This window comes from Chryseobacterium oleae (genome assembly GCF_900115055.1).
In the GTDB taxonomy this organism is placed as follows: domain Bacteria; phylum Bacteroidota; class Bacteroidia; order Flavobacteriales; family Weeksellaceae; genus Chryseobacterium; species Chryseobacterium oleae.
The window spans coordinates 1-57,671 of the sequence record NZ_FOVD01000004.1 but is presented as its reverse complement, the minus strand read 5'-3'; the positions used below and the strand labels follow the sequence as shown (position 1 = coordinate 57,671).

49 protein-coding genes and 1 pseudogene (1 of these 50 running past the window's edge) are annotated in these 57,671 nt (G+C 38.9%); 34 read left to right on the top strand and 16 right to left on the bottom strand.

Features of this window, described 5'->3' with window-relative positions:
- Both BM143_RS13935 and BM143_RS13930 read right to left on the bottom strand, forming a co-directional pair.
- Positions 1-79, bottom strand: partial view of an acyltransferase family protein gene (locus BM143_RS13935; RefSeq protein ID WP_090025064.1) — the start only. 950 nt of this gene lie to the left of the window's left edge; 79 of the gene's 1,029 nt are visible here — the first part of the coding sequence; the start codon lies at positions 77-79; its stop codon lies beyond the left edge, outside the window.
- 74 nt (positions 80-153) lie between these two features.
- Positions 154-924, bottom strand: coding sequence for a class I SAM-dependent methyltransferase (locus tag BM143_RS13930; protein ID WP_090025063.1), 771 nt, complete (start codon positions 922-924; stop codon positions 154-156).
- 105 nt (positions 925-1,029) lie between these two features.
- Here BM143_RS13930 and BM143_RS13925 point away from each other — a divergent pair, with 105 nt between their 5' ends.
- From BM143_RS13925 to BM143_RS13915, 3 genes are read left to right on the top strand one after another with little or no spacing between them, the layout of a single operon-like run.
- Positions 1,030-1,572, top strand: a complete 543-nt coding sequence (locus tag BM143_RS13925; RefSeq protein WP_090025062.1) for an acyltransferase — start codon at positions 1,030-1,032, stop codon at positions 1,570-1,572.
- 6 nt (positions 1,573-1,578) lie between these two features.
- Positions 1,579-2,418, top strand: coding sequence for a glycosyltransferase family 2 protein (locus BM143_RS13920; protein ID WP_090025061.1), 840 nt, complete (start codon positions 1,579-1,581; stop codon positions 2,416-2,418).
- Entirely contained in the window at positions 2,418-3,584 is a 1,167-nt protein-coding gene (locus BM143_RS13915) for a glycosyltransferase (protein WP_090025060.1), read from the top strand. Before BM143_RS13920 ends, BM143_RS13915 begins: the two co-directional genes overlap by 1 nt.
- On the opposite strand, the gene BM143_RS13910 is transcribed toward BM143_RS13915, so the two are convergent.
- From BM143_RS13910 to BM143_RS13900, 3 genes are read right to left on the bottom strand one after another with little or no spacing between them, the layout of a single operon-like run.
- Complete coding sequence (locus BM143_RS13910; protein ID WP_090025059.1) at positions 3,581-4,339, bottom strand: SDR family NAD(P)-dependent oxidoreductase; 759 nt, start codon at positions 4,337-4,339, stop codon at positions 3,581-3,583. The genes BM143_RS13915 and BM143_RS13910 overlap by 4 nt on opposite strands.
- Positions 4,339-4,572, bottom strand: coding sequence for a phosphopantetheine-binding protein (locus BM143_RS13905; protein WP_090025058.1), 234 nt, complete (start codon positions 4,570-4,572; stop codon positions 4,339-4,341). The genes BM143_RS13910 and BM143_RS13905 overlap by 1 nt, the downstream gene beginning before the upstream one ends.
- A 30-nt stretch (positions 4,573-4,602) precedes the next feature.
- Positions 4,603-5,577 (bottom strand): 3-oxoacyl-ACP synthase III family protein, encoded by a 975-nt coding sequence (locus BM143_RS13900; protein ID WP_090025057.1) that lies wholly within the window; start codon positions 5,575-5,577, stop codon positions 4,603-4,605.
- Between the two features lie 49 nt (positions 5,578-5,626).
- On the opposite strand from BM143_RS13900, the gene BM143_RS13895 reads away from it, so the two are divergent.
- From BM143_RS13895 to BM143_RS13860, 8 genes are all read left to right on the top strand, one after another.
- The gene (locus BM143_RS13895; RefSeq protein ID WP_228430830.1) at positions 5,627-6,190 is read left to right on the top strand and encodes an acyltransferase; all 564 of its coding nucleotides are present in this window, start codon (positions 5,627-5,629) and stop codon (positions 6,188-6,190) included.
- Complete coding sequence (locus tag BM143_RS13890) at positions 6,190-7,341, top strand: glycosyltransferase (RefSeq protein WP_090025056.1); 1,152 nt, start codon at positions 6,190-6,192, stop codon at positions 7,339-7,341. The genes BM143_RS13895 and BM143_RS13890 overlap by 1 nt, the downstream gene beginning before the upstream one ends.
- An 11-nt stretch (positions 7,342-7,352) precedes the next feature.
- Positions 7,353-7,904 carry a serine acetyltransferase gene (locus BM143_RS13885; protein WP_090025055.1) on the top strand — a complete coding sequence of 184 codons (552 nt, stop codon included), beginning with the start codon at positions 7,353-7,355 and terminating at the stop codon, positions 7,902-7,904.
- Positions 7,905-8,368: 464 nt separating this feature from the next.
- Positions 8,369-13,333: a T9SS type A sorting domain-containing protein gene (locus tag BM143_RS13880; protein WP_090025054.1), complete on the top strand. Its 4,965-nt coding sequence runs from the start codon at positions 8,369-8,371 to the stop codon at positions 13,331-13,333.
- Positions 13,334-13,675: 342 nt separating this feature from the next.
- Positions 13,676-14,344 carry a carbonic anhydrase gene (locus tag BM143_RS13875; RefSeq protein ID WP_090025053.1) on the top strand — a complete coding sequence of 223 codons (669 nt, stop codon included), beginning with the start codon at positions 13,676-13,678 and terminating at the stop codon, positions 14,342-14,344.
- Between the two features lie 22 nt (positions 14,345-14,366).
- The gene (locus BM143_RS13870) at positions 14,367-14,666 is read left to right on the top strand and encodes a hypothetical protein (RefSeq protein ID WP_090025052.1); all 300 of its coding nucleotides are present in this window, start codon (positions 14,367-14,369) and stop codon (positions 14,664-14,666) included.
- 147 nt (positions 14,667-14,813) lie between these two features.
- Positions 14,814-16,406 carry a SulP family inorganic anion transporter gene (locus tag BM143_RS13865; protein ID WP_090025051.1) on the top strand — a complete coding sequence of 531 codons (1,593 nt, stop codon included), beginning with the start codon at positions 14,814-14,816 and terminating at the stop codon, positions 16,404-16,406.
- A gap of 49 nt (positions 16,407-16,455) precedes the next feature.
- Positions 16,456-17,091: a carbonic anhydrase gene (locus tag BM143_RS13860; RefSeq protein WP_047450716.1), complete on the top strand. Its 636-nt coding sequence runs from the start codon at positions 16,456-16,458 to the stop codon at positions 17,089-17,091.
- 129 nt (positions 17,092-17,220) lie between these two features.
- Here the strand turns inward: BM143_RS13860 and pth are convergent, their stop codons facing one another.
- The 7 genes from pth to mfd form a co-directional block, all read right to left on the bottom strand.
- Positions 17,221-17,784, bottom strand: coding sequence for an aminoacyl-tRNA hydrolase (pth, locus tag BM143_RS13855; RefSeq protein WP_090025050.1), 564 nt, complete (start codon positions 17,782-17,784; stop codon positions 17,221-17,223).
- A gap of 86 nt (positions 17,785-17,870) precedes the next feature.
- Entirely contained in the window at positions 17,871-18,749 is an 879-nt protein-coding gene (locus BM143_RS13850) for a hypothetical protein (RefSeq protein WP_228430828.1), read from the bottom strand.
- A gap of 164 nt (positions 18,750-18,913) precedes the next feature.
- Positions 18,914-19,789, bottom strand: a complete 876-nt coding sequence (locus BM143_RS13845; RefSeq protein ID WP_090025048.1) for a hypothetical protein — start codon at positions 19,787-19,789, stop codon at positions 18,914-18,916.
- A gap of 151 nt (positions 19,790-19,940) precedes the next feature.
- A complete protein-coding gene (locus BM143_RS13840; RefSeq protein ID WP_090025047.1) occupies positions 19,941-20,684 on the bottom strand; it encodes a hypothetical protein in 744 nt (247 codons plus the stop codon).
- 7 nt (positions 20,685-20,691) lie between these two features.
- A complete protein-coding gene (locus BM143_RS13835; protein ID WP_090025046.1) occupies positions 20,692-21,507 on the bottom strand; it encodes a hypothetical protein in 816 nt (271 codons plus the stop codon).
- 3 nt (positions 21,508-21,510) lie between these two features.
- A complete protein-coding gene (locus tag BM143_RS13830) occupies positions 21,511-22,332 on the bottom strand; it encodes a hypothetical protein (RefSeq protein WP_090025045.1) in 822 nt (273 codons plus the stop codon).
- Positions 22,333-22,687: 355 nt separating this feature from the next.
- Positions 22,688-26,056 (bottom strand): transcription-repair coupling factor, encoded by a 3,369-nt coding sequence (mfd, locus tag BM143_RS13825; protein ID WP_090025044.1) that lies wholly within the window; start codon positions 26,054-26,056, stop codon positions 22,688-22,690.
- A gap of 256 nt (positions 26,057-26,312) precedes the next feature.
- Between mfd and BM143_RS13820 the strand changes: the two genes are divergently transcribed.
- From BM143_RS13820 to BM143_RS13735, 18 genes are all read left to right on the top strand, one after another.
- Positions 26,313-26,705: a hypothetical protein gene (locus tag BM143_RS13820; protein WP_090025043.1), complete on the top strand. Its 393-nt coding sequence runs from the start codon at positions 26,313-26,315 to the stop codon at positions 26,703-26,705.
- Positions 26,706-26,887: 182 nt separating this feature from the next.
- Positions 26,888-27,160: a hypothetical protein gene (locus tag BM143_RS13815; protein WP_090025042.1), complete on the top strand. Its 273-nt coding sequence runs from the start codon at positions 26,888-26,890 to the stop codon at positions 27,158-27,160.
- Between the two features lie 670 nt (positions 27,161-27,830).
- Positions 27,831-29,330: a GH3 auxin-responsive promoter family protein gene (locus BM143_RS13810; protein ID WP_090025041.1), complete on the top strand. Its 1,500-nt coding sequence runs from the start codon at positions 27,831-27,833 to the stop codon at positions 29,328-29,330.
- Positions 29,331-29,399: 69 nt separating this feature from the next.
- A complete protein-coding gene (locus tag BM143_RS13805; RefSeq protein ID WP_034723995.1) occupies positions 29,400-29,762 on the top strand; it encodes a hypothetical protein in 363 nt (120 codons plus the stop codon).
- A gap of 93 nt (positions 29,763-29,855) precedes the next feature.
- Positions 29,856-31,091 carry an MFS transporter gene (locus tag BM143_RS13800; RefSeq protein WP_034723996.1) on the top strand — a complete coding sequence of 412 codons (1,236 nt, stop codon included), beginning with the start codon at positions 29,856-29,858 and terminating at the stop codon, positions 31,089-31,091.
- Between the two features lie 91 nt (positions 31,092-31,182).
- Positions 31,183-33,318, top strand: a complete 2,136-nt coding sequence (locus BM143_RS13795) for a T9SS type B sorting domain-containing protein (protein WP_090025040.1) — start codon at positions 31,183-31,185, stop codon at positions 33,316-33,318.
- 103 nt (positions 33,319-33,421) lie between these two features.
- Positions 33,422-35,539 carry a T9SS type B sorting domain-containing protein gene (locus tag BM143_RS13790; RefSeq protein ID WP_090025039.1) on the top strand — a complete coding sequence of 706 codons (2,118 nt, stop codon included), beginning with the start codon at positions 33,422-33,424 and terminating at the stop codon, positions 35,537-35,539.
- 389 nt (positions 35,540-35,928) lie between these two features.
- A complete protein-coding gene (gene dnaB / locus BM143_RS13785; RefSeq protein ID WP_034723999.1) occupies positions 35,929-37,518 on the top strand; it encodes a replicative DNA helicase in 1,590 nt (529 codons plus the stop codon).
- 85 nt (positions 37,519-37,603) lie between these two features.
- The gene (gene rnhA, locus BM143_RS13780; RefSeq protein WP_090025038.1) at positions 37,604-38,080 is read left to right on the top strand and encodes a ribonuclease HI; all 477 of its coding nucleotides are present in this window, start codon (positions 37,604-37,606) and stop codon (positions 38,078-38,080) included.
- A gap of 158 nt (positions 38,081-38,238) precedes the next feature.
- A complete protein-coding gene (locus BM143_RS13775) occupies positions 38,239-40,491 on the top strand; it encodes a T9SS type B sorting domain-containing protein (RefSeq protein WP_090025037.1) in 2,253 nt (750 codons plus the stop codon).
- Positions 40,492-40,734: 243 nt separating this feature from the next.
- Entirely contained in the window at positions 40,735-42,993 is a 2,259-nt protein-coding gene (locus BM143_RS13770) for a T9SS type B sorting domain-containing protein (protein WP_090025036.1), read from the top strand.
- A gap of 130 nt (positions 42,994-43,123) precedes the next feature.
- Positions 43,124-43,750, top strand: a complete 627-nt coding sequence (locus tag BM143_RS13765) for an NAD(P)H-dependent oxidoreductase (RefSeq protein ID WP_072924685.1) — start codon at positions 43,124-43,126, stop codon at positions 43,748-43,750.
- 29 nt (positions 43,751-43,779) lie between these two features.
- Positions 43,780-45,351, top strand: coding sequence for an L-aspartate oxidase (nadB, locus tag BM143_RS13760; RefSeq protein WP_090025035.1), 1,572 nt, complete (start codon positions 43,780-43,782; stop codon positions 45,349-45,351).
- Between the two features lie 12 nt (positions 45,352-45,363).
- Positions 45,364-46,224 carry a carboxylating nicotinate-nucleotide diphosphorylase gene (nadC, locus tag BM143_RS13755; RefSeq protein WP_090025034.1) on the top strand — a complete coding sequence of 287 codons (861 nt, stop codon included), beginning with the start codon at positions 45,364-45,366 and terminating at the stop codon, positions 46,222-46,224.
- Between the two features lie 209 nt (positions 46,225-46,433).
- On the top strand, positions 46,434-49,025 hold the full coding sequence (locus tag BM143_RS13750) for a TonB-dependent receptor (protein ID WP_090025033.1): 2,592 nt from the start codon (positions 46,434-46,436) through the stop codon (positions 49,023-49,025).
- Between the two features lie 94 nt (positions 49,026-49,119).
- On the top strand, positions 49,120-49,557 hold the full coding sequence (locus BM143_RS13745; RefSeq protein ID WP_034724008.1) for a hypothetical protein: 438 nt from the start codon (positions 49,120-49,122) through the stop codon (positions 49,555-49,557).
- A 75-nt stretch (positions 49,558-49,632) separates the two neighbouring features.
- Positions 49,633-50,625, top strand: coding sequence for an aspartate-semialdehyde dehydrogenase (locus tag BM143_RS13740; RefSeq protein WP_072924679.1), 993 nt, complete (start codon positions 49,633-49,635; stop codon positions 50,623-50,625).
- 53 nt (positions 50,626-50,678) lie between these two features.
- The gene (locus BM143_RS13735) at positions 50,679-51,680 is read left to right on the top strand and encodes a cation diffusion facilitator family transporter (RefSeq protein ID WP_090025032.1); all 1,002 of its coding nucleotides are present in this window, start codon (positions 50,679-50,681) and stop codon (positions 51,678-51,680) included.
- A gap of 188 nt (positions 51,681-51,868) precedes the next feature.
- Here BM143_RS13735 and BM143_RS13730 read toward each other — a convergent pair whose 3' ends face one another.
- Together BM143_RS13730 and xrtF are read right to left on the bottom strand one after the other, a co-directional pair.
- Complete coding sequence (locus BM143_RS13730) at positions 51,869-52,315, bottom strand: exosortase F system-associated membrane protein (protein ID WP_090025031.1); 447 nt, start codon at positions 52,313-52,315, stop codon at positions 51,869-51,871.
- Positions 52,302-52,832, bottom strand: coding sequence for an exosortase family protein XrtF (xrtF, locus tag BM143_RS13725; protein WP_090025030.1), 531 nt, complete (start codon positions 52,830-52,832; stop codon positions 52,302-52,304). The genes BM143_RS13730 and xrtF overlap by 14 nt, the downstream gene beginning before the upstream one ends.
- A 218-nt stretch (positions 52,833-53,050) precedes the next feature.
- Here xrtF and BM143_RS13720 point away from each other — a divergent pair, with 218 nt between their 5' ends.
- From BM143_RS13720 to BM143_RS13700, 5 genes are all read left to right on the top strand, one after another.
- Positions 53,051-54,070: an aminoglycoside phosphotransferase family protein gene (locus BM143_RS13720; protein WP_090025029.1), complete on the top strand. Its 1,020-nt coding sequence runs from the start codon at positions 53,051-53,053 to the stop codon at positions 54,068-54,070.
- A 137-nt stretch (positions 54,071-54,207) separates the two neighbouring features.
- On the top strand, positions 54,208-54,624 hold the full coding sequence (locus BM143_RS13715; RefSeq protein WP_090025028.1) for a RapZ C-terminal domain-containing protein: 417 nt from the start codon (positions 54,208-54,210) through the stop codon (positions 54,622-54,624).
- Positions 54,625-54,699: 75 nt separating this feature from the next.
- On the top strand, positions 54,700-55,413 hold the full coding sequence (locus BM143_RS13710) for a nucleotidyltransferase family protein (RefSeq protein ID WP_090025027.1): 714 nt from the start codon (positions 54,700-54,702) through the stop codon (positions 55,411-55,413).
- A gap of 8 nt (positions 55,414-55,421) precedes the next feature.
- Positions 55,422-56,174 (top strand): LOG family protein, encoded by a 753-nt coding sequence (locus tag BM143_RS13705; protein WP_090025026.1) that lies wholly within the window; start codon positions 55,422-55,424, stop codon positions 56,172-56,174.
- Between the two features lie 58 nt (positions 56,175-56,232).
- Positions 56,233-56,703 (top strand): DUF6702 family protein, encoded by a 471-nt coding sequence (locus BM143_RS13700; protein WP_228430826.1) that lies wholly within the window; start codon positions 56,233-56,235, stop codon positions 56,701-56,703.
- Between the two features lie 344 nt (positions 56,704-57,047).
- On the opposite strand, the gene BM143_RS13695 is transcribed toward BM143_RS13700, so the two are convergent.
- Both BM143_RS13695 and BM143_RS24335 read right to left on the bottom strand, forming a co-directional pair.
- Positions 57,048-57,416, bottom strand: a complete 369-nt coding sequence (locus BM143_RS13695) for a hypothetical protein (RefSeq protein ID WP_228430824.1) — start codon at positions 57,414-57,416, stop codon at positions 57,048-57,050.
- 134 nt (positions 57,417-57,550) lie between these two features.
- Positions 57,551-57,671, bottom strand: a pseudogene (locus BM143_RS24335) (IS110 family transposase); the annotation flags it as partial.

Below are 57,671 nucleotides of genomic sequence, written 5' to 3'. Positions count from 1 at the left end.
ACATATCCTTGTTAAAATGAGATATAACAATGGCTATAGCAGCAAGAAATCGGGTAAAGGTAATCTGACTTATCTTCATTCATGAAAGCTGTTCAACAGCCTTATATGGTTTCATTTAAGTATAAAAAACTGCAGTACGGCTTTATGTGAAAGTTACTTGACAAAAACGCCGATATACTTTCCTTCATACTCCACTACCGTAGTTTCTATGCTGTATTTTTCACAGAAATCCTGGTAAGCAGAATTGTCACCAATATCGTCACTGATAAAAACACCGCCTTTCTTCAAATGTTTGTAAAGCTCATCATAGGCCCATATTCTTCCATTGTAACTCTTATCCGAATCATAGTGAAGAACATCAAAAACTGCATTGTCAGCAAAAATTTTAGGCAACGATTCTTTATCTGCAAAGCGGAATAGTTTCCAGCTTTTTTTAAGATTTTCAGGAACTACATATCCTACATACTGATCGCCATCCTGCGCCAGATAAGGCATGTCTGAACTGTACAGTGTTCCATCTCTTTTTGCCAGCGACAGAAGAGAAGCCAGCGAAGACCATCCGTAAGCTACACCTGTTTCTACTACATTTTTAGCGTCAGCAAATTCACATGCATAATACAGCAGTTCCAAAGCTCCGGGACCTCCCATTTTTACGGGACAGTCTTTTTCCTTTTGTGCTGCAGTTTGCAATACCTCTGCATAATCTGTACGGAAAGCATCTATCTCACGGCCAAACAGCTTTGAAACAGCTTCTTTCTGGGAAACAGCTTTTCCGGCAGCCCAGGAATGGGTCTTTTCCTTTCCTTTAAAAGCATTGCCTCTGTTAACTGTATTTTTAATGATTTTCCGGCCCAGTTCCGGATAAAGATCGGGTCTTTTCAAATACCCTATAAATGTCTTGAGAACCCTTGTTATTTCACTCACTGTGTTGTATTTAATACCGCAAAAATAAATATTTTTTTTTCATTTATGTAAAAACAGATTATATTTGTGAGGCCCAAGTGAAATGAAAAAAATAAAAGTCCCAATATGTTTTACAATTTTTTCGAAAAAATATACAGAAGACAGCAGCTTTCTATCCTGAGAAAAAACCCTAACGTATTTTTTGACAATATCAGATTGGGTGTGGGTGGACGCTTTGTCCTGGATGACCATATAAAAAAGGTAAGCATCGGAAAGTCTGTAGAATTCAGAAATTACACCTGCATTCTGGTGATGAAAGACGCCAACCTGGAAATAGGTGATCATTTTTTCATGAATAACTTCTGCTCTATTAATTGTCTCGAACATATCTCAATTGGTGAAAATACATTGTTTGGTGAAAATGTCAAGCTTTATGACCATAACCACACGTATGAAACATCTCCCACATTCAAACTCCATCCGTCTAAATTTACAAAAGCACCTATAAAAATAGGCAATAACTGCTGGCTTGGAAGCAATGTCACAGTATTGAAAGGCGTTACGATAGGCGACAACTGTATCATAGGAGCAGGATGTACCATATTCAAAGATGTTCCTGCCAATACGCAGGTTGTTAATAAACAGGATTTAGTATTCAATTCCCTTTAAATTCAAATGAAATTCTCAGTACTTATCGCTCATTACAATAATGCCTTGCTTTTCAAAGACTGCTATGGCTCATTGCTTACACAGACCTACAAAAATTGGGAAGCCATTATTTTAGATGACGCCTCGTCTGCAGAAGAAAAGGCACAGATAAAAGCCATCATTGCCGGTGATGAAAGGTTTAAATTTTTCGAAAACGAACAAAATTCCGGCGTGGGAGTTACCAAAAGTAAACTCATTGAGCTTGCTTCGGGTGACATCTGTGGTTTTGTAGACCCTGATGATGCTATTCTTCCCGATGCTATTGAAAAGGCTGTCAGTGTATTTGTACAGAAAAAGAATGTTGTCCTGGCTTATTCGCGGTTTATGAGCTGTGATAAGGACCTGAAGCCCATTGCTCCGTTCAAATCAGCCATGCAGGTTCAGAATAAAGATCCGTATTTCTTTAATTATCCAATTCAGATTGCCCATTTTGTCACATTCAGAAAGGATATTTACGAACAGACTGAAAAAATGAATGCTGCGCTGAAGATCTCAGAAGATCAGGATCTGTATTTAAAGATGTACGAAAAAGGAGATGTCTATTTTATCGATGAGACGAATTATCTTTACAGAACCCACACAGGCGGAATTTCACAAAACGAGAACAAAACAAAATCTTACGAATATTTTGCCCAGGTCGTTTTCAATGCGATGAAGCGAAGAAATATAAAAACCATCAACAGAATGAAAGTTCCGGAAACGTATACCGGTCAGCAGGAAATTTTCAGGCTTTTGGAATACCAGAATTCAATTCCATATAGGATAAAAAGAAAAATCTCCATTACTTTACAAAAACTTTTCAGGTGATGTCAGCAGAAAATCAGAAAATAAAAGTCCTTTTCAGACACCGTTCCATGGAGATGGGCGGCGTAGAAAAAGTGATTCTCAGTATCCTTAATAATCTCAATCCTGAAAAATTTGATATCACAGTCTGCCTGAATCTTAATCAGGGTGAGCTGAGAGATGAATTTCCCAAGCACGTTAAAAAAGTCTACATTACAGATGGTAAAGAAGATTTCTCTCAAAACCCGCTGATCCATAAACTGCAGATGATCCGCAGAAGACTGAAGCTTTCCCGTGCGCAGAAAGACCATAAGATTTCTGACCGTCTTTTAGGAAATAAAAAATTTGATATTGAGATTGCTCCTACCTACGCTGCATTCTCATCTGTCATCAACTCAAGCAACACAGCTTCTAAAAAATTGGGTTGGTTTCATTCTGAAATCAATCTGCCTAAACTACAACCCCTGGTTCCTGATATCCTTAAAAACTTCCCGCAATTCGATCATATGATTTACTGTTCTCAAAAGATCAAGGATATGATGCATCTGTATTACCCGGATTTGAAATATCCTCAGGAAAGTGTAGTAATCAACGCTATTCCTATTGACGAAATCAAAAGAAAAGCGGAAGAAAAAATAGAAACTCTTCCCGAAGGACCTCTTTTTGTTTCTGTGGGACGTCTTCACGATAGAAAAGGCTATCATAAACTGATTGATGCCCACAAAAAACTGATCGATGAAGGTTTCCATCATACCATTATGATTTTAGGAAGCGGCGAAGAACAGAAAAACCTTACCGAACAGATTCGTCAGAACAATGTTCAGGAGACTTTTATTCTGGCAGGTAACAAAATGAATCCCTATCCGTATGTTAAAAATGCAGATTATTTCATTCTCCCTTCTGAATCTGAGGCCTGGCCGCTGGTTATTGCTGAAGCATTAATCCTTCAGAAACCTATTATTGCTACCGATACGGGAGATGTCGCCATGATGATCAAAGACCGTGAAACCGGCTACCTCATCAATTATGAAACGGAAGAAATGTATTCTGCTATGAAGACTTTTCTAACGGATCCTGAGCTGACTGCCAGAATCAGAAAAAACCTGGAAACCATAGAGGACCAGTTTGACAATCAGAAAATTTTTGATGCAGTGGAAAGAATTCTTGAAGACCTTTACCAAAAGAATTAATGCGCGGAATATCCTCCGTCTACCACAAGATTAGATCCTGTAATCCACTTAGCTCCATTTGAAAGCAGGAAAATACAGGCATTGGCCACATCTTCAGGCTGCCCGATTCCGAGCGGATGTTTTTTAAGGATTTCTTCGGCAGCTTCCTCACCAATATTTTCGAACATTTTTTCCAGTATGGGCGTATTCACCATAGCCGGGCTCACACTGTTGACCCTCACTCCACTTCTTGAAAGTTCCATAGCCAGAGAACGGGCTCCTGAAACTACGGCTCCTTTACTCGCTGAATAAGCCGCTTTTCCTATTTCGCCCACCATTCCTGCTACTGAGGAAATGAAGACAAAACTAGAGTTTTCGGTTTTATATTTTTTAAGGGATAAAATCTTAGCAATTTCAAAACCAGAAATTACATTGACTGCAAAAATATCGTTATACAGCTGAGGAGTATGCTTTTTCAGCGGCAGCGTCTTTTCAATGCCTGCACAGTGGATAAACCCTGAGATTTTCCCTAAAACAGCTACTTTTTCAGCAATCAGCGCTTCAAGGTTTTCTGCCGTGGTGATATCTGCAATAATGGTTTCCGCCTTGGTATCAGGATTCAGCATAGATACTGTTTTCTGAAGCTCCTCTTCATTTCTTGCGATAAGAATAAGACTGGCTCCACTCCTGCTGCATTCTACAGAACAGCTTCTTCCGATGCCGGAAGAAGCCCCTGTAATAAGAATTGTTTTATCTTTTAAAGAAAACTGATTCATTAATCTTCGAAGTTTTCTTTACCAATTACATTCATAAGATCAGAAACGGTTTCTACATCTTTAAAGTGCCTTGTATCAATTTTCTTATCAAAATTTTCATCAACAAATGCAATCACTGAAAGCAGACTGATGGAGTCATAGCTTTCCAGACTCTTTAAATTGGTGTCCACTGTAAGCGTTTCTTCTTCTTCTAATTCTTCCTGTAATTTCTCTAAAAAAACGGATGTCTTCATATATCTTTTATTTTATGGCTTTTATACTTTTTAAATGTCCAGCACGGTTGCTCCCCATGAATACCCTACTCCAAAACCGGCTATTAACACGCGGTCTCCTTTTTTCAGCATTCCTTCGTCCAGCATATTCTTCAACGCAATTGGAATGGTTGCAGATACCGTATTTCCTGTGTTTTCCATATCAATGTAAAACTTTTCTGCCGGAATTTTAATCTTTTTCCTTAAGTAATTCAGCATAAAAGAATTAGCCTGATGAAACACAAAATGATCAATATCTTCCATAGTCAACCCATTCTTTTCCAGCGTTTCTTTTACCAGTCCCGGAATATTTTCAATGGTGAAATTAAAAATTTCAGGTCCGTTCATGTACAGATTTTCGGGTTCAAACTCATTTTCAGGATTCAGTTCAAAATCTGTTTTGAAAGCTCCTTTCTTTACAATAAGATTCTCAGCACCGCTACCGTCTGTTCCCAGACAGAACTGATAGTCCTTTGCATTGTCATCTTTCTCTACAATCACAGAGGCTGATGCATCCCCAAATATACTTCGGTTGGCTTTATCTTTCGGGTTGATATGCTTGGAATACGTTTCTGAGGTGATCAGTAAAATACTCTTTGCAATCCCGGACATGATTAATCCTTTAGCAAAAGCCAGTCCATAAATAAATCCGGAACATCCCAAATTAAAATCTGTAGCTCCGATATTTCTTCTGAGCCCCAACCGGTCCTGAAGAATACAGGCCGTCGTGGGAAGGAAATAATCCGGACTTTGGGTACAGAACAGAATAAAATCTACTTTGCTTCTGTCGTAATTTTCGAAAAGCTTTTCGGAAGACTTTACGGCAAGCTCCAGTACGGTCTCGCTGTCTGATGAAATATGGCGCTGTTTAATCCCTATTTTCTCTTGAATTCTATCGGAGCTCCATTCCGGAAATTCTTTTTCAAGATCCTCATTGGTGAGAACATGGCCCGGCAAATAATATTCTATTTTGGAAACTTTTATCATAGAAATTCTTTTTCTTTGTAAAAGTAAAACAAAAAAGCAGATTACTCAAATGATGATTTTCCTATTCCGGATTATATTAAAAATCCACACTACTTATCAGCTGATGATACAAAAAATCTACCTTAAAGTCAATATTGCAAAAGGATTGAAAGTAGGAAAAAATGTACGTTTCGTAGATGTTCCTGAATTCGGAACCGAACCTTTTTTAATTGAAATAGGTGATGAAACTACATTTTCAAATAATGTGAGATTTATTAATCATGACGGAGGCTACAACGCGCTTCATTTTTTTGAAAAATATAAAGATGTAAGAGCATTTGGGAGAATAAAAATTGGTAAACAATGCTTAATCGGGGCAGATACAACGATTATGCTGGGCGTGGAAATGGGTAATAACTGTGTTTTAGGAGCAGGATCTATCCTGACGACTTCTATGCCTGCGGGCACTGTTTTCGCGGGTGTTCCTGCCAAATTCATCTGTACCATTGAGGAATATGGAGACAAAGCCCTTAAAAATAATGTCATGTATCCACGGGAACTTGAATTAGACCGCCCAAAATTGGAGGCCTATATCAAGGAACATCTTCCACACAGTTATAAACCTGTAAGATAATGGCTGCAAAAAAGAAAATTCTAATACGCATCGGTTCACTCCGACATGGTGGTGCAGAAAAAGTTTTGATCAATTTTCTCAAAAACCTTCCGGAAGACAAATACGAAGTTGATTTACTCATCAACCTTTATACAGGTATGTACATCAAAGAAGTTCCGTCATGGGTGAAACTTCATTATCTTTTGAAGGGAGAGATGATCACCACGAACAAGCCTCACGAAATTCCGGTGAAAGCATTCAGGGTACTGTATCAGAAAATGTTTCTCTGGTTCCCTTCCCTGCTTTATAAATTTGTTTTAAAAGATAAAAAATACGACGTAGAAATAGGTGCCATCCACGGGATGTACAGAGAACTCTTATCCAGCCCGCAGAAGGATTCGAAGAAAATCATCTGGATTCAGAATGATATTTTCAACCTTAAAGAATATACACCGGATGTCATCCGACAGTTTTTCCAATTCGACAGAATACTGGTTATTTCCAATAAGTTGAAAGAAGAAATGCAGAAGGTCGCACAAAACGACAGGGAGAAACAAGCAGTGGTGAAAATTTTCAATCCTATTGATAAACAGGATACGTTAAAAAAGGCGAACACAGCCATTGATGATTATCCTTTTTCGAATGACATTCCCACGTTTATTACCATCGGAACGGTTTATCCACAGAAAGGCTACGACAGGCTTCTGGATGTTCATAAAAAACTGATTGATGAGGGATTAAAACATCAGATTATCATCATTGGCGACGGTTTTGAATTTGAGAAAACCCAAACCCAGCTCAACGAGCTCGGACTTCAGGAAACTGTAAAAATGCTGGGCTTCAGAAGCAATCCTTATCCGTATTTAAAAAAGGCTGATTTTTATGTGATGTCCTCCAGACATGAAGGTTTCCCTACCATTATCGCCGAAGCACTGATCCTGAATAAACCGGTGGTATCTACCGACGTATCGGGAATTAAAGATCTTCTGCAGGATGGAAAATTAGGACTGATTATGCCCAATTCTGAAGACGGAATCTACGAAGGAATGAAAAAATTCCTTACCGACAGGGAACTTGTCAGCCGTTACGAAAACGAAATAAAAGCAGCAGATCTTCCTTTTGTACTGGAAAAGTCTGTGGCACAGCTTCAGGAAATCATTGATGAATTATAAATAGTTTAAGAATGGGTTATACACTTATACAAAAAGATTTTTACCGGGAAAGCGGACAATGGCTCTCTTCATTTGAGATCTGGAAAAAATGTATCAATCCGAATCTGCATTTTATTTATGTTTTAAGAAAAGCCCAAAAGTATTACAACAAGCCTGTTCTGGGAGAATTCTGGAAATTCGTTCTCAGACATTATCAGATCAAATATGGGTATCAGATCTATCCTGAAACTGAAATCGGGGAAGGTTTTTATCTGGGCCACTGGGGAAGTTTGGTCATCAATCCTAAGGTTAAAATTGGTAAAAACTGCAATATTGCGCAAGGGGTGACTATCGGGCAACAGAACCGTGGTAAACTTCAGGGGTTTCCTACCATCAGTGATGAAGTCTGGATCGGAGCCAATGCCGTTATAGTAGGCGGAATTACAGTGGGAAGCAATGTGTTGATTGCTCCCAATTCATATATTAATTTTGATGTTCCTGCCAATTCTGTGGTCATGGGAAATCCGGGAACCATTTACCCAAACGAAAGAGCTACAGAAGCTTACATCAACCATAAGGTGTAAGAAATCTATCCATAGATTTATATCGATATTGGAAATTTTTCCTTGAAAAAATCCATGTCCCTATTGTGGGAAAAAGTTTTTTTGTCGATTTTTGTTAGAGAATTTTTGAAAACTAAACGTTCTGGTTAAAATTTTTAATCATTCAAAAAAAACAAAACACAATAACTTAGAAACACACCCATGAAAAAAAGATTACTTCCTAAGGATCATGCATTCTTCTATGATGCCTCCTTTTCCCTCAATACCGGAAACATCACTGTTTCAGAAATCCCATCAAGTCACTGATCAATTTTAAATTAAGAAACAGCAAATAGCTTTTTAGTTGTAAAATTTCCATCTTCTATTACTCAGGTTGGGATTAAAACCAGCTTTGATTATAGAAATTTTCACTGCTTTTTATCTACTGATTGTTAACTATTTACAGTGCCTTACTTTCCGTAAAAACACTTTTAATTTTAATACGTATGAAAAAAAAATCAACATTAAAGATTTTTGCTGCAGTCTTTTGTATTGCATCGTCTCATGCATTTTCGGGGACCATCCCAATCCCGAAACCAGATGAGAAACCCAGTGGGTCCAGACTTAAAACGCCAACACCACCCGGCGTTTATGATCTGGATCCTCTTCTAATCATTTCACAAAATGTGAATGAAAAAGGACTGGTCGTCATGAACGGCCAACTCTCCAAACCCTTTACCGACAGCAACATTCTGCTTTCCATCAAGTATCAGAATGCTCAGGGAGAATGGGTAACCGGCTGGTGTAAAACCTTATATTCGTACAACCAGTATAACGAAAATTTAAAAGCAACTTTTGAATTGCCCGCTTCCGTAAACCCCAATCACAATGTAAAAGTTGAACTAAGCTCCGATTCAGGTACCGCCAATTTCAGCAGTGTAGTCTGGGGAAAAACGGTAAACCATTACAAACAGGGAGATTATGCTATCGGCAACTGTGAACTGGATGAAAATGAATACACCATGCTTTTAACCCCTAAAAAAGCAGGTACACTAATCACAGACGCCAATGGAAAAGCTACAGGAATCAAAGACAGGGTAACTTCAGCCTATTCCTGGAACAAACTGAGTAATGTTTTAATGGATAATAAGAAAAACGATGTCGTTTTTTCTCCAACCAATCCCTCAGATATTATAACAGAACCGAATGATACCAAATCTGTAAAACTGCTCAATACGGGAGCCATTACCAACGCACTTGGATCTACCTCTGAATTTATATACACTGAAACAGCGGGTCATCCAATTCCATATCTGTACAGCTATGATGATCCGGTGTATATTTTTGCCGGTAAATTTTCAGCCAATGGATTTTTCATGAAATTCAGTCAATGGCCGGGAGATGCTGACGGTCCGGGATATTTCAACTTCAAAGATCCGACCCGTTTGGAAAGCAGATATTTCAATCTCTATAACAGAACATGGAAAAATTTATCTGAAATCATTCCTGATCAGCAGCCTGTAGTGATTGTATCCAGTCTTGCAACAGGTTTAAGAGTTTATAAAAATGATGGAACTTATATCGACTTAAATCCGAACACAACCAGTAATTACGGCGGTCCTTATTTTGGGTATACCAACGGACTGGGAATTCGAAGAGGACCCGGATCTGAAAATTTATTGATTTCTGACACCTCTGAAATGACTCTTTATGGTGTAGGGGCACTGAGAAATGATGTAAATACATCCTATCAGACCAAAAGATCACTACAGGATATAGAAAGGGAGATTTCCAAGTTCATTAAGTATACCGGCATTTTTGGAAATACTGCTGCCTATAAAAATGAAGCATCGGAATGTTCTGTTAACTGTTACACCATTAATCCCGGAGCACAGCCAACGCTTGTCACAGACTGGACCAAAGCTCCCAACAGTTATGTCTTCACAGGAAAGGATAAAAACGGAAGCCAGGTAGACGGTTTGTATATCCCCGTTAAAAAAGCATACGAAATGTGGGCTAAAGGTGGCGATTTCATGAAGAACGACAACGGAGTCTACACCAAAATTCCTGATGGCATCGCTAAAGCAGGATTATACTGGGAAGATGAACCGGGGCTTATCAAATCTGTCACCCTGGAAGGAACAGGAGAAAATGCTAAGATCAAAGTTCTGATCAATAAAATAAAAGAAGGTAACGCTGTCGTATCTTACAAAGTGAATGACCAGATCTACTGGACATGGCACGTATGGGCAACGGACGATCCTTCTGCAAACGGAAGCACTTACCATCACGGGTTCGAAAAAGATAAAGATGGTAATCCCGTTACCAACTGGAAATGGATGGACAGAAACCTGGGTGCCACCAGCGCGAATTTTGTAGGCAACGACTGGCATAAATCTGCCGGGCTGCAATACCAGTGGGGAAGAAAAGACCCGTTCCCTTCATTTGGTCTTAAGGATTTAAGCCTCTACCCAATCAACGGGGAGATCAATTTATCTTATACAGATCCTGCTTTTCAGTCTAAATTCATAAAAGTAAGGGGAAATAAATATACTTCCCAGGTCAATACGGGAACAGATACGCCTAACGGAAATATCAGATTTTCTATACAAAACCCGATCAGCTTTATCGCAACACCGGTGTTTGTCGCTAAAAAAGGGGAAGCTCTATTAAACGACGGTGAAGATTTCCTAAAACAGAATGACAATAACAGCTGGACACAGGTCGGCATCACCACATGGTTTTCAAAGGAGAAATACAAAAAATACCTTCCTCCTTACCGCGAAAATATAGCTGCATGGGATCTTTGGGGAGATACACGTCAGGGTAATTATTCAGATATTGATGATGCCGTGGTGGGAGAAGCCAGTTCAAGATACGCTCTGAAATCTCCTTATGACCCTTGTCCTTGTAACTGGAGAGTTCCTTCAAGTTATTTTTCAGGAGGAAGAAATTCAGGTACTCCGATGCCTAATGAAAACAGATACAGCCCTTGGGGGAAACATACCGGAAATACGGTTGATCCTGAATTCAATGCTACGGCTTTAAATGCGGATTATCCGGGTATAAAAGTTTATCCTCAGTTCGGATTTGATTTTTCAGGTGTTTCCGGAATGAATCTGGGCAAATTCCCTATCAACGGAAATTATGAAAACTATCCAAACGGTACCAGTCCTTTAAAATACGGAACAGGATGGATCACTCCTGTGGTTAATTTCCAGGATCAGAGTGCAGACGGAGGTTTATTAACGGCAACATTTATGACGGCAACTGAAGTGATCAATCAGGTAAGATATCCTTCATTTGGTGCTGCAGGTTTAACTTTAATTTCAGATCCGTTAAGCGGTTCCAAACCTAGACCGGGATGGCACAGATTCTCAACAAGTGCTTACACCAGCAGCGGTGGTGTTCGTTGTATATACGATCCTAACAGTGCCTTTATGCCGGCAGCTTTTGAAACGGAATTCGTAGCTTCAACTACGGAAACCTATTCTACGGAAACTGTAAAATCATGGACTAAACTGCCCAACAGTTATGTAGAATACACCAATCCTGCTTTGGTAACTCCTAATCCGAATGGAAACAAAGTAGATCCCAATAAGGATAATGACAGGATCATTGAAATTCCAATAAGAAAAGCCTACGCGATGCACAAGCTGCATTTAAGCACAGATTTTTCTTTCCCGGCAGAAAGCACAAAGTCTTCTTCCGTAGTATGGACCAACAATACAAACCTGATCCAAAAGATGGAAATTGTAGATGGCCCGATAGATACTGCTATTTTAAAGGTTACTTTAAATCCTAATGCTACAGGGAATGCCGTGGTTGCCCTTCATGTAGGAAGCGGTACATGGACAGCCAACAAGCACAATGATCCGGTATTATGGAGCTGGCATATCTGGGCGCCAAGATCTGTTATTGAAACCTACACATTTGATCCGGAAAATGCGACCAACGGTGGAGTTATTCCTGCTAACGATCAGTTTGTAGATCCAATGACCAGTGCGGGTGTTCCTATGAAAACTACCTTTATGGACAGGGATTTAGGAGCAAAACTTCCTTTTATCAGCGAACATATTTACGCATATAACACCGCTGCTTATACAGGTCCGCTAGGTTCTTATAACAACAATAATCCTGCTGCAGTGGCCAGATTGGACCAAATGCATGACAGCGGCGGTCTTCATTTCCAGTGGGGAAGAAAAGATCCGTTGCCTGTATTTTACAATCCGGGAATGTTTTATAATCATTTTGTGAGCGGTAAAAGACCATTCAATGACTATTTTGTGTACAGACAGAATAACCCTGCCAATACCACTACAGGAGCTATTCCGTATGCGAACAATATGCTGGAGCCTGAATATTTAACGAGCTACACCCAGCCTTATACCACTTATTCTGCAACAGCGAATGTTTCACCATCTGATTCTAAAGCTGATAAACTGAAGAAAGTAGTGAAGTATTCCGTTACCAATCCTTTAAGTTATCTGTATCAGTCTGATGCTACAAAACTGGACTGGGTTTCGGACGAAAACGGCAATATGCCTGAAAGATGGGGACATGCTACTGAAAAATCGGCTTACGACCCTTGCCCGGCAGGCTGGAGAATTGTGGATATGGAAAGTGTATCTACCGGTGTCATCCTTGGAAACCTTATTTCAAAAGGAAATACGCCATGGTTCTACAATGCAAAATTCACAAATTCTTACGGAATTGATCCAGGTAAGGATAATACCTATGTAAGCAATGAGGCATATGATATCAACAAAATGAACTATCTGGGTGGCTTTGTGTATGGAAATGCCGCAGGGACAGGTTCATTCAGATATGGATTTATTTTAAACAGACCTGAATACAATATCGGAACATTCCCGAACAACGGAATAAGAGGATTCAATGGAGGAAATGCATTAGATGCTTCTAAACTGGGAGGAAATCCTGATACCTTTATGAAGTCAGGAATCTGGACTGCTGCCAATCAGGGTGGTGCCGGTTCTTCTCTGGGAATGTTGTTTAATGCGGTCATCACTCAAACGGTTGGGGCTACGGATAAACTGTATTATTTAACACCAACATTTGGTTTCCGTCCGCAGGCCGCGATGTCATGCCGTTGTGCAGAAATCAAGTATGACGCCAATGGAAACGAGATCGGAAGATATGAACCTTTCGCGATTCCGGTTCCTAAAAAAGCTTTGGCTAAAGCAAAAGATGTCATTGCAAAATCAGTGATTGAGGAAAAAGTAGCTCAGAACAAGCTTCAGTTCTTCCCTAATCCTGTGAAAAGCATATTGTACATCAAAGGAAATGACAGAACGAAAGATTATTACTATCAGATTTATAACCTTTCCGGCCAGCTTGTGAAATCCGGAAAGTTTGAAAATGACCGTACGGATCTCTCTTCGTTGATCTCCGGCGCTTATCTAGTAAGAATCAACAATTCTGAAACGATAGTGAAAATTATTAAGGAATAATATTAAAACAAAGTAAAATTTGAACCGTCTCAATTTTTGAGGCGGTTTTTTTGTAGAATTAATAATATTTTAATCTCTATTTTTAATTTTATCGTTTATAGTTTGTAAATTTAGATAGCTTTTTTGAGTTTGGATTATTAATTTTTCAGATCAATTCGTCCGGAAACTGTATCTATCATTGATTTTAAACATGATTTTAAGCATATTTTAATATTAAATATTGTTAAAAGTGATTGCATTTTCCGCAAAAATTATATTTTTGCATAATTATTGATTTGATCTATTGAATTTGAAAATAATTTAAACGAAATAAATAATTATACACCTTTAGTATTTAAAATTATGTCACAATCGTATAAAGATATTTTCGAAAACAACAGACAATGGGTAGAATCTAAAATTTCAGAAGATCCTGAATTTTTCCATGAGCTGGCCAAAACCCAAAACCCCGATTATCTGTACATCGGATGCTCGGACAGCAGGGTGACAGCGGAAGAGATCATGGGAGCAAAACCGGGAGATGTTTTTGTTCACAGAAATATTGCTAATGTAGTCAACACTTTAGACATGAGTTCCACAGCGGTTATTCAATATGCCGTAGAACATCTTAAAGTAAAACACATTATCGTATGCGGACATTACAACTGCGGTGGCGTAAAAGCAGCGATGACTCCTCAGGATTTAGGGTTACTGAATCCATGGTTGAGAAACATTCGTGATGTTTACAGAATTCACCAGACTGAATTAGATTCTATTGAAGATCAGGGAAAACGTTATGACCGGCTTGTTGAGCTTAATGTTCAGGAGCAGTGCATCAACGTGATCAAAATGGCCTGCGTACAGGAAAGATATATTTTAGAAGAATATCCTACTGTTCACGGCTGGGTTTTTGACCTTAGAACGGGTAAAATCATAGATTTGGATATCGATTTCGAGAAAATCCTGAAAGACATCCAAAAAATATATAACCTTACAAGTTCTGATTGGGTAATGAGCAGAAAAACGACATAGTTTTTCTAAAAATGAATGTAAGATGAAATTCTGGAGTATTATTGTATTGACCTTCTTTCTCAACTTCACAGCACTGCCTGGCATTGCTGCGATAGCTGGCTGGGATATCGCAAGGACCAATGTGATCATCAATGAAGAAGAACCGCATTCTCACCCATCCTCTTTTATTGTTTATGAAAAAACGCTTCCGAAAACTCTGGACGTATTCGATTACGTGAAGTTTTCCGAACCTGACCTTCAGGGCGTTTCCTTTGAGCTGATAGATGATTCCTTTCATCTGTCACCTTTACTTACCATATTTTCTCCGCCTCCGGAAGCTTAAATTTAAAGTATAGTTAGATTTTTTTAATAGTATTCATATCAGAAACTGGTATAGGATACGTGTGCTTTTTAAATTTAAATTTCCAATCTTTTATAACTGACTATCTGTGTATAGATCAGACGGTTATAGTATTTTTCAAGAAACATTATGAAAAAAACATCATTCATAGGAGGAATCAAGGAGAATTTCCCTTCCGGACTCGTTGTATTCTTAGTAGCGCTTCCATTATGTCTCGGAATCGCTTTAGCATCAGGAGCACCACCCTTGTCCGGAGTCATCTCCGGTATTGTAGGAGGATTAGTCGTAGGATTTCTAAGTAATTCCAATATATCGGTATCAGGTCCGGCAGCCGGTCTTACCGCGATTGTTTTAACAGCGATCACAGATCTTGGCGCTTTCGAACTTTTTCTTTGCGCAGGAATCATTGCGGGACTTCTCCAATTAATTTTAGGATTTATCAGAGCCGGAAGTATATCCAATTATTTCCCGAACAATGTTATCGAGGGAATGCTTGCCGCCATCGGGATCATCATTATTTTAAAACAAATTCCTCATGCCATGGGATTCGACAAGGATTACGAAGGGCATGAATCTATATTTGACAACGGTCTGAATTTCGGATATTTCACGGAATTATTCGGAGCCATACACATGGGCGCTATTGTGGTAACCCTGTTTTCGGTAGGTATTCTTATTGCCTGGGATAAAATTCCGGCTTTAAAAAGAATGAAAATGCTTCCGGGAGCACTGGTAGCCGTAGTGGCAGGAATACTTCTTAATGAACTGTTCAAACTGTCCGGAAGTTCATTAGCCATCGGTACACAGCATCTGGTTTCATTACCCGTTCCCAAGTCATTGGATGATTTCAAAAATCTTGTTACGATGCCTGATTTTGGAGGATTCACCAATCCTAAGGTATGGATCGTAGGAGCAACGATTGCCATTGTAGCTTCCATTGAAACCCTGCTTTGTATCGAAGCTTCTGACAGACTGGATAAGCAGAGAAGAATTACGGATACCAACCTTGAGCTTAAGGCACAGGGAATAGGTAACCTGATCAGCTCATTCATAGGAGGACTGCCTATGACTTCTGTAGTAGTAAGAAGTTCTGCCAATGCCAATGCGGGAGCTACTTCAAAGCTTTCTGCAATGATCCATGGTGTCCTTCTACTGGTATGTGTATTGACCATTCCGTTTATCCTTAACCTTATACCGCTGGCTACCCTTGCCGCAGTACTGATTCTTGTAGGATATAAACTGGCAAAACCAGCGACCTTCAAACATTTCTGGCATTTGGGTAAATTCCAGTTCATTCCGTTCGTAGCGACCGTAGCAGCTGTAGTGGCCACTGACCTTCTGAAAGGAGTAGGTATTGGTCTGGCGATCTCTGTATTCTATATCCTTCAGGGAAATATGAAGCGTGCTTATTATCTGAGCAGAGAAAAACTGGATAATGCAGACGGAATTAATATCAAGCTTGCCGAAGAAGTTTCTTTCTTAAACAAGGCAGCTATTAAAAAGACTTTAAAAAACATTAAATCTAATTCTACTGTAACCATTGACGCAAGAGGAACCTCATATATTGCCACCGACGTACTGGAAATGATCCAGGATTTCGCCAATATCAGGGCAAAAGAAGAAGACATTAATGTGGAACTATTAGGTTTCAAAACGTCATACAAAGACTATGAAACCGATGAAGATTCTCACATCTTAATCACACACAAAAGAGCAATGTAAGCTCACATTCCAATAATTTTATTAATTTTAACAAGAACAAACCAATCATATGAAAGCACATACATCCGAAACTCAATCTACAATTACTCCTGAAAAAGCACTGAATTTCTTAAAAGACGGGAACCAGAGATTCGTTAATAATCTAAAGGCAAACAGAGATCTTTTAGAGCAGGTGAATGCAACACGTGAAGGACAATGGCCTTTTGCAGTTGTTTTAAGCTGTATAGACAGCCGTACTTCTGCAGAATTGATCTTTGATCAGGGATTAGGCGATGTTTTCAGTATCAGAATTGCAGGTAATTTCATCAATCAGGATATTTTAGGCTCCATGGAATTTGGCTGTAACGTTGCCGGTTCCAAGCTTGTTGTCGTTTTAGGACATACTAAATGCGGTGCCTTAAAAGGAGGTCTGGATGCAGCACAAATCCAGGGAATGGGAATGGATAACCTTAACCACCTGATCAATCATTTCGACCCGATCATCAACGAAATCATCGAAGAAGGCGAAGAGCGTTCATCAAAAAACGGTGCGCTTCTGGAAAGACTGAATCAACAAAATGTAAAAAGTGCAATCGAAGATATCCGTACCCAAAGTTCAACTCTTAAAAACCTTGAAGATGAAGGTAAGATCAAAATAGTTGGAGCCAACTATGATGTTGAAACCGGAGTTGTAACCTGGTTGTAAGGCATAAAAATTTGCACATTTTTATTACAAATACCTAAAAAATCATGTTATAGTTAGATTGGAAATTGATTTTTTAAGCACAAAAAGACCACCGGAATTTCGGTGGTCTTTGTTTTATATTAAAGTGTATTACTTCCCGTTAAATGCAGACATGGTATTCCCGATTCCTGCAAAAACAAAGGACAGACTGGCTTTAGAGAATTTTTCAATTCTTTCACCAAGCTTTTCATTTTCTTCCTCTGTCCATGTTCCCAGGACATAATCTACCTGACGACCTTCTGAAAAATCCGCAGAAATCCCGAAACGAAGTCTTGCATAATTCTGGGTCTGCAACATTTCATTGATGCTTTTCAGTCCGTTGTGACCGGCATCGGAACCTTTCATTTTCATTCTCAGGGTACCAAACGGAAGGGCAAGATCATCGGTAATGATCAGCACATTTTCCAAAGGAATATTCTCTTTCTGCATCCAGAATCTCACTGCATTTCCGGAAAGATTCATGTAGGTGTCTGGCTTCAGAACGAATACTTTTCTTCCTTTATGCTTCCCTTCTGCCATCCATCCGAAATTAGTGGTATTAAATGAAGCATCAAGCGTTTCCGCTATTTTCTCTGCTACTTTGAATCCTATATTGTGGCGTGTATTTTCATATTCCGGGCCTTTGTTTCCAAGACCGACTATTAAATATTTCATTGAGAAATTTTTTGCAAAATTAAGGGATAAAAAATAAAAAAGCCCAATCTTGTGAAGATTGGGCCTGTATATTATAAAGATTCTTTTTAGAAAGGCTTATAAATGTAGTTTACACCAAACCCTCTTGTCATATACGTCTGAGGATCGTAGTTGTAGTTGGTTGTTCTGATCACCGGTGAAGGTATCGGAGGTAAAAGATCTGTTACAGATGCTTTCTTAGGGTTGTTCGGAGAAAGGATGTGACTTTCCCTGTCGTTGATTTCTGTAGATAAAAGTCTTGAAATTTTATATACTGAAGGAAGCAGTGTAAATGGACTGATCTCCGTATCATAATCAAAGAACTCGTAAGCAAATTTAGTGGTAGGTCTTCCGAATACCGGTGCTGTCACAGGTCCTGTAGCAGGTCCGTAATGTCTTACCACTTTAGAAACGTTATCTCCTAAATACGTATATCCTGTTCTGGAATAATTTGTAAAGGCAAAAGTAGTTCCTGAAACATCCGGGCCGGTTTTCATGATGATAGAATCCATCTTGGCCGTAGAAGCGTTATACTTTACATCATAAAGCGTCTTTGCCTTTCTTAAAAGGGTCTGAGGCCCCGGGTTGGTTGCCGGTGGTACAGGCGGAGGTCTTCTGAAAACAGAACGGTTCTCAGAAACGGTTACCAGTCTGTCGTTAGGCCCATAAGTAAATAACTGACTGTAAGAAACACTGTCTTTATCCAGTTTTCCATTACCGTCAAGATCTAAAAACCCGTTGAAAGTGATCTGGCTTACTTTGTTTCCGCTGTATGCAATATCTGTAATAGAAGCACTATCAGTGATCACTCTCGTTACCAAAAGCCCACTGTAGTGATATTCTGCTAATGTATCTTTATTTGTAATTTCTCTGTACAATCCTCTTGGACCATTCAATCCTCCGGTATCATTCAGATCCAATAATAGATCTCCGTCTTCGTCTAACATGTCTTTACAGGAATGTATTGAAGAAAACCCTGCTATTAATAAAATAAAGTAGAAAAGTCGTTTCATTTCCAGGTAATTGTTTATTTTTTGACAAATATAACTTTTTTCTGAATAAAAGTTATGTTTTTATTTATATTCCGATAAAACCGATAATCAAATCCGGTTTATAAAGTTCTGTAGACATATTTAAGTGCCTGGTTCTTATCAGAGACAGGATAATTATAAGCATCATACAGATACGTCATAGGAGTATCCACACCCGGTGCCGGAGATGGAGGCATTACAAAGACCGATGTAGGATTGTTCGGAGAGATTCTGTAGAAATTCTCAGGACGCAGAAGGCTCCACGCTGTGAAGAATGACTTTGGAAGTGTAGAGAACGGACTTATTTTTGAATCATAGTTCTGATAGCTATAAACCGTTTTCTTAGCGGTTGCCATATTAGGATCTCCAGTTCCTGTAAGGGTTCCTTTAAGACATTCTGCCTTGAAAATATTATCTCCCATATACGTAAAGGTAATTTCTGTAAACAGGCTGTATGCCGTATTTCCAGCTACCTTTCTTTTCTCCATGATTTTTACAAGCTTTTTGCCTGCCGTATCATAGGTAAAAACATAGTCACTTACAAAAGAATCCAGTGCTACTGCAGATGTGGCAGTACATGTTGCACTGTATACATAGCCGTTGCTGTTTTCACTTACACTGAAATCATAAACCATACTTCCGGTAAGGCTTCCGACAAATTTTATTTTCCCGATCTTATTATTGATGTACGTAGCAGTACCTGTATAATAGTTATTGGTCGTGCCATCTTTTAACATTCCCTTCTGAAAAACGGATCCGCTAACGGTATATTCCTCCTGAATGTTGGAGTTAAAAGTGATCTTTTCCAGAACTCTTGCAGGGGGAGGTGTTGTGTTCCCATTGTTTCCACCATCATTGGCACTAGGCTCGAATTGGTCTGAAGAAGAATTGTCACAAGAAACCAGAAGTCCGAAAAACACTCCGGTAATGACTTTAAAAAGATAGTTTTTTCCCATGAAAAAATATTTTAGTGAGTTTACAAATATAATTCATTTTTTCGATGAAAACATTTACTTATTCAACAAATTCGTAATAATCTATATCTTTTTTCAAAAAAAACCTAAAAACATGATGCTTTTAGGTTTTTATTTATGTTGTCTGATGAAATTAATACGGTTGCAGTACGGATGTCGTTAAAACAGACTGAGACATTTCATTATTCAGAAATTCACCATTGACGGCTGTCCCTATTCCCAATGTTCCTGAGTTCAGGTTTCTCTTGGTACAAGCCACTTTTACAGCGTAATTATTCTTTGGGGTAAGATTAGTCAGTGTAGCATTCAGATTAAAAATCTTGTAGCTTCCCTCGGAACCGATTAATACATCTGTTCTAACCGCCCTTAGAGTATTATCCACAAAGACACCACAGGCAAAACCTGAGGATGAATTATTGTTTCCCGTCTTCTGAGCCGTAGTCTGGAAAGTAAAAACCACTTTATTTACACCATTCGTGATGGAAAAAGTGTCATTAGTTCCAGGCAGAACGGTCCACGCATTACTAATAGCGGTCCCTTCCTGATAAGGAGTGGTAACCCCGTTTGGAGAAGAAAACACCGCTCCAGTCTGATCCGCCACTGTATTCAGTGAAAATACAGACATACTCCCTTGTCCGTCTGCAATTTTAATGCTTTTCCAGTCATTGGTATTCATTTCAGAATTATTGTGAAGAATAGTTCCGGCAGCTCCGGCTGATCCTTTCAACAGGTTCGTTCCTCCTGTTCTGACCTCTTTTCTTACATTAATATCCCCGTTTACATCCAGCATATTAACAGGATTGAGCGTATTGACTCCCACCTGTGCAGTGGCCACTACAGCCCATAACAAAGATTGTATGATAATAATTTTTTTCATGCCTGGATTAATTTATAATTGGGTTAAATACCTGAGGAATCTCGTATACATCCACTTTTAGGGAAGACTGCGCGATAAAGTTGTTAATATTCGTATCCGCATTGATTCCCACAGCCAGTACCACATCATTGCCTGTTCTGTAAGATGCCAGTCTTGAGCAGGCAACACTTACCGTATGCTGTCCTTTGGAAAGATTAGCTACAACACCGATTTGATTGTGAGTAATGAAAGTACTGGTTGCGCTACTGGCTTTTAAGTTTCTCTGTCTAAGATTGACCAGTTTGTCATCCACAAAAATACCACATGCATAATCTATAGAAATATCTGTCGTTCCATTGGCAGGAAGATCGGCCTGCACCACAGTTTCAAACTGAAAATACGTCTTACTGTCTGTACTGAATACACTGATCGGCTGAGAAAGACCTGCTATTTTTTTAAAACCCGGAAGGTTGGAAATATCAGCTCCTTTAGTAAAAGCAGTATTTTTTGAAGTGATCGTAGATTGTTCTCCGCTGGTAAATTTCACTCCGGTTCTGTCTGAAAAGGAGTTGTTGAATATTAAATAGAATTTGTTCGGCTCATATTCCGGAATACGAAGACTTTTCCAGATGGGTGCATAACCTACCCCCTGAGAAACAAGGATCTGATCATTATTCCCTTGAGAAAGGGTATTGTCCTGAGCATTCTGAACAACGATTTTATTTCTTAAATTGACATCACCATTGACATCCAGTTTTGCTTTCGGTGAAGCTGTATTAATTCCCACCTGAGCAGAAAGAGACAGTCCTGCCATTACCAACAGGATTGATATACTATTTTTCATCAATTAATTGCTTTTATAAGTTACGTACTCAATAACATCTATTTTCATGATAGACTCAAGGGTAAATGCATTGGAGACCGTATTGGTATCGGAAACATTACGTCCGACCGTAAACTGTGAATTAAGATTGGAAGTATTGATTTTTCTACACGCCACTTCAAGCTTCTGCGTCCCTACAGGAACATTCTGCTCCGTATAGTTCAGCGTGAAAATATAATCCTGAATACCGGATTTTTCTGTATTGTTATTAGAAACCACCTTATCAGGACGTACCGCTACCAGTTTTCCGTTTCTGAAAACACCACAGGTAAAGGTTACAGACTGAGATGTTCCTGAATTCGGAGCTTTCATTTCTACACCTGTCTGAAACTGATACGTCAGTCTGTTTTTACCATTCTTGATAACAAAATTGTTTGCAAGTCCGGCTATTTTAGACCACTTCCCTTTTGTAGCATCCGTAATATCATCACCTACATTATTTTTATAGATATTGTCTGCCTGTATACCGTTTGAAAGATCTGTAATACCTGCCTGATCTGATGACAGGTACGAATTGATCAATTTGTACTGTCCCTCTTCCATAAAGGAAACATTCAATGATTTCCAGACAGGAGGCAAACCTTCTCCCTGTGAAACCAAAACCTGGCCGTTCAATCCTGCATTTCCCGCCTGATCTGAAGTACCGCCTACTCTAAGTTCTTTTCTTAAGGTGATTTTCCCGTTGACATCGAGAGTAGATTTAGGAGAAGCAGTCCCAAGTCCCACCTGCGCGTTGGCACAAAGCGATAAAAAACCGGCTGCGCAACAATAGATAATTTTTTTCATAATAAGGGCTGCAAAGGTATGAATTTAAATCATAAAAAACCATTTATAAGCTCTTAATCCTGTAGAAATAAAGTGATTACGCTGTAGAATTAATTGTACAAAAAAGTAGAATTATTACTACAAACCTCCACTTTTTTTCATGTTCCAAAAGACCAGTAGTCTCCAAACTCCTTAATAATGGTAGATACAGCATTATTTTTTATCATTATACTGTGATTTTAAAACACGTTAAAACCTGCGTGGTACCACATTTTTTTGGTTTTTAAGTCGAACTTTTTTAACGAAAAAAGAGACCTGAAAATTCAAATTCAGATCTCTTTTTAATTTATGAGCACAAAAGTGTGGTACGTTTGTTCTAATTATGTCCGATAATAGTCTTCAGAAGTACATTCACCTCATCTACATTTTTCACTTTCTCTTTTCTCATCATCAACAGGTTTCCTTCCTTCCCGATCTTTTCTTTCAGCTGGGCTTCAGCAGGATTTTGCGTTAAATAACTGATGATATGTCTGAACCTGTCTGTCTGATAAAATTTATCCTGAGGATTAGCCGGGAAATATCCTAAAAATACGCCATTCTTCATGACAATCTTCTCAAATCCTATATCGGCGGCCAACCATTTCAGCGCAACACTTTTCAATAAATTGACAACTTCCTTCGGCAGTGCTCCAAAGCGGTCGATCAGTTCAAGTTCAAACTGATAAAGATCCTTTTCATTATCAATTTCAGCGATTTTCTGGTAGAGTAAAAGTCGTTCTTCCGTATTCGAGATATAGAAATCGGGAAGCATCAGTTCCAGATCAGTATCAATATTGACGTCTTTTACAGATTTAAAAAGCTTTTGTCTGTCCTCTTCATTGTCGAACAGGTTTTCAAAGTCTGCGTCATCTTTTAATTCCTCCAGAGCCTCCTGCATCAGTTTCTGATACGTTTCAAAGCCCATTTCATTGATAAAACCACTCTGTTCCGCACCCAGAAGATCTCCTGCTCCACGGATTTCAAGATCCTTCATTGCAATCTGGAAACCGCTTCCCAAATCAGAGAACTGCTCGATGGCTTCAAGACGTTTTCTGGCATCAGAAGTAATCATATCGTATGGAGGCGTGATCAGGTAGCAAAATGCTTTTCTGTTGCTTCGTCCTACCCTTCCTCTCATCTGGTGAAGATCTGCCATCCCGAATCTTTGGGCATCATTGATGAAGATGGTATTGGCATTGGGAACATCTACTCCACTTTCAACAATGGTGGTAGCGACCAGAACATCATATTTCCCTTCCATGAAATCAAGGACATTCTTTTCCAATTGTTTACCTTCCATTTGTCCGTGTCCCGTAATGACTCTGGCATCAGGAACCAGTCTCTGGATCAATCCGGCAATATCTTTAAGGTTCTCCACCCTGTTATTGATAAAATAAACCTGCCCGTCTCTCTGAAGTTCATAAGAAACAGCATCTCTCAAAATTTCTTCGCTAAAGCCAATCAACTGAGTATCCACGGGCTGTCTGTTCGGCGGTGGCGTTTTAATCACCGAAAGGTCTCTTGCCGCCATTAATGAAAACTGAAGCGTCCTAGGAATCGGAGTCGCGGTTAAGGTAAGTGTGTCTACATTATTTTTCAGGGTTTTCAGCTTATCTTTCACGGATACACCGAATTTATGCTCTTCATCAATGATCAGCAAACCAAGATCTTTAAACTTAACCGAACTGCTGACCAACTGATGGGTTCCTATAATAATATCTACTTTTCCGTTTTTAAGGCCGTCTAAAGCTTCTGCTTTCTGTTTGGCTGTCCTGAATCTGTTGACATAAGAAACATTCACCGGAAAATCTTTCAGTCTTTCTTTAAAACTTCTGAAATGCTGGAATGCCAAAATCGTTGTTGGAACGAGTACAGCAACCTGTTTTCCGTCTGTTGCCGCTTTAAATGCTGCACGAATGGCCACCTCCGTTTTACCGAAACCAACGTCTCCGCAAACAAGCCTGTCCATCACAGTATCTGCTTCCATATCTCTTTTTACATCAATGGTCGCTTTTTCCTGATCCGGAGTATCTTCATAAATAAAGCTTGCTTCCAGTTCGTTCTGCAGATAAGAATCAGGCGTATATGAAAAACCTTTTGCCGTTTTTCTTTCGGCGTATAGTTTTATAAGATCAAAAGCAATCTGTTTTACTTTGGCTTTTGTTTTCTGTTTTAATGATTTCCAGGCCGGGGAACCGAGTTTACTCAGTACAATTTCTTTTCCGTCCGGACCGTTGTATTTCGAAATCTTATGAAGTGAGTGGATACTTACATATAATAAGTCTCCATTTTTATAGGTCAGCTTAAAACATTCCTGAATTTTACCGTCATTATTCACCTTAACCAGCCCCATGAATTTCCCTATTCCATGGTCGATGTGAGCTATATAATCGCCAATTTTCAGAGACATTAGGTCTTTCAGGGTAAGCTGTTCAGATTTTGCAAAGGTATTCTTGGCTTTATATCTCTGGTAACGGTCAAAAATCTGGTGATCGGTATACACCAAAATTTTATGTACATGATCTACAAAACCTTCATGAAGCTCAGATCTGAAACTTTTAAAAGGAAGTTCATTTTCAAGCTCTTCGAATATAGATTCCAGTCTTTCTTTTTGTTTTTCTGTGGAAAAAGAGATCCAGGTATCAAAACCTTCGTTCTGTTTTTCTTCCAGATCTTCAATCAGGAGCTCAAAATTTTTGTGGAAAGAAGGCTGTGGAAGCTGTTCCACTTTGATCTCAGTGAGTTCTTTAAGCCCTTCCATAGAAGTGCCCGCGAAATCAACGGTTTTAAACTTTTTAAAATCAAACAGAAATTCCTGATCTGAAATAAAAAGCTCCTGGGGCCTTCTGTGGGCAATATCTTTATTTAATGTTTCGTATTTCTCCAGTGATCGCTCATAAAATGATCTGATCTTCTGCATCCCGACAGCCCCATTTCTGGACACTACAAAACTTTCTTTAGGCAGAAGCTGAAGCAGAGAAACTCTGGTTCCGGTTACCGAAAAATTCATATTGGAAACCAATTGAAAATCTTTTACTTTATCTATGGACAGCTGGGTTTCAATATCAAAAGTCTTGATGTTTTCCACTTCATTCCCAAAGAACGTAAGACGGTACGGCTTTTCATAAGAGTAAGAGAAGACATCAACGATTCCTCCTCTCACGGAAAATTCTCCCGGTTCTGAAACGAAATCTGCCTGCTGGAAGTTATAATGATTCAGCAGTTCATCTACAAAATCAAAATCCAGCTGGTCGCCTACTTTTATATGATGCGAAATTGCTTTAAAGTCTTCTTTCTTTAATACTTTTTCAGATAATGCCCCTGCGTACGCCACAATCACTTTGGGTGACTTCCCGGAATTGATTTTATTTAAAACCTCCGTCCTCAGTACGAGATTGGCATTCTGCGTTTTCTCTACCTGATAAGGCTCAAGATGCGTAGCCGGGAAATACAAAACCTTTTCCTTTCCAAGCAAATCTTCCATTTCTGTATTGGCGTACAGGGCGTCTTCCTTGTCATCTACCAGATAAAGAACAGTTTTTTTCTGCGTTAAAAAAAGTTCGGCAACAAAGATGGAAACCGATGAGCCTGCACTTCCCTTCACGGAAATATGCTGGCTGCTTTCTAACTGAGTAAAGATTTCCTTTCCAAATTCTTTCTGAAGAAGATCGGGAAGAAACTTTTCGTGAATAGGTTTTAGCTGCATAAATAGTAATGGTATAAAACGACAAAAGCGATTTCGGGAGTGTTCCGAAACCGTTGATGCTCAACAAAGGTAAGGATAATTTTTTCTTCACAGGATAAGTCTTATTTTACCAAAACTCATACAAAACAACTAAATACATACCCAAATCTTAATTTTTTACAAACTTATCTAATAAAAAGTTAAAAAAACTCTCATTTTATTGCATGGCATAATGTTTGGCCTTTTACCCTCATCAAACTTTTAAAGAAATAATATTATGAAAAAAGCAATCAGAATCTTAGGCGTACTTATGCTGGTATTTGTGGCCACATTATCTTTCGCTTCATGCAGTAATGACGATGATCCTGTAAACAATGATTTCTTCGCAGGAACCTACAAAGGTAGTATCTCTTACAATGATGGCTCTACCAACAACAGTACAGATAACGGAAGTGTTTTTGTAACAAAAATTGCCAGTGGAACGAAATATAATTTCGCATTCTCGAACGGCATTCCGGATCTTAACGGGGTGGAATTTCAGCAACAGGGTGACCATACTTTGGTCATGGTAGGATCCAATGCTACCTCTTACATCAGAATAGATAATAACGAACTTAAAATTTTCTATGCGAAAGATGGTAAAACATGGACTGCCAACTGTACACGATAAATCAACATTCATATTTACAATTGAGCCTGTTTTCATTATGAAAGCAGGCTTATTTTATTTCCGAGAGAGTTGCTTTAAGTTTTTTTTAAGCAGTAATAAACTTTAGTTAAGGTTATAAATCTCAGTTTTCCAGCCCGTTTTTTGTATATCTTTACTCAAGAAAAAATAAACAATACACCCTCATGAAAAAATTATTAACAGCAATGTCACTAGCATTAGGACTAGGATTTGCAACTGCACAGCAAACTGCTCCGGCAACTACCGCAGCTCCTCATCACACGGCAAAAACAGTAAAAGCTCCGGCTGCTAAAACAGCTCAGCCAGCAGCAACGGCTAAACCTGCTCAACCGGCAGTTAAAATGAAAAAAGACGGAACACCGGACAAAAGGTATAAAGAAAATAAAAACCTTAAGAAAGACGGTACTCCAGACAAGAGGTACAAAGCCAACAAGTAAACTTTAACATATAGTTGTTATTTTCATAATCAAATTTCGAAGAACCGGTGAAACTCATTCGCCGGTTTTTTTTATGGTTTATCCGGATCAAAATGATTCCATATTCTACAAAGGAAAGCACAGGTGGAATCAATTTCATTCATTCCGATGAAGGGAATGGATACAGATCACGGATTAATTTGAAAACTTGGGAAGCAATTTTTTTAAAACATTAAGACATTAAGGCCTTAAAAGATGGGATGCTTAAAGAACTTTAAAAAATCAATTTATTGATTTCTTCATTCATAACAATAAATATACTGCTTAAATCCTTAATGTTTAAATTAAGAAATAAACTAAAGTTTATTGAGGTTAAGAAAAATAAGGTTAATTTTAAACAGACTATTAGGTTTGATTGTATTTGTTTTACTCCCAAAGTTTTAAGATTAATCCCAGATCACATGATTTTAAAATTTCACGCAGATTAACCAGATGATGCAGATTTTTACTTTTACTCATCTGCTTTATACGTATCATCTGCGAGAGCTCATCATTATAAACATTCTTTTGTTGCTTAAAAAAATCTAAAGACATATTTAAGATGGCGACACCTTATAGATTCGCTTGTATTTATTTTTTATTTTATTCCCAAAGTTTTGAGACTGAACTTACTTATTTATAAATTTGAGGCATGTTAAATTTCTTCAAGAAAAACGCGGCATTGGTCTGGGCAAAAAAACATGTTCAGAAAACCGGGGAATTCAAAAAAAACTCAGAGAAAAATCAGGAAGCTCTTTTGCTGTCTCTTGTAAAGACGGCTCAGAAAACTCTTTTCGGAAGGGAGCATGATTTTGAGAACATCCATTCCATCCGGGAATTTCAGGAAAAAGTTCCTGTTGCCGACTATGAAGATCTGAAACCTTACATCGAAAGGGTAAAAAAAGGACAGGCTAATATTCTCTGGACAGATACTCCGGAATATTTTGCTAAAACTTCGGGAACCACATCAGGATCCAAATACATTCCCATTTCAAAAGAAGGAATGCCGTTTCAGATTGCGGGTGCTCAAAGTGCACTTTTCCATTATATCGCGCAAAAAGACAATGCCGATTTTGTGAATGGAAAGATGATCTTTCTTCAGGGCAGCCCGGAAATGGAAGAAGTTTTCGGGATAAAAACCGGAAGACTTTCAGGAATCGTTGCCCATCATATTCCGACTTATCTTCAGAAAAACCGACTTCCGAGCTGGAAAACGAATGTAATGGAAGACTGGGAGGCCAAAGTGGATAAAATCATTGAAGAAACGGAACATGAAAACATGACACTGATCTCGGGAATTCCGCCATGGCTGATCATGTATTTTGAAAAACTTTCAGAAAAACATGGTAAAAAGATCAAACAGCTTTTCCCGAATCTCCAGCTTTTGGTAACCGGAGGTGTTAACTACGAACCTTATCGCGATAAAATGGAGGATCTTTTGGGTGGAAAAGTTGATATTATTCAGACATTTCCTGCATCTGAGGGTTTTTTCGCCTTTCAGGATGACTATACCAAAGAAGGACTGCTTCTTTTAACCAATCATGGGATTTTCTATGAATTTATTCCCCTGGAAGAATACGGTAAACCGAACGCCAGAAGATTAACGATTAAAGAGGTTGAACTTCATAAAGATTATGCCTTGATTCTTACGACCAATTCAGGTTTATGGGCCTATTCAATAGGTGATGTGGTGAGGTTTATCGATAAGGATCCGTACAGAATTCTGGTAAGTGGAAGAACCAAGCATTTTACTTCTGCTTTTGGAGAACACGTGATCGCTTTTGAAGTGGAAGAGGCGATGAAAGCCGCTTTAGAAAAGCATCCAGCCCAAATCACAGAGTTTCATCTTGCCCCGCAGGTGAACCCGGCTGAGGGACTTCCATATCATGAATGGCTGATTGAATTTGAAAAGGAACCTGAACATTTAGAATCCTTCAGAAACGAGCTGGATACTGAACTTCGTAAGAGAAATACCTACTACGATGATCTTATTACGGGAAATATTCTTCAGCCGCTCCATATCAGTCTGCTAAAAAAGAATGCCTTTCATGAGTACGCAAAATCTCAGGGTAAACTAGGTGGGCAGAACAAAACACCAAGACTTGCCAATGACAGAAAAATTGCAGATCTATTAGAAATTTACAAACTTTAAAGATATTTTTTCAATTCAAAAAACATATATTCGAAAAAAATTATAAATTTGGAAAAATAAAAAATAATAATGAGAGCATCTGTACTTTTAAAATCATCTTTACTAACATCTTTATTTGTGATTTCATCCTGCGCGACAACAAAGTACAGCGATGACATTTCAAAAAACAATTATTCTAATCTTCAAGCCGGAAAGGTTTACGTAGTTACCATGAAAGATGGTTCCAAAAAACAGAAGATGCTTTTCCGAAATACGGATGCTGAAAACCTTATTGGAACTGCCGGTAAAAAAGACAGTACAGAGGTGATCATTCCAAAATCTAATGTTGCTGCTGTAAAAGACAGAAGCAAGGCAAGAGTTACAGCGGGTGCTACCGTCATCGGAGCAGCGGGTGTTGCAGCAATTGTGATCAGTTCACTGAGAGCGGACTAAAATAGATTTTATCTTTCGGGACCTATTTGATTTATCATTTAAAAAAACAGCATATAAACAGCCTTAAATAAATATTTAGGGCTATTTTTGTGCATGATTTCCTTTACGCCGTTAAAAACATTGCAAAATGTTGAATTCAGGAATCTTCTTACCGGAAGATTTTTTATTGTTTTAGCCTTCAGAATGCTTGCTACTTTACTAGGATGGTGGGTGTATCAATTAACAAAAGATCCGTTTTCAATAGGCCTTATTGGTCTCTCGGAAGTCATTCCGGCGGTAAGCTGTGCCCTGTATGCGGGCCACGTGATTGATATGAACGAAAAAAAGAGGCTGCTGCTGATTTGTAATTATGCTTATATTTTCTTGATCGGCCTGCTGCTAATTCCTGCATTTTTCAATGTAGAAATGCACTTCAATGGGCACGAGATCACCTATTTTATATATGGTGTCATCTTTTTCACAGGGATTGCCCGCGCATTTATCGGACCTATCGTACCTTCAATGATTCCAAAAATCGTAAAGAAAGAAAACCTTCCCAATGCTGTTACGCTGAACCAGGCTACCTTTCTTATTTCTTCGGTATGCGGACATGCTGCGGGCGGACTTCTTATCGGGTTCTTCGGAGTAAAATGGACGCTGATCGTTATTATTTCGTTAATATTTGTGGCTTCATTATTTTTCTGGCAACTGAAACAGCAACATTCGGAGTATAAAAAAGAGGAAGTGAATGTGGTTGAAAGTATGCGTGAAGGAATTTCCTATATTTTTAAGACGAAAGAAATTCTGGGTGCTTTGTGTCTGGATATGTTCGCGGTTCTTTTCGGAGGAGCTGTTGCCATGATTCCGGTATTTGCCACCGATATTCTGGATGCCGGAGCGGAAGGTTTCGGGCTTCTGAATGCCGCTTCCGATATTGGTTCTATGTGCATTATCACGCTTCTGGCCGTGGTTCCTTTAAGAAAGAATCAAGGAAAAATTCTTCTGGTGGTTGTGGCCGGATTCGGGCTCTGCATCATTGGTTTCGGATTATCCAAGCTTTACTGGCTTTCATTTATATTCCTTGTCATGAGCGGAATGCTGGACGGAATTTCGGTGGTCATCAGAGGAACTATTGTCCAGCTGAAAACTCCGGATCACATCAGAGGGCGTGTACTGAGTGTAAATTCTATATTCATCATGTCCAGTAATGAAATGGGGCAATTCGAAAGCGGGCTGATGGCAAAGTTACTCGGCGTAGTGCGTTCTGTAGTCTTTGGGGGAAGCATGACCGTACTCGTAGCACTCTTAGTCGCAAGCACCAATCCCAAGCTGAGGAAAATGAATTATTAGACAATAATATGCTCATTCTATTAAATATATCACAAAATCTTTAAATTAACTTTAATAATTTTTTATATTTGTCTTTTTTAAATCCCCCTTTATGAAAAAAGCATTACTCGTTTTTCTAATCATCTGCTCGCGCATCTTATATGCTCAGTCAGATTGTATTAGTGCAATATCTGTCTGTGGAAACTCAGATATCTCATATACCCCTTCCGGACCTGGACTGATCCTCGAAGGTATTGGTGCTAACTCATGTTTGAGTGACACTGAAAATGAACACTTTTCGGTGTGGTATTCTTTTACGGCAGCCACTTCAGGAACATTGGCATTTGTTATTAATCCGGTGATTGACACCGATGATTATGACTTTGCCGTATATGGCCCTACTACAAACGGTTGTACATCTTTGAACAACGCTAACGTTTTCGTAACGCCTGTAAGATGTAATTTCAACGGTACAGGAGCATCTCAGGGAAATACAGGTTTACTGCTTACAATACCTCCTCCTCCACCGCCAAATACAAACGGAAGTGCAGGAAACCTTGCAGAATGGAGCCCTCATATGGTGGTACAGGCTGGCGAGACCTATTATCTGGTTGTGGATAACTACAGAAGTTCACCGGATGGATTCTCACTGACATGGACAGGTACTGCAAGCTTAAGCTCTGCATTCAACGATCCTGCATTAGCTCCGTTCCCGTTTGTAACACCAGGACAGCCTGCAGCAAACCCTGCAAACCCGAATGAAATTGCTGTATGTTCACTGGCTACTCCTTTCAACTTTACTGCCCTTAGCGCAGGAATTATCAACGGTAACAGTGCCAACTTCAAAGTAAGCTACCATAAAAACACCAATGATGTTATTACAGGAGGAAACCCTGTGACTTCAGAGGTCGTAAACTTTACAACAACTTACCTTTACAGGATTGCATATCAGGATCCGACGAATCCGACAAATCCTATGAATGGCTGTTTTATTACTGGTAAATTTAAATTCAAGGACGGTAGTTTTGCTTTAAACAACGCCACGCTTACAAGTTGCAGTAATAATAACTCCGGAACAGCAATGTATGATCTTACGACTGCTACGATTGGAGCTTTACCTGGCCATACGTTAAAGTATTATCCTACGATGTTCGACCTGAATGCAGGAACGAATGAGATCACGAGTCCATCCATATATCAGTTTGTATCGGCTGAAGGAAAAATATTTGTAAAAGCAACCAATGAATTCGGATGTACAGCAACTGCTGAAATCACTCTGAAATTCCATCCACTGGTAGCGGTTATGGATGCTTCTTTGAGAGAGTGTTTCATTGAAACCAATCATTCACTTGGAGTATTCAATCTTAACAATGCGCCTGTAACTGCAGGAACAGCAACGAAAAAATATTATCCGTCTGTAGCAGATGCCATAAGCGGAACGAACGAAATTCTAAACTTCCTTACTTACACAGCGCCTACAGGAGTAGTGTATGCAAAAGTATTCAATGCACAGGGATGTTATAATATTGCAAAAATAACGCTGACTGTAGTGGGACCCGTTTATTCAAGCGTTTTAAAAGATAAAATCATATGTATCGAGGATAAAACGACACTGGATGCAGGTCCTGGATTCAGTGGTTACGAATGGAGCACGGGAGCAACTACACAGGCGATTAACAATGCAGCTGTAGGAACTTACTGGGTTAAATTAAAAACCGGAAACTGTATCACACTACAGAAAGTAAAAGTATATGCTTCTGAGCAACCTGTGGTATCAAGCATTGATATTTCAAACACTTCGATCACAGTGAATGTTATCGGAGGAACTCCAGATTATAAATATTCTATGGATAATATCAACTGGCAGGACTCTAATGTATTCACCAATATTTCAAGAGGTGACCACAAAGTATATGTAAAAGATGCTTATGACTGTGAGCCGATTGATATTACAGTTCTGGTTCCGAACCTGATCAACGTGATTACACCAAACGGAGATGGCGTAAATGATGTGATAGATTATTCAGCATTATCAGGAAAACAAAGTCTTGTGTTGAGTATCTTTGACAGATATGGTACGAAAATCCATCAGGCGGATAAGTCTAACGGATATAAGTGGGACGGAACAGTAGCCGGGAAAAAGATCCCTACAGGAACCTACTGGTACTCTGTAACATGGAATGAAAATGACAAAAAGAATACACCATTCAAGTTTTCAGGATGGGTAATGGTAAAAAACAGAGAATAATCATTATAAAAACAGAAAACCGCTCTACGGGGCGGTTTTTTTTAACATAAATGCTGATAACTTTATTTTTCTCAAATCTTGTTTCACAAAAATCATTTTAAACATGAAAAAAACATTACTTCTTTTAATTCTATTTGTAGCGCAGGTGTTTTATGCACAGTCCGACTGCGTTACAGCTATTCCACTCTGTGGAAATTCGGATATCTCCTACACACCATCAGACCATGGAACTATTGCTGAGAATCTTTCAGCAAACGGATGTCTGGCCATCAATGAAAATCGCTCAGTATGGTATACTTTTACGATAGCAACACCTGGAACATTAACCTTTGTGATCGATGCCAACGTTAATACAGATGACTACGATTTTGCTGTATATGGCCCAACCACTAATGGATGCACCTCGCTACAATCCGGCAACGCTTTTGTAACACCCCTTAGATGTAACTATGTGGGTACTGTTGCCAGTGGAAATACCGGACTCAGCCTGACCGTGCCGCCGCCTGCAACTCCCAATGCAAACGGAACCGGAGGTAACCAGGCAGAATGGAGCCCGTACATGGACGTACTGGCAGGACAAACGTATTATCTTATTATAGACAATCATAGAAATTCTGATGATGGGTTTAAGCTGATCTGGGGCGGTACTGCTACCTTAAGCTCAGCATTTAACAATCCAACTCTTGCTCCTAACCCTTTTATTCCACCAGGAATTCCAGGAGCTGCTCCAACCGATCCTACAACGGTGATGGTATGCGGACTTCCTTCACAGTTTAATTTTAATACCCTTACTGCAGGTATCATCAATGGAAATAGCCCTAACTTTAAAGTTACTTACCATAATGACACCAATGATTTAGTTACCGGAGATAATCCTCTAACGATTGCAACGGTAAATGCGACAACCGATTATTACTACAGAATCCGATATCTGGATCCCGACGACCCTAACAATGTGGTCAATAAATGCTTCATCAGTGGGAAGTTTAAATTTGTAAATGCCAGCATCACAGCTAAGAATGCTACCATTTTTGCATGTAATAATGACGGTGAGGGAACCGGAAAGTTTGATCTTACCACTGCAGATGTATTCACCGGCGGTACAAAAAAATACTACCCGACCATGGCCGATCTGAATGCTGACACCAACGAGATCACCAGTCCTACCGATTATATTTCTGCTCAGAAGACGGTTTATGCAAAAGTAATTTCCGCATTTGGATGTACTGCTATAGGAAATATTACATTATCATTCCATCCGGTAGTCACACTTAGAGATGCACTTGTTGAAGAATGTTATATAGAAAACGACATCCTGCAGGCTAAGTTTGACCTTACAAAAGTTAACGTAGGTTCAATAGCAGGACAAACAAGTAAATTCTATAAAACACTCAACGATGCGAAAGCGGAAACAAATCCTATTGCGAATCCGGATGCTTACATTACAACAAGTACTGAAGTATATGTAAGAGTGACCAACGCTAATCAGTGTTATGATATTGCCAAAATCACATTAAAAGTTCTTCCTCCTGTAAAATCTGCAGTACTGAAAGACAAAACGATCTGTGCTGAAGCTAAAACAACATTAGATGCAGGACCTGGATTTGACGGATACGAATGGAGCACCGGTGCTACTACGCAAACCATCAGCAATGTAGGAATCGGGGTATACTGGGTGAAACTGAAAACAGGAAAATGTTTTACACTTCAAACGGTAACCGTTTTTGCTTCTTCGCAACCTGTGATCTCTTCTGTAGACATCAGCAACAACACGATTACGGTGAATGCTTCAGGCGGAACTCCTCCTTATATGTATTCACTAGATGGTATTACGTGGCAGGCAGCAAACACATTCAGTGGACTACCTAGGGGGGACAACAAGATCTTTTTAAAGGATTCTTTCAACTGTAACCCTATCCAGATTACAGTGACTGTACCGAATCTGATCAATGCCATTACTCCAAACGGAGATAAGATCAATGATGAGATTGATTATTCTGCTCTGTCTTATAAGAAAAACCTTGTTTTCATTGTGTATGACAGATATGGAAACAAACTTTATGAGGCTAACAAAATGAGAGATTACAAATGGGACGGAACGGCTTCAGGTAAGAAAATCCCTACAGGAACTTACTGGTATACGATCTCATGGAACGAAAACGATAAGAACAGTACCGAAACGAAATATTCAGGATGGATACTGCTAAAAAATAAAGAATAAATCTATTCTTACATCACAAAAAAAAGACTGTCATACATGGCAGTCTTTTTTTATTTGGAAGTTTCCGGGATGCAAGAGTTCCGGTTTGAGAGTCTAAGGATCGGAGAGCTTCGGGGTACAGGAGATGCTCTTATGCGTTCTATTGTCTGAAATCTGATGTCTCACGTCTGACATCTGACATCTGACATCTGACATCTGACATCTGACATCTAAAAAAAATCATCATTTTCATCTGATTGAGTATTACTTATTGAAATTTTTCTATTTTTGATCCCCCTTTTTTACTAACATTCTCATACTTTCTGTCCATTGCATCTTACGCAGGAATGCTGATAACTTGTTAGTTACTATTTTTTAATTATTTTTTTTAAATAAACTATCTTTGCATCATGGCTCAGAAAGAAACATTATCATCCCTTACACACGGAAACTTTGCAAGAGAACTGTCTATTGCGGATGGAAAAATGCCACCCAATGCTGTAGATTTTGAAAGACTGGTGATAGGAACTTTTCTTATTGACAAGAAAGGTCTTGACCACTCTATCGACCTTCTTACTCCGGAAGTATTTTACGATCCCAGACATCAGGTCATTTTTGCTACGATCTTAAAACTTTATGAAGGTAACCATCCTGTCGATCTTATGACGATCATTCAGGAGCTAAAGAAAGAAGATAAATTAAGCCAGGCCGGCGGAGATCATTACATCATTGATCTTACCATGGGCGTAAGTTCATCTGCCCACATTGAATACCATGTACGTGTTATTCTTGAAAAATATATCTTAAGAAGCCTGATCAATGTATCTGCCAACGTGATTGATTCTTCCTATAAAGAATCTACAGATGTATTTGAACTTTTAGACAAAGCAGAACAGTCATTCTTTGAGATCACGAACGGAACGATCAAAAAAGGATTTGATACGGCCAATTCATTGGTAAAACAAGCCATCGATACCATTAAATCTTTGAAGGACAAGGAAGGACTTTCCGGGGTTCCTTCAGGATTCAGAGATATAGATAAAGAAACCGGAGGTTGGCAGAATTCCGACCTCATCATTATAGCAGCCCGTCCCGCGATGGGTAAAACAGCATTCCTTCTGTCTATGGCCAGAAACATTGCGGTAGGCCACAAGATTCCCATGGTGCTGTTCTCTCTCGAGATGGCATCTGTACAGCTGATCACCAGGATGATTGCTTCCGAAACGAAAATTTCTTCCGAAAAACTGAGAAAAGGAACTCTGGACGATGAAGAATGGCAGAGACTGTTCTCCAATGTATCGGAACTGGAAAATGCACCGCTATTTATTGACGAAACCCCTTCCCTTTCTATATTCGACTTCCGTGCAAAATGCCGAAGACTGGTGATGCAGCACGGTGTAAGACTGATCATGGTCGATTACCTTCAGCTGATGACTGCCGGAGGCGGAGGAAAAGGAGTAGGAAACCGTGAACAGGAAATCTCCATGATCTCACGTTCACTAAAAGCAATTGCTAAAGAACTTAACGTACCAGTAATTGCACTTTCCCAGCTGTCGAGAAGTGTGGAGGCCCGTCCAGGAAAAAGACCTCAGCTTTCTGACCTTAGGGAATCCGGAGCGATTGAACAGGATGCGGATATTGTATCTTTTATCTTCAGACCGGAATACTATAAAATTGCAGTATGGGATAATGATGAAGAAGGTGCAGAAACCCCAACGGAAAACCAGGCCGAGCTGATTATTGCAAAACACAGGAATGGTGCGACTGCGGATGTGAGACTATCATTCTTAAAGCATTTTGCTAAATTTGGTGACATCGAAGCTGCGTTAGATGGCGGTATGGGAGGTTATCCTTCTAATTTCGGATCTAATGAACCAAGTGGTTTTGACAAGATCAAGACAACCATTCAGCCGGGTGCAGCATTTGATCTTCCGGACAGTTCAAAACTTTCCGGGTCTTCGATGAACGATTTCGATGACGATGATGATTTCCCGTTCTAGAACCCATATAATTTAAATTAAATAACAGATCAGTATTCTGTATGCTATTTGTAGCGGAATACTGATTTTATATATACCTGAACTTTTGAGAATAGAAATATACACAGACGGTGCGTGCAGCGGAAATCCCGGAAAAGGAGGTTATGGAATCCTTATGCGCGTTCCTGAGAAAAACTACCAGAAAACATTCTCCAAAGGTTTCAGAAAAACCACCAACAACAGGATGGAGCTCCTGGCTGTGATTTCCGCTATGGAAAAACTAAAGTCTTCGGAGAACGATATCCACATCTATACAGACAGCAAATATGTAGCAGATGCCGTGAATCAGAAGTGGATCGCAGGATGGATTAAAAGAGGATGGAAAAATGTAAAAAACCCGGACCTCTGGAAAAGATTCATCGAGATGTACAATAAACATACTCCACAAATGCACTGGGTAAAAGGTCATGCAGGACATTTTGAAAATGAACTTTGTGATAAACTTGCCGTAGCAGCAGCCAACTCATCAGATCTGGAAATTGACACTTATTTCGAAGGTTTGGAGAGCAACTCTCTTTTTTAATGAATCTAAATTACTACTCATCACATACGACATTCTTTAGTTTTCCTTATCATTATTGAAAATTTACTATCATATTCAGTAAAATTAACATTGAACACGCATTAATTAATTGGGATTTAATATATTTACACCATCTAATTAAAAGTAATCCCAATTCAATGAATAAATTTTTACTGTCTTATATTTCCCTCCTTCTGATTTTTTTGTCTGGAGGAATGTTTTCCCAAACCTATCAGTTAACAGGAAATCCGGTGGCTACAACAGGATGGACGATGGTGAATCCCGCACAGGTAAATGGTGATTTTATTCAGCTCACCCCGGATACCAACAACCAATCCGGATCCATACGCCTGAATGATCAAATCAACTTAAAATACTGTGATAAGTGGAGAGTGGAATTCGATTTCAGAATGGATTCCAACCAAACTTCCAATGGAGACGGTATTGCCTTCTGGTATCTGGCCAATCCTCCCGTTGCCAGTGTACTGGGCTCCGGTCTTGGAGTTTCACAAAATGCCGTAGGTTTTATTGTAGGATTTGACACCTACAACAATACCACCACAGCAACAATGAGTAAGGTCCATGTAGCTTACGGACAGGTAGCCAATACATCGGATACCAATAACGTAGAGTTTTTCAACACGGCAGGAAGTTCTTTCCACTCGCCGGATCTGAATACAACGCTTCCTTTTCAGGGAACCACCTATAAACATGTTGAAGTAACCGCTCAGGTAGATCCTGCCAATCCTGTGAACTGGGTTGTAAAAATTACCATTGACGGAACTTTGATCTGCAACCAGTCATTTGCTCCTTCAGGTACTGCAGCGGCTATGACGATTGGGTATTTTGGATTCTCGGCTTCTACGGGAGGCGCGAGATCAAGACATTCCATTAAAAACGTAAAAATCTACACGGACAAAGTTCCGATTTTACAGGCTTCAGCAACACAGTCTTTCTGTCCAAATCCTTCCACGGGATTCGGATCTGTGAATTTAACGACTTTTAATTCTCAGTTTGTAAGCAACCCCTCCAACTATACATTCACTTATTTTCAAGGGGGAACGCCCATTACAACTCCTACCAACTTCCAGTTCAATGCGAACACAACGGTTACCGTAGTTGTAAAGGATAACGCTGGAATATTATGTGATAACCCCGACGGGAAAATACAGCTTGTCCTCGCCCCTCTACTGCTTACTGATAAAACTTTATTGGCGTGCAACAACAATAAGGCAGGAACCGGATTATTCAACCTCAACACGGCAGATGTCGCCGGTGGACTTTCTGTAGTTAAAAAATATTACAGAACGCTTGCTGACCTGAATGCCGGAACGAATGAAATTACCAATCCGGCCACTTATACTTCCGCACCGGGAAGTGTTTATGTAAAAGTAACCACACCTCTTGGCTGTACAGGCAATGCAAAAATAACCCTGGCGTTCTTACCGGAAACCCCTGTAAGAGAAGTCACGCTGCGTTCATGTTTTATACAGAACAATATTACAAATGCCGTATTTGACCTTACTTCCGCTAATGTAACAACCCTGACCAGCGGTTTCACTAAAAAATATTATACTTCTGTAGCAGATGCTTTAGCCGGAACCAATGAAATTGTCAATCCGCTTCAGTATATGTCTGTAAGTACAGCGATTTATGTAAAAGTAACGGACTCCAATAACTGTTTTGCACTGGCAAAAGTAAATCTTATTGTATTGCCACCTGTAACGTCTTCTGTTTTAAAAGATAAAATAATCTGTATCGACGGAAGAACCAATCTGGACGCAGGTCCCGGCTTTGATGGTTACGAATGGATCACTGGCGCAACCACACCATCGATTCAAAATGTTGGCGTAGGTTTGTATTGGGTAAAATTAAAAACCGGAAACTGTATCACAACTCAAATTGTAAAAGTGATTGCTTCTGCCAATCCTGTGGTAACAAGTATCGATATCAATAATACCACGGTAACCGTCAATGTATCAGGAGGTACTCCGCCATACAAATATTCACTGAATGGAATAGACTGGCAGGATTCGAATACTTTCACAGGACTTCACAGAGGCGAAGCTAAGATTTTCGTGAAAGATTTTTACAACTGTACACCTGTTGAAGTACAGATCACCGTTCCAAACCTGATCAATGCCATTACTCCGAACGGTGATAACGTCAATGATTTTATTGATTATTCTGCTCTGGCTTATAAGAAAAATCTAGTGTTCATCGTATATGACAGATACGGCAATAAACTATACGAAGCTGACAAAATCAGAAACTTCAAATGGGACGGAACTGCTTCCGGTAAAAAGGTCCTTACAGGAACTTACTGGTACTCTATCTCCTGGAATGAAAATGACAAGAACAATACCGCTACCAAATACTCAGGCTGGGTATTGGTAAAAAACAGAGAATAAAATTCTATTAAAAAAATCACTCTTTATCTGGAGTGATTTTTTTAATAATATAAATTGAAAATGAATTAATCATGTATTTTTTTACCTAATACAAGAAAATAGCAATATCATTTTAATGTTTTTATTAATCAGTTAGAATTAACTTTAAATTGACAATTTTAACCAAACAATTGACAATTATTCATTATACAGTCACAAACAAAATAAATATATTTATCTCAATAACCTTAAACCAATCGCTTCATGAAAAGAAAACTACTCATTTACTATTTATTTATTTTATTAGGCTTTTCAGGGCAGCTGTCTTCACAGACTTATCAACTGGCCGGAAACCCTGTCAACACTACGGGTTGGGACCTTGTTTCCAACGCAGTTGTTGAAAACGATTTCATCCGTCTTACCACAGATAACACCAGCTTGTTTGGTGCTGTAAAGCTGGCTACTCCCATCACATTAAGCTATTGCGACAAATGGAAGGTAGAATTCGACTTCAGGATCGATGGAAACGGAACCACACAGTTCGGACGTGGTGACGGCTTTACATTCTGGTATCTGGTGAATCCTCCAACAGGATTTGTATCCGGAGGCGGACTTGGAATTCCGGCGAACGCATCAGGACTGATGGTAGGATTTGATATTTTCAACAATTCCACAGAAGGACAGATGAGTAAAATACATTTACTGTATGGAACCAATGATTCTGCCGGAAGTAATATTGAATACAACACAACTCCCGGAAGTACATTTCACTCTCCGGATCTTATCACTACCCAGCCATTTGTAGGACCTACTTACAAACACGTAGAAGTAAACGGGGAAACAGACCTTACGAACCCTACCAACTGGATCATTAAAATTAAATTAGATGGTGTCCTTATTGTTGACCAGTCATTTGCCCCTTCAGGAGGAGCCATAGGAATGTCACAGGGATACTTCGGTTTCTCAGCAGCTACCGGAGGTGCGAGTGCAAGGCATTCAATCAAAAATGTAAAAGTTTTTGTAGATAAAGTTCCTATCCTGAACGCTACCGTTACCCCGTTTGTCTGTACCAATCCGGCAACAGGAGCAGGATCTGTGGATCTGACTTCTTTCAATGCACAGTTTGTGAACAATCCGGCAAACTATGTATTCACTTACTATGTTTTAGGAAGTTCAACACCTATTACGAATCCTACCAATTTCCCATACACAGGCAACACAACAATTAAGGTCGTCATCAAAGACCCGAGTTCTACGCTATGTGATAATGGCGATGGCGTCATACAGCTTAATCCTACACCATTTGCCGCTACAGATGCCACATTGACAGGCTGTAACAACAATAATGCAGGGACTGCAACATTTGACCTTACAACAGCCGCTCTGACAACGGTTCCAGGATGTACGATGCAGTTTTACAATACGATGTTTGATCTGAATGCCGGAATCAATCAGATTCCTAACCCTACGGCTTATGCATCGGGAGCAGCAGTACTATTTGCCAAAGTAACAACTCCTCAGGGATGCGTCAGCAATGCAAAAGTCACTCTGAATCTTAACCCGGTTGTCGTTGTTACGGATGCATCTTTAAGAACATGTTTCCTTGAGACCAATCCGTCACTGGGGACATTCAACTTAGCCAATGCTCCGGTCATTGCAGGAACAGCACCTAAAAAATATTATCCATCTATGGCTGATGCAGTAGGCGGAACAAATGAAATTTTAAATTTCGCCACCTATACTGCACCTTCGGGAGTAATTTATGTGAAAGTATTTAACGCACAGGGATGTTATTCTATAGCAAAAGTGACTCTTACAGTTATAGCACCGACTCTTTCCAGCGTATTAAAAGACAAGATCATCTGTATTGAAGATAAAACCACACTTGATGCGGGGCCTGGATTCAACGGATATATCTGGAGCACGGGTGCTACTACACAGGCCATCAACAATGTAGGCGTTGGAACTTACTGGGTAAAACTAAAAACCGGAGACTGTACCATCTTACAGACGGTCAAAGTATATGCTTCAGAGCAGCCTGTGGTTACAAGCATTGATATTTCCGGAAGCACAGTCACTGTTTTTGCCAATGGCGGAACTCCTCCTTACAAATATTCAATGGATAATACAAACTGGCAGGATTCCAATGTCTTCACCAGTGTTGCCAGAGGAGAAGCCAAAATCTATGTAAAGGACAGCTATGATTGTGAACCTATTGAAATCGACATTACAGTTCCTAATCTGATCAACGTTATTACTCCAAACGGAGACGGTGTGAATGATGCCATAGATTATTCGGCTTTGGCCAACAAAAAAAATCTGGAAATCGGAATCTTCGACAGATACGGATATAAAATGTTCCAGGCAGACAAGTCCAACAGATACACCTGGGATGGAACCACCAACGGAAGCAAGAAAGTGCCTACCGGAAACTATTGGTACTCTATCACATGGAATGAGAATAACAGCAAGAATACTCCTATCAAATTCTCAGGTTGGATTATGGTGAAAAACAGGGAATAAATTGAAATTGATTATTTTTTAAATACCCCGGGATCACGTCAAATTTGGCGTGATCCTTTTTTGTTTTTTCAAACGGGAGATATTTCATTTTAAAAGCTCTTTATTCATATTCAATTCTTAAATTTGTCCTATGAATTATTTGGAAGCTTTAAGCAGAAGATATTCTGTGAAAAAATTTAATCACGAGATCATTCCTCAAGATACCCTGTACAATATTCTTGAGTCAGGAAAACTGTCTGCCAGTTCGCTAGGGCTTCAGCCTTATAAAGTATTGGTGGTGGAAAGTGAGGAAATGAAACAGAAATTAATTCCGGCTTTCTATAATCCATCGCAGATCTCCACCTGCTCTCACCTCATTGTCATTATTTCAAAGAAAACAATTGACGAAAGCTATATTCATGGCTATTTCAATCATATTTCAGAGGTAAGAGAAACTCCCATTGAAAAACTGGATCTGTTCCGAAAAAGCATTAACCAACACATTGTTCAAAAAACACAGGATGAAATTTTCAACTGGGCAGAAAAACAGTCTTATATCGTACTGGCGAATCTGATGTACGCCGCTGCGATTGAAAATATAGACTCGTGCCCCATGGAAGGCTTCCGCCAGGATATGATAGAAGAGATTCTCAACATCAATCCGGAGACAGAAAAAGTAACCGTTACCCTCGCTTTAGGCTACCGTTCTGAGGAAGATCATTTCCAGCACATGAAAAAAGTAAGAAAACCAAACGAAAAATTGTTTAAATTTATTTAATATTAAACGATTGTACCTAAAGCAAGCATATGATAAAAGCGGATGTATTAGTAATCGGTTCCGGCATCTCGGGACTTTCCTATGCCATTAAAGTTTCTGAACAGTTCCCTGATGCCAAAATCATCATTGTAACAAAATCAGACGAAGACGAAAGCAATACTAAATATGCACAGGGCGGACTGGCCGTAGTCACCGATTTTAAAAATGACAATTTCCAGAAGCATATCGATGATACTATGCGTGCCGGAGATGGAGAAAACAAACGTGATGTGGTAGAAATGGTCGTAAGAGAAGCTCCTGCAAGATTCAATGAAATCGTAGAATGGGGTGCCAACTTCGACATGAAAAACGGAGAATTCGCTTTGGGAAGAGAGGGCGGCCATACTGAAAACAGAATTGTTCACCATAAAGATATCACAGGATTCGAAATTGAAAGAGCTTTGCTGGAAACGGCGAAAAACAGCCCAAATATTGAAATCCTCGATCACCATTACGTTATTGACATCATTACCCAGCACCATGTTCCGGGGAAAGAAGTAAACGAAGGTGAAATCAATTGCTACGGAGCCTACATCCTTGATGAAAAATCAAAGACCATCAAAAAAATTACCTCAAAAATCACACTCGCAGCTACCGGGGGAGCAGGACACGTTTATAAGAACACCACAAATCCTACCATTGCTACCGGAGACGGAATTGCCTTCGTAGCCCGTGCCAGAGGTAAGGTTTCGAATATGCAGTATTACCAGTTTCACCCGACAGCTCTGTACAGCAAGATCAACGGAATGCTTTTCCTTATTTCTGAAGCTGTAAGAGGAGACGGTGCTAAATTAAGAACCAAAAAAGGCGAAAAATTCATGCACAAATATGATGAGCGTGAAGAATTAGCCTCAAGAGATATTGTAGCCAGAGCTATCGACAACGAAATGAAAATTTCCGGTGACGAATATGCCGGACTCGACTGCCGCGATATGGATCAAGAAAGATTCCTGGAGCACTTCCCGAATATATATAAGAAATGCAGAGAAGAAGGAATTGATCCTTTTACCCAATTAATCCCTGTCGTTCCTGCATGCCATTATCTGATGGGTGGTATCGAAGTAGACCGTGACGGACAATCTTCTATCAAAAATCTTTTTGCTGTAGGTGAATGTACCAACTCAGGACTTCATGGCGCGAACAGACTCGCCTCAAATTCTCTACTGGAAGGTTTGGTTTTCGGACACAATGCTGCGATCAAAACCGTTGATTTACTTAAAGAAAACAATTTCAATTTCGATGATCTCAAAGCTGTTCCGGAATGGAATGAGGAAGGTATGAAGATCATGGATGAAATGGTGATCGTAAGTTACCTCAGAAAACAGCTTCAGGAAATGATGAGTGATCTGGTAGGTATCGTAAGAAGCAACAGACGTCTGAGTATGGCTCTGCAAAAACATCAGGAAATCGCTGCAGCTGTTGATGAAATTTACCACTACTCCATTTTGTCACCGCAGTTATCTGAATTGAGAAACCTGACAACCGTTGCGCACCTCATCATTACCCAATCTATGGAGATGACGGAAAACAAGGGCGCATTTTATAATAAAGACCTAGTCTAAAAAACATCAATAATGAAAAGACCAAGCTACGCAACAGATAAAGTATTAAAAACATTCATCAAAAACGCCTTAGAGGAAGACATTCAGGATGGCGACCACTCTACTCTTTCCACGATTCCGAAAGATCTTGAGCAGAGCGCTAAACTTCTGGTCAAACAGGACTGTATTTTAGCAGGGGTTGAGCTGGCAGAAATTATTTTTAAAACTTTTGATAAGGATTTAAAGGTAGAAACTTTCATTAAAGATGGAGAAGCTGCCAAAGTAGGTGACGTTGCGATGATCGTAACCGGAAGCGCAAGATCCATTCTTTCCACGGAAAGACTTATCCTGAACTGCATGCAGAGAATGAGCGGAATTGCTACCCTTACCCATGACTGGGATTCCAGATTGGTAGGCACTAAAACAAAACTTCTCGACACCAGAAAAACAACTCCGAATTTCAGAGTTTGTGAAAAATGGGCAGTGGCTATCGGTGGTGGAACCAACCACAGATATGGTTTATACGACATGATTATGTTGAAAGACAACCATATTGACTATAACGGAAGCATTACGAATGCCGTGAAAATGGCAAAAGATTATGTTAAAAGCAGCAAGAAAAAGTTAAAGATCGAGGTTGAAACAAGAAATCTGGAAGAAGTTAAGGAAGCCATCAAAGCAAAAGTGGACAGAATCATGCTTGACAACATGAGCGTACCGATGATGAAGCAGGCTGTAGAGATGATTAATGGATCTTGTGAGTCTGAAGCATCAGGTGGAATTACCCGTGAAATGTTAAAAGAAATCGCTTCTACAGGCGTTACTTATATCTCTGCCGGGGCCCTTACCCACTCTGCTGAAAATATAGATTTGAGTCTCAAAGCAGTGAAATAGCGTTGTATTTTTAACAAAAACAGCCCCTGTTTATTAAAAACTCAATAATATGATTTTTTTCATGCTAAAATTCAATTTTTATACATAGCGTTGATAATCAGTATTTTAATTCTTATTAAGATTGAGTAAAAATTAACATACAGTTAATATTAGTTAAATTTTATTTCGCGAATTTTGCAGAAAATTAAATCTAACTATTACTAACGATTATGAAATTAATCAACAAATCGATACTGACTGTAGCTATCACTTTATCTACAGCTAGTGTTTATTACGCTCAGCAAGTTCAAGACACTGTAACGAAGTCGAAAGATATTGACGAGGTAATTCTAAGAGGTGTTACGGATATCGCTAAAGATAGAAAAACACCAGTAGCAGTTTCTACAGTAAAAGCAGCACAAATTCTTGAAAGACAAGGAAACCAGGAACTTGTTGAACTTTTAAACACAACACCATCTGTATATGCAACAAAAGGCGGCGGTGGTTTTGGAGACTCTCAGATTGTTATGCGTGGTTTTGAATCAAGAAACATCGCAGTAATGGTAAACGGTATGCCTGTTAATGATATGGAAGGTGGTACTGTTTATTTCTCAAACTGGACTGGGCTATCTGACGTAACAAGTTTTATGCAGGTACAAAGAGGTCTTGGTTCTTCTAAACTGGCTATCGCTTCTGTTGGAGGTACAATGAACTTCATCACGAAGTCAGCAGATATGAAAAAAGGGGGGATTGTAAGATTAGGAGTTGGTAACAATGACTTTTTAAAAACATCATTCGCTTACAATACAGGAAAATCTGACAAAGGATGGTCTACTTCATTCTTAATGAGCAGACAAAGCGGATCTACCTATGTTCAAAATACAGACTACGAATCTTACGCTTACTATTTTGCATTAGGTTGGGAGCCGAACAAAAAACACAATTTCCAATTCACAATCACCGGAGCTCCACAATGGCATGATCAAAGATCTTACGCTCCTTCTATCAGTGATTATGTAAGATATAACCCGGATAATGACGGAACTCCTGACAGAACTTATAATTCAGACTGGGGATATTATACCAATGCTGAAGGAAGAAGAGTCGCTCTTTCTAACAGATCAAACTATTATAACAAACCAGTTATCATGCTTAACTGGGACTGGACTATCAATGATAAATCCAAGTTGAGCACAGTAGCATACATGTCTAATGGTAGAGGTGGTGGAACTGCTGATCTTGGAAGAGTTAATGGTAGAGGTCTGACAACTTTAGTTAATGGCCAAGGATACTTTAGAGACGCACAAGGTCTTTATAATTATGACAAATTATTCGCTGAGAATGCTGCAGTAAACGCAAGTACAGCAGGTGCAGGTTCTACACTAGTACGTAGAGCAAGTATTAATTCTCATAACTGGTATGGTATATTAGCCAATTTCCAACACAAGATTAATGATAACTGGAACTTCTCTGTAGGTACTGATGACAGATACTACTACGGATATCACTATCAGGTGGTTTCAGATCTATATGGTGCACAGGGATACAAAGATTCCAATAACAAAAACATCGCTCCAAACCTTGTTTCTCAAACTTCTGATTACAAAAAACTATCATGGAATCCTTTCGGAGGAAGCCAGGTTCCTTTGAACGAAAGAGTTGGATTCAGTAATGATGGAGAAGTAATCTGGTACAGTGGTTTTGGTCAGGTAGAATATACCAAAGATAATCTATCTGCATTCTTACAAGGATCAGTTTCTAATCAGGGATACCAAAGAATCGACGAGTTCGTTCAAGATGGTATCACTGTACAAAGAAACCAAACTGTAAACAGAAAAACAGGTTTCAAAAACATCTTTGGATACAACATCAAAGGGGGTGCTAACTATAATATCAATGAAAACCATAATGTTTTTGCAAACGTTGGTTATTACAGTAAGCAGCCATTTATGAATACCGTATATCCAAGTAACCAACAAGTTGTTAACCCTCAGTTAACGAATGAGAAAATTTTCTCTGCTGAAGTTGGATACGGATTCAGATCTGCAAACTTCAGTGCAAACGTTAACGTTTACAGAACGCAGTGGAAAGACAGAGCTTTAAGAAGAACTATTCAGGTTCCTGACGTAACAGATGCTTATGCAGAAATGAATGGTATCACAGAAATCCACCAAGGAGTTGAATTTGATGCAACTTACAAACTTAATAAGTTCTTAGAAATTAATGGTATGTTCTCTTGGGGAGACTATTATTACAAAGGAAACGCAACAGGTACAACATTTGACGGAAACAACAATCCTCTAACTGTAGCTGGAGATTCAAACACAACTACGCTTTATATTGATAAAGTAAAAGTAGGAGGAACAAGCAGCAACAGTATTCCTCAAATGACTGCATCATTAGGAGCTACTGTTAAGCCGGTAAAAGACCTAAGCATCTATGCAGGATGGAGATTTGTAGGTAAGCTTTATTCTTCTATTGATATTGCTACTTTCTCAAATATTGCTAACCAAGACAGAGGGGTATTAAAATTACCTGATTATAACCTGACTGATATTGGTGTATCTTATAAAATCAGATTGAGAGACGCTAACCAGTATTTCACAGTTGGAGCTAACGTTTACAACTTGTTTGATACTACTTACATCCAGGATGGTGCAACAAATATCTTTGGAAGTGACAAAATCACAACAGCAGGAGATCCTGACTTAGGTAAAACATACCAGGATGCAGGAAGAATGTACAAAGGTATCGCTAATGGTAACAGAGTATTCTTCGGATTCGGAAGAACATGGGCAGCAACATTGTCATTCAACTTCTAATAAGATCATTATATTAGATTTTATAAATATCTATCCCGGCTTTTAGCCGGGATTTTTGTTATATTTGTACCTAGAAAAATAGAAAAAATTGAATATGGATTTTTACAAGATTTTGCTTAATGCACACAAAGGATTCGGGTATCTTGAACTTCTTTTGGCCTCATTATTTATTATTGCCCTTTTAGCTACTATGTTTGGCTTCAGTGGTAAAGTGAACAAATTTTTAAAGAAGATCACGCTCTTCACGATGATTTTCTTCCACGTTCAGTTTTTACTGGGCGTATGTTTACTGTTCACCTCTCCGGGCTTTAAAGCTGCCATAGCTGCCGGAACATTAATGAAAGATGCTTACAGCAGACAGACATTTGTAGAACATCCATTTTCTATGCTGATCGCAGCGGTATTGATGACGATCATCAATAAGAAAGTAAAATCTAATGACACCATTTCTTTAGGAATTGTGATTATGGGTCTTATTGCGGTAGGTTTATTTGCATTCGCGTTCCCTTGGACAAGAGTCTTTGGGGCTTAAAAAATAAAATACTAAGTGATATACAATAAGTTGATCACTTGGTAATAGTTTAACCTTAAATTTTTAATTAAATCAATGAAAGTAGCTGTAGTCGGTTCAACAGGAATGGTTGGACAAGTTATGCTGAAAGTTTTGGAGGAGAGAAACTTCCCTGTAACAGAATTAATTCCGGTAGCATCCGAAAGATCTGTAGGTAAGAAGGTGAAGTATAAACAGGAGGAATTTACGATTGTAAGCATGAAAGACGCTATAGCTGCCAAACCTGATATCGCTATTTTCTCTGCCGGAGGAGACACTTCTCTTGAATTCGCCCCTCTGTTTGCAGCAGCTGGTACTACAGTTATTGACAATTCTTCTGCCTGGAGAATGGATCCTACCAAAAAACTGGTGGTTCCGGAAATCAATGCGAATGTATTGACCAAAGAAGATAAGATCATTGCCAATCCAAACTGTTCTACCATTCAGTTGGTGATGGTATTAGGTCCATTGAATAAAAAATATGATCTGAAAAGAGTCGTTGTTTCTACCTACCAGTCCGTAACAGGAACAGGGAAAAATGCCGTAGATCAGCTTAATGCTGAAATAAACGGAGACGACAGTGTTGCCAAAGTATATCCTTATCAGATCTTTAAAAATGCTCTTCCTCACTGTGATGTGTTCAGTGATGATGATTACACTAAAGAAGAGATCAAACTCATGAAAGAGCCTAAGAAAATTTTAGGTGATGATACATTCAACCTTACAGCAACTGCAGTGAGAGTTCCTGTTCAGGGAGGTCACTCAGAAAGTGTAAATATTGAATTTGAAAATGAGTTTGACCTTGACGAAGTAAGAAAAATCTTATCTGAAACACCGGGTGTAGTTGTAATGGACAACGTGAAAAACAACGAATATCCAATGCCGCTCTACTCCGAAGGTAAAGACGACGTATTCGTTGGCAGAATAAGACGGGATCTCTCGCAGCCCAAAACGCTGAATCTCTGGATCGTAGCAGACAATCTGCGAAAAGGAGCAGCAACGAACGCTGTACAGATTGCAGAATACTTAGCAGCCAACAACTTAGTTTAAACTAACAAAATAAAAAAGAGTCTCAGAATTGAGATTCTTTTTTTTATCAAACTATGGAAAATAAAAAGACCATTACCCACAAAGACAAAATAGGATTCCAGAAAATCATTGCTGTTTTCGGAGTCATCTTATTCATTGGAAAAATCATCGCATGGAAGCTCACCAATTCCGATGCTGTTTTTTCAGATGCCATGGAAAGTGTTGTAAATGTCATCAGTGCATTTATGGGCCTCTACTCTCTTCACCTGGCCGCCAAACCAAAGGACGAAGACCATCCTTATGGCCATGGAAAAGTAGAATTCGTAACATCCGGCATCGAAGGTGCTTTGATTGCCATTGCAGGGATCATGATCATCTATGAAGGTATCAACAGCTTAGTTGTGGGAAAAACTTTAGCCAAACTTGATCTGGGAATATGGATCATCGCTGCAACCGCCATCGTTAATTATCTTCTAGGGTATATTTCCATTAAAAAAGGCCAGGCTGAAAACTCGCTGGTTCTGGTTTCGTCCGGAAAACATCTTCAGTCTGATACCATCACAACATTAGGTGTGGTCATCAGCTTAGTGGTTGTTTACTTTACAAAAATCTATTGGCTGGATTCTGTGGTAGCCCTTGTTTTTGGTTTTTACATCATCTATGTCGGATATAAGATCGTCAGAAAGTCGTTAAGCGGTATTATGGATGAGCAGGATCCTGACCTTCTGAACCAGATTATCAAGGTACTCGAAGATAACAGAAGAATAGAATGGATCGACGTTCACAATATGAAAATCCAGCAATTCGGGGCTAATCTCCATATCGATGCCCATATTACGTTGCCTTGGTACTACAGCCTTCGGGAAGCGCACAATGAAATGGAAAAAATGATTATTCTTCTAGCTAAAAACACCAAAAGAAGCGTAGAATTCAACTTTCATATGGATGACTGTAAAACCGTCTCATGTTCTGTCTGTCAGATCAAAGACTGCCCTGTCCGCGAAAAAAACTTTGTGAAAAGAGTACAATGGACTCCGGAAAATGTAACGAGTGTAGACAAACATACAGCAGATTAGGATTCAGAGTGTTGTCAGTTGCTGGTTAGTTAGTTACTGGTTGCCATTAATTAAGCTAATGAAGCATCTTCTGATTATCTTGATTCTTACTTCTACTTCTATCATTCACCATTCACTTGCGAAGCAAAATTCACCATTGACCTTTCCTAATATTCCAAAATTTTGAGGCAACCTGTAAGTTAATAAGACTACCCGTTTATTTCCCTGTTCTTTTCTAACTGTTTTCTGTAATAAAACATCGGAACAATCAAAAGCAGCGCCAGCGGCTGAATGACAAACCTTCTCATATAAAAGGAGAAAAGATATCCCACATCAAACTGGTCATAGATACAGTAAAGATAAATAGGAAAAGTAATAGCAAATATAATGGTGATGAGCAATGCGCCCTGCACCGTCCACTGCTTATTTTTAAAAAGACTCTGAATGATCAGACAGGACAAAGCAAGATTAAGAATAAACCTGAAAACATGGCCTGCTATTAATTTCCCCCATTCAAACTGTGGAAATGCAATATGTTTATTCGCCTCATGAAAATATTCCAGGAAAGGATCATAGAACATTTTATCCTCCAGCACACGCACGCTGATAAGACCGCAGATGCCTACTATGACGAGAAGCCAGTTAAGAATTTTCATTTTTTAAAGCAAAGAATTTAATCCATACCAGCCAAAGAACCACCACCGTTCCGTAAATGACCGCCGGAAAAATAAAATCATGAAACATCTTTCCATATTCTTTATAATCTGACATTACCACGTTCAGGCCAACAATCCGGAGAAGATTCATGATATACAAAAGGACAAGTCCGGCAAGAGCAAACAAAAAAGTTTTAACCCCTTTATAAAACGCAAATACGAATGCTACAAACAGGATCATTACTGAAATGGCATTACACCCTTCCACCATTCGGGTTACGTAATTTTTCTTTACATAAAACCAAACCTGCTCATTTTTCACATCGTCATAAAGTAGCGTAGGAAATCCTGAAGCTTTCTGAATAGAGGCCACCTGATCTGCAATCATTCTCGAAAAAGGATCCAGTCCGCCCGCCTTACTGGCATTCAGATAAAACTGGTAAGCAAAAAGCAACACCAGATAAATGACAATGAACCTCAGCAAAATGTTTAAAACTGGTTTAAAATCCTTTAGCATAGTACAAAGATAAAAATTAGACTGAAATGTAAGCTAAATTAAGACATCAGATTTCAGATACCAGATACCAGATATCAGACACAAGATGCGGGTTATTGAGATACAGGTTCTGGGATACGAGATTTTAGTTACTACCATTCTCAAACTCCAACACCCTCATACTCTCAAACTCCAAAACTCTCAAACTCCCATTAAATTAGTATATTTGTTTCCATATTATGACTTCCGAAAACGCAAAACGATTTTTTGAAAACTATCTCGGTGAACCATCTTCTGAGTTCGTTACACTGGCTCAAAGCGGTTCTGCGAGGGTGAATTTCCTGGCCAAATCCGGCAACAGAAAATACATCATCACCAGCAATGAAAATATCCCGGAAAACGAAAGTTTCCTGTATTATTCTGAAATTTTCTCTGAACTCAACCTCAACACACCTGGTATTTTTGCAGTCTCTGATGATAGAAAAATATATGTACAGGAATTCCTGGGAGGACAAACCCTTTCCGATATTATTACCAAAGAAGGACTTTCCTCACATGTGCAGGCATTGGTAAAACAGACCTTAGAAAAGCTTTTCCAACTTCAGAGTCAAACACAGGGGAAAATTGATTTCTCAAAAACTTTTGAATACGAAATTTATGATGAGCTTCCTGTGATCCATGATCTGTATTATTTTAAAAACTTCGTGGCAGATGTTCTGGAACTGGAATACCGTAAATCTGCTTTGCTGAAAGAATTTAAACAGATCGCCGCACTTATTGAGAGCCTTGAGCCAACAGGAATTATGATCCGTGATTTTCAGGCCAGAAACATCATGGTGAATGAAGAAAGTAAAGTTTCGTTCATCGATTATCAGTCTGCTATGAAAGGACCATTGATGTATGATGTGATCTCTTTTCTTTTCCAGGCTAAGGCTGATTTCCCGGAAGATTTCAAAAACGAAATGCTTGATTATTACATCGGACAATTTGATAATGAAGAAGTTAAAATTCAACTAAAAAACTCGGTAAAACCAATCCAGATGATGAGATTCCTGCAGGTACTTGGAGCTTACGGCTTCAGAGGACTGATCCAAAGGAAGCCACATTTTATATCAAGTCTGGAAAAAGGAATTCAAAACATCACGCAGTTTGCATCCTCATGGGAACAGATGAATGACTATCCGGAACTTAAAAAAGTAATCGGGCAACTATCTTTAGAAGACGTAAAATTTAAAATTAATACTATTTTGAAAAGTTAGCCTTCGACTCCGCTCAGGCTGACAACTTACAAACTAACATATAGTATTAGAAATGTCAGCCTGAGCGGAGTCGAAGGCTTTACTATTAAAAAACATAAAAACCTTAAATGGTTCAAATTAAAAAAAAATAAACAACAATGCTACACATCGACATACACAGTTTTTCGTACAAAAAAGGAGGAATTCCCAAAGATCATTCAGGAAATGGCGGAGGTTTTACTTTCGACTGCAGAGGAATTTTAAACCCTGGAAGAATTGAAGAATATAAAATCCAGACAGGAAACGACATCGGCGTTCAGGAATATCTTGAAACCAAAACAGAGATGCCTAAATTTCTGGAACTGGTAAAATCCATCGTATCCATCAATATCGATAATTATCTTGAAAGAGGTTTTGAAGACCTTCAGATCAGTTTCGGATGCACCGGCGGACAGCACAGATCCGTATATTCTGCCATCAAAATTGCTGAATTCATTAAAGAAAAATATCCTGAGGGAACAGAAATAAGCCTTCACCATGACGAACAGCACCAGTTGAACGTGAGTAATGGGTAATGAGCAATAAGTATTATTTTACTTGTTCATCAACCCTGAAATTACTCATTACTTATCACTCATTACTTATACTATATGAAAGCTTTAATTTTCGCTGCCGGAAAAGGCACAAGGCTAAAACCCTTTACGGATCATCATCCGAAAGCACTGGCCAAGGTAAACGGCATACCGCTTTTGGAAAGAAATATCAATTATCTTAAAGGCTTCGGAATAAAAGATTTTGTGATCAATATCCATCATTTTGGAAATCAGATTGTTGAATTTTTAAATAAAAACAGTAATTTCGGATGCAACATTGAAATCTCAGATGAGACCAATGAACTGCTGGAAACCGGTGGCGGCTTGATTTTTGCTAGAAAGTTCCTCGATCACGGGGAAGATTTTCTGATCATGAACGCTGATATTTTAACGGATATCAATATCAATGCGCTGGTGGAATACCACAAAAAGATAAAAGATTTTGCTACTTTAGCGGTTTCAGACAGAGATAGTTCGCGAAAATTACTTTTCAACGACGATATGGTTTTGAGAGGCTGGCTGAATGTACAGTCGGGAGAACAGAGGCTTGCGGAATTCAATAAAGGCTTTAAAGCTCTTGCTTTCAGTGGCGTTCACTGTATCAACCCCGCTATCTTTGAAAAAATAAAGAGAACCGGCAAGTTTTCTGTTATGGAGGAATATCTGGATCTGATGCAGACCGAGCATATCCACGGATTTGTGCACGACAGCATTCTGATAGATGTGGGAAGACCCGAATCCGTAATAGAAGCCGAAAAACATTTTAAATAATTTTTGTAATGGAAATGGATGGAAACAGGGATGAAAGTTTAGTAAATCCGGCCTTAAATATTAATGAAACAAAGCTTCACAACAGTCTCAGACAGAAAACCTGGGACGAAACCATCACTAAAGACAGCTGGATGGTTTTCAAAGTGATGGCTGAATTCGTGGATGGCTACGAAAAACTGGCCAAAATCGGACCTTGTGTTTCTATATTCGGATCTGCAAGACTGAAGCCTGAAAGTAAATATTACGAAATGGCGGTGGAAATTGCTGAAAAGATCACCAAACTGGGTTTCGGCATCATTACCGGAGGTGGCCCCGGGATCATGGAAGCAGGAAATAAAGGCGCTTTTAATGCACAGGGAAGATCTATCGGACTTAATATTGATTTGCCGTTTGAACAGCATTTTAATCCGTATATTAACAAATCGTATTCGATGAACTTCGATTACTTTTTTGTAAGAAAAGTAATGTTCGTAAAATATTCCCAGGGATTCGTGGTAATGCCGGGAGGTTTCGGGACACTGGATGAACTGACGGAAGCTATGACATTGATCCAGACCAATAAAATCGGTAAATTTCCGATCGTTCTTGTAGGAAGTGAATTCTGGGGCGGACTGTTGGAATGGTTTAAAGCAACACTGTTAAAAGAAGGGATGATCGCAGAAGATGATCTGGACTTATACAGAGTGGTAGACACGGCTGATGAAGCGGTGGCCCACATCAAGGCATTTTATGACAAGTATTCTGTGAATGTAAATTTTTAATTGGCATATTATTTGTGACCTATAATTAGCAAGTATGATTGTAAATCTATTAATTAAGATGAAAAAACTTTTATATATATCAGGAATTTTAACATTTTTTGTGTTAATGAGTTTTATGTATGTAGACTTTTTCTCTTCAATGACCAAAGTTGATTATATAGATGGAAGCAAAACATTGAAGTTTACCACAAAAATGAATACCAACCATATTTCTGACGCTATTAAAATCAATCCTAATACAGCCGGATTTGAAGCAGAAGTAAAAAAATATGTGAACAATAATTTTGATGTGTACATCAATGGCTCTCCGAAAACTATAACATTCACCGGAAGTCAGGTAAGCGGAGAAACGGTATGGGTATATTTTGAAACCGGCGGTGTGTCGGACATCAGTACCATGAAGATTAAAAACACGATCCTTTTAAGTTCTTTTCCTAAACAGTTCAATATTGTAAGTGTTTCTTACAAAGGAAGTCAGAAAGTAATGAACTTCCAGCGAGGAAAAGAAGTGAACGAGGTTTCTTTCTAACCGGAATAATTTAAAAATAAATAAACCACTGCAAATGCGGTGGTTTTTTTGTGTCTTTTCCTGTTTTGTTTTATCAAAATAATGGATTAATCTTAAAGCTTGGGGAGTAGAATAAATACAATCTGTTTAAAATTGACCTTAATTTCTTTAACCTCAAGAAACTTTAGTTTATTTCTTAATTTAAACATTAAGGATTTAAGCAGTATGCTTATTTTTATGAATGAAGAAATCAATAAATTGATTTTTTTTAAGTTCTTTAAGCACCCCATCTTTTAAGATCTTAATGTCTTAATGTTTAAAAAGCTTGCTCCCAAAGCTTTGAAATTGATCCAAAATAATAGCGATTAAGATCCTTTGCTAACAGTAGCATTTATGTCATGACATTTTTCCCATTCATGCGTGATCACTGTGTCTTTCTTGTGAATATTAAATGTTAGTTCGCCTCTCTTTTTTACCACCGTATCTCCAAGCTCTATTTCATCGGCATATAAATTCCACCATCGGTTGTGTGTTTTGCAAACTTTAGGTTCCTGCGTTATAGGATCATGTCCTTTAATCTCAAACCAGACCGAATTAGCAGGTTCCAGATCTACAATAATATTACATTCCTCTTCGGAAAGTATCTGGCTGTATTTAAAACATTCGTTTTTTTCACAGGAGAAAAGCATGATAAACACGAACAAACAGGTCAAGGTTTTGGTTATTTCGTTCATACAGGATGAGTTTAACTTTTATATATTCCAATATACTCATTTTAAAAAAGACAAAACTTATCCTTATCAAGGTTTTGAACCTTGACATTCTATGTTAATTGCCAACTTTTAAAAGTTAAAATATTTATATTTTATTAATAATTTTGTTGATATTGTATTTTATTCTTTAAAATCCCGAAAGCTTGTCTTAAAAGTTTATTGCATACAGCAATTAATGCTACTTTTTTACATTTCTTTTTTTCCAGAATTCTTTCA

Coding starts and splice junctions, on each gene's coding strand:
- BM143_RS13925 (WP_090025062.1), top strand. CDS start 1,030: ATGTTTTACAATTTTTTCGAAAAAATATACAGAAGACAGCAGCTTTCT.
- BM143_RS13920 (WP_090025061.1), top strand. CDS start 1,579: ATGAAATTCTCAGTACTTATCGCTCATTACAATAATGCCTTGCTTTTC.
- BM143_RS13915 (WP_090025060.1), top strand. CDS start 2,418: ATGTCAGCAGAAAATCAGAAAATAAAAGTCCTTTTCAGACACCGTTCC.
- BM143_RS13910 (WP_090025059.1), bottom strand. CDS start 4,339: ATGAATCAGTTTTCTTTAAAAGATAAAACAATTCTTATTACAGGGGCT.
- BM143_RS13905 (WP_090025058.1), bottom strand. CDS start 4,572: ATGAAGACATCCGTTTTTTTAGAGAAATTACAGGAAGAATTAGAAGAA.
- BM143_RS13900 (WP_090025057.1), bottom strand. CDS start 5,577: ATGATAAAAGTTTCCAAAATAGAATATTATTTGCCGGGCCATGTTCTC.
- BM143_RS13895 (WP_228430830.1), top strand. CDS start 5,627: ATGATGATTTTCCTATTCCGGATTATATTAAAAATCCACACTACTTAT.
- BM143_RS13890 (WP_090025056.1), top strand. CDS start 6,190: ATGGCTGCAAAAAAGAAAATTCTAATACGCATCGGTTCACTCCGACAT.
- BM143_RS13885 (WP_090025055.1), top strand. CDS start 7,353: ATGGGTTATACACTTATACAAAAAGATTTTTACCGGGAAAGCGGACAA.
- BM143_RS13880 (WP_090025054.1), top strand. CDS start 8,369: ATGAAAAAAAAATCAACATTAAAGATTTTTGCTGCAGTCTTTTGTATT.
- BM143_RS13875 (WP_090025053.1), top strand. CDS start 13,676: ATGTCACAATCGTATAAAGATATTTTCGAAAACAACAGACAATGGGTA.
- BM143_RS13870 (WP_090025052.1), top strand. CDS start 14,367: ATGAAATTCTGGAGTATTATTGTATTGACCTTCTTTCTCAACTTCACA.
- BM143_RS13865 (WP_090025051.1), top strand. CDS start 14,814: ATGAAAAAAACATCATTCATAGGAGGAATCAAGGAGAATTTCCCTTCC.
- BM143_RS13860 (WP_047450716.1), top strand. CDS start 16,456: ATGAAAGCACATACATCCGAAACTCAATCTACAATTACTCCTGAAAAA.
- pth (WP_090025050.1), bottom strand. CDS start 17,784: ATGAAATATTTAATAGTCGGTCTTGGAAACAAAGGCCCGGAATATGAA.
- BM143_RS13850 (WP_228430828.1), bottom strand. CDS start 18,749: ATGTTAGACGAAGACGGAGATCTATTATTGGATCTGAATGATACCGGA.
- BM143_RS13845 (WP_090025048.1), bottom strand. CDS start 19,789: ATGGGAAAAAACTATCTTTTTAAAGTCATTACCGGAGTGTTTTTCGGA.
- BM143_RS13840 (WP_090025047.1), bottom strand. CDS start 20,684: ATGAAAAAAATTATTATCATACAATCTTTGTTATGGGCTGTAGTGGCC.
- BM143_RS13835 (WP_090025046.1), bottom strand. CDS start 21,507: ATGAAAAATAGTATATCAATCCTGTTGGTAATGGCAGGACTGTCTCTT.
- BM143_RS13830 (WP_090025045.1), bottom strand. CDS start 22,332: ATGAAAAAAATTATCTATTGTTGCGCAGCCGGTTTTTTATCGCTTTGT.
- mfd (WP_090025044.1), bottom strand. CDS start 26,056: ATGCAGCTAAAACCTATTCACGAAAAGTTTCTTCCCGATCTTCTTCAG.
- BM143_RS13820 (WP_090025043.1), top strand. CDS start 26,313: ATGAAAAAAGCAATCAGAATCTTAGGCGTACTTATGCTGGTATTTGTG.
- BM143_RS13815 (WP_090025042.1), top strand. CDS start 26,888: ATGAAAAAATTATTAACAGCAATGTCACTAGCATTAGGACTAGGATTT.
- BM143_RS13810 (WP_090025041.1), top strand. CDS start 27,831: ATGTTAAATTTCTTCAAGAAAAACGCGGCATTGGTCTGGGCAAAAAAA.
- BM143_RS13805 (WP_034723995.1), top strand. CDS start 29,400: ATGAGAGCATCTGTACTTTTAAAATCATCTTTACTAACATCTTTATTT.
- BM143_RS13800 (WP_034723996.1), top strand. CDS start 29,856: ATGATTTCCTTTACGCCGTTAAAAACATTGCAAAATGTTGAATTCAGG.
- BM143_RS13795 (WP_090025040.1), top strand. CDS start 31,183: ATGAAAAAAGCATTACTCGTTTTTCTAATCATCTGCTCGCGCATCTTA.
- BM143_RS13790 (WP_090025039.1), top strand. CDS start 33,422: ATGAAAAAAACATTACTTCTTTTAATTCTATTTGTAGCGCAGGTGTTT.
- dnaB (WP_034723999.1), top strand. CDS start 35,929: ATGGCTCAGAAAGAAACATTATCATCCCTTACACACGGAAACTTTGCA.
- BM143_RS13775 (WP_090025037.1), top strand. CDS start 38,239: ATGAATAAATTTTTACTGTCTTATATTTCCCTCCTTCTGATTTTTTTG.
- BM143_RS13770 (WP_090025036.1), top strand. CDS start 40,735: ATGAAAAGAAAACTACTCATTTACTATTTATTTATTTTATTAGGCTTT.
- BM143_RS13765 (WP_072924685.1), top strand. CDS start 43,124: ATGAATTATTTGGAAGCTTTAAGCAGAAGATATTCTGTGAAAAAATTT.
- nadB (WP_090025035.1), top strand. CDS start 43,780: ATGATAAAAGCGGATGTATTAGTAATCGGTTCCGGCATCTCGGGACTT.
- nadC (WP_090025034.1), top strand. CDS start 45,364: ATGAAAAGACCAAGCTACGCAACAGATAAAGTATTAAAAACATTCATC.
- BM143_RS13750 (WP_090025033.1), top strand. CDS start 46,434: ATGAAATTAATCAACAAATCGATACTGACTGTAGCTATCACTTTATCT.
- BM143_RS13745 (WP_034724008.1), top strand. CDS start 49,120: ATGGATTTTTACAAGATTTTGCTTAATGCACACAAAGGATTCGGGTAT.
- BM143_RS13740 (WP_072924679.1), top strand. CDS start 49,633: ATGAAAGTAGCTGTAGTCGGTTCAACAGGAATGGTTGGACAAGTTATG.
- BM143_RS13735 (WP_090025032.1), top strand. CDS start 50,679: ATGGAAAATAAAAAGACCATTACCCACAAAGACAAAATAGGATTCCAG.
- BM143_RS13730 (WP_090025031.1), bottom strand. CDS start 52,315: ATGAAAATTCTTAACTGGCTTCTCGTCATAGTAGGCATCTGCGGTCTT.
- xrtF (WP_090025030.1), bottom strand. CDS start 52,832: ATGCTAAAGGATTTTAAACCAGTTTTAAACATTTTGCTGAGGTTCATT.
- BM143_RS13720 (WP_090025029.1), top strand. CDS start 53,051: ATGACTTCCGAAAACGCAAAACGATTTTTTGAAAACTATCTCGGTGAA.
- BM143_RS13715 (WP_090025028.1), top strand. CDS start 54,208: ATGCTACACATCGACATACACAGTTTTTCGTACAAAAAAGGAGGAATT.
- BM143_RS13710 (WP_090025027.1), top strand. CDS start 54,700: ATGAAAGCTTTAATTTTCGCTGCCGGAAAAGGCACAAGGCTAAAACCC.
- BM143_RS13705 (WP_090025026.1), top strand. CDS start 55,422: ATGGAAATGGATGGAAACAGGGATGAAAGTTTAGTAAATCCGGCCTTA.
- BM143_RS13700 (WP_228430826.1), top strand. CDS start 56,233: ATGAAAAAACTTTTATATATATCAGGAATTTTAACATTTTTTGTGTTA.
- BM143_RS13695 (WP_228430824.1), bottom strand. CDS start 57,416: ATGAACGAAATAACCAAAACCTTGACCTGTTTGTTCGTGTTTATCATG.